We start from the raw sequence: 57,479 nt of genomic DNA, 5'->3' as shown, positions 1-57,479 counted from the left end.
CGGAGAAGAAGTTCGGCGGCAGCCTCGCGGGCACCATCACGCTCACCGCCGGCCTGGGCGGCATGGGCGGCGCCCAGCCGCTCGCCGTCACCATGAACGGCGGCGTCGTCATCTGCATCGACGTCGACCCGCGCGCCATCGAGCGCCGCATCGAGCACCGCTACCTGGACGTGCGCGCCGACTCCCTGGACCACGCCCTCGCCCTGGCCACCGAGGCCCGCGACCGGCGCAAGGCGCTCAGCATCGGCGTCCTCGGCAACGCCGCCGAGCTCGTGCCGCAGCTCCTGGCTATGGACGCCCCCATCGACATCGTCACCGACCAGACCTCCGCGCACGACCCACTGGCCTACCTGCCGATCGGCGTCGAGTTCGAGGACATGGCCTCCTACGCCGCCGAGAAGCCCGCCGAGTTCACCCAGCGGGCCCGCGAGGCGATGGCCAGGCACGTCGAGGCGATGGTCGGCTTCCAGGACGCCGGCGCCGAGGTCTTCGACTACGGCAACTCCATCCGCGGTGAGGCCCAACTCGCGGGCTACGAGCGCGCGTTCGCCTTCCCCGGCTTCGTCCCCGCCTACATCCGCCCGCTGTTCTGCGAGGGCAAGGGCCCCTTCCGCTGGGCCGCGCTGTCCGGTGACCCGGCCGACATCGCCAAGACCGACAAGGCGATCCTGGAGCTCTTCCCGGAGAACGAGTCGCTGGCCCGCTGGATCAAGATGGCCGGTGAGCGCGTCCACTTCCAGGGTCTGCCCGCCCGCATCTGCTGGCTCGGCTACGGCGAGCGCGACAAGGCCGGCGAGCGCTTCAACGAGATGGTCGCCGACGGCACCCTGGCCGCCCCGGTGGTCATCGGCCGCGACCACCTCGACGCGGGCTCCGTCGCCTCCCCGTACCGCGAGACCGAGGCCATGCTCGACGGCTCCGACGCCATCGCCGACTGGCCGCTGCTCAACGCCATGGTCAACGTGGCCTCCGGCGCGTCCTGGGTCTCCATCCACCACGGCGGCGGCGTCGGCATCGGCCGCTCCATCCACGCCGGCCAGGTCACCGTCGCCGACGGCACCAAGCTCGCGGGCGAGAAGATCCGCCGCGTGCTCACCAACGACCCCGGCATGGGCGTCATCCGGCACGTGGACGCCGGCTACGACCGTGCCGAGGAGGTCGCGGCCGAGCGCGGCGTTCGCGTCCCGATGCGCGAGGGCGCGGAAGGCGGGGAGGCGTGACCGCCTCGTTCCACGAGATGTGGACGGAGTTGCGGCCGATCGGCCGCAACTCCGGCTCCGGCGGCTACCGCCGTTACGCCTGGACCGGCGCGGACACCGACTGCCGCGCCTGGTTCCGGACGCAGGCGGAGAGCCGCGGCCTGGCGTACGAGGTGGACCGCAACGGCAACCAGTGGGCGTGGCTCGGCGACCCCGCCGCGGGGGACGCCGTCGTCACCGGCTCGCACCTGGACTCGGTCCCGGACGGCGGCGCCTTCGACGGACCGCTCGGCGTGGTGTCGTCCCTGGCGGCGCTGGACGAGCTGCGCGCCCGAGGCGCCCGCCCGGCGAAGCCGCTGGCGATCGTCAACTTCGGCGACGAGGAGGGCGCCCGCTTCGGGCTGGCGTGCGTCGGCTCGCGGCTCACCGCCGGGCAGCTCACCGCGGAGAAGGCCCGGGAACTGCGTGACGGCGACGGCGTCACCCTCGCGCAGGCCATGGAACGCGCCGGGTACGACCCGCAGGCGATCGGCCCCGACCCCGAACGCCTCGCCCGGATCGGCGCGTTCGTCGAACTCCACGTCGAGCAGGGCCGGGCGCTCGCCGACACCCCGCACGCGGTGGGCGTCGCCTCCGCGATCTGGCCGCACGGCCGCTGGCGGTTCGACTTCCACGGGGAGGCCAACCACGCGGGCACCACCCGCCTGGACGACCGCCACGACCCGATGCTGACGTACGCCGACACCGTGCTCGCGGCCCGCAAGAGGGCCCGGCTCGCCGGCGCGCTGGCCACCTTCGGCAAGGTCGGGGTCGAGCCGAACGGCGTCAACGCCATCGCCTCCCTGGTCCGCGGCTGGCTGGACTCCCGCGCGGCCGACGAGGCGACCCTCGCCGAACTCGTCGCGGAGATCGAGCACGCGGCGGTAGAACGCGGCGAGCGCGACGGCGTCGCGGTCAGCGTGACCCGCGAGTCGTTCACCCCGGTCGTGGAGTTCGCCCACGACCTGCGCGACGAGCTCGCCAAGCTGCTCGGCGAGGTCCCCGTGCTGCCGACCGGCGCGGGACACGACGCCGGCATCCTCTCCGAGGCGGTCCCGACCGCCATGCTGTTCGTACGGAACCCCACCGGGGTCTCGCACTCCCCGGCGGAGAGCGCGACCGAGGACGACTGCCTGGCCGGGGTGACCGCACTCGCCGACGTACTGGAGGGCCTGGCGTGTCACTGACCCCGCAGAGCTACTGGGCCGAGCACGCCTGGACCGGCGGCCGGGTCGCCGCGGGCGTGGTCGTGGAGACCACCGCCGACGGCCGGATCGGCGCGGTGCGCACCGGCGTCCCGGCGGCGCCGGTGGGCGCGATCACGCTGCGCGGGCTGACCCTGCCGGGCCTGGCCAACGCGCACAGCCACGCCTTCCACCGGGCGCTGCGCGGCACCGTGCAGGCGGGCGCCGGCACGTTCTGGACCTGGCGCGAGGTGATGTACGCGGTCGCCGGGCGGCTCACACCCGAGAACTACTTCGCCCTCGCCAAGGCCGCGTACGCGGAGATGGCGCTGGCCGGCATCACCTGCGTCGGCGAGTTCCACTACGTGCACCACCGGCCCGGGGGCGCGCCCTACGCCGACCCCAACGCGATGGGGGAGGCGCTGATCGCCGCCGCCCACGAGGCCGGCATCCGCATCACGCTCCTGGACACCGTCTACCTGTCCTCCGGCTTCGGCGCCGCCCCCGAGCCGCACCAACTGCGCTTCAGCGACGGCGACGCGGAGTCCTGGGCCGAGCGCGCGTCCGCCCTGAGCGACGGCCCGCACGTCCGGATCGGCGCCGCCGTGCACTCGGTGCGGGCGGTCCCCGCGGCCGAGTTGGGCACGGTCGTGCGCTGGACCCAGGACCGGGAGGCCCCGCTGCACGTGCACCTGTCGGAGCAGCCCGCCGAGAACGAGGCGTGCCAGGCCGCGCACGGCGTCACCCCCACCCGGCTGCTCGCCGACCACGGCGTGCTCGGCCCGCGCACCTCGGCCGTGCACGCCACGCATCTCACCGCCGAGGACATCGCGTTGCTCGGCGGCTCCGGCACGACGATCTGCATGTGCCCCACCACCGAACGCGACCTCGCCGACGGCATCGGCCCCGCCAGGGCGTTGCAGGAGGCCGGCAGCCCGCTCAGCCTCGGCAGCGACAGCCACGCGGTGATCGACCTGTTCGAGGAGGCGCGCGCGATGGAGCTCGATGAGCGCCTGCGCACCCGCGCCCGCGGCCACTGGACGGCCGCCGGACTGCTCCGCGCGGCCACCGCCGACGGCCACGCCTCGCTCGGCTGGGCGGACGGCGGCCGGCTGGAGCCGGGCGCGCTCGCCGACTTCACCACCGTCGCCCTGGACTCCGCCCGCACCGCGGGGCCGCCGCCCGGGCTGGGCGTGGAGACGGCGGTCTTCGCCGCCACCAACGCCGACGTCCGGCACACCGTGGTCGGCGGCCGGCACATCGTCCGCGACGGGGCCCACCAGTTCGTGCGCGACGTCGGCGGCGCGCTCGCCGCCGCTATCGCGGACCTCTCCGCCGACTCCGCCACTGAAGGAAACCCCTCATGAGCAGCAGCGTCATCACCGGCATCGGCAGCCTGGTCACCAACGACCCGGCGCTCGGCGAGGGGCCGCTCGGACTGCTGGAGGACGCCGCCGTGGTCATCGACGGCGAGCACATCGCCTGGGTCGGCCCCAGCGCGCAGGCGCCGGCCGCCGACGAGGCGTACGACGCGGCCGGCCGGGCGGTCATCCCCGGCTTCGTCGACTCCCACTCCCACCTGGTCTTCGCCGGCGACCGCACCCGCGAGTTCAACGCCCGCATGTCCGGCCAGGCGTACACCGCGGGCGGCATCCGCACCACCGTCGCCGCCACCCGGGCCGCGAGCGACGAGGAGCTGCACGCCAACGTCGCCCGCTACGTCGCCGAGGCGCTGCGCCAGGGCACCACGACCATCGAGACCAAGTCCGGCTACGGCCTCACCCCGCACGACGAGGCCCGCGCGCTGCGCATCGCCGGCGACCACGCCGACGAGGTCACGTACCTGGGCGCGCACATCGTCGCCCCCGAGTACGCCGACGACCCGGCGGGCTACGTCGACCTCGTCACCGGCCCGATGCTCGACGCCTGCGCCCCGTACGCCCGTTGGGTCGACGTCTTCTGCGAGCGCGGTGCCTTCGACGGCGACCAGGCCCGCGCGATCCTGACCGCGGGCGCCGCCCGCGGCCTGGTCCCGCGCGTCCACGCCAACCAGCTGGGCCACGGCCCCGGGGTGCGGCTCGCCGTGGAACTGGACGCGGCCTCGGCCGACCACTGCACGCACCTCACCGATGCCGACGTCGACGCCCTCGCGAGCGCGAGCGGACGCACGGTGGCCACCCTGCTGCCCGGCGCCGAGTTCTCCACCCGCGCGGTCTACCCCGACGCCCGCCGGCTGATCGACGCGGGCGTCACGGTCGCGCTGTCCACGGACTGCAACCCCGGCTCCTCCTTCACCAGCTCGATGCCCTTCTGCGTGGCCGTGGCCGTGCGCGACATGCGCATGACCCCGGACGAGGCGGTGCGGGCGGCCACGTGGGGCGGGGCGCGGGCGCTCCGCCGGGAGGACGTCGGGCATCTCGCGCCGGGGGCGCGGGCGGACCTGGTGCTGCTGGACGCGCCTTCGCATGTGCATCTCGCGTACCGGCCGGGCGTGCCGCTCGTCTCCGCGGTCTGGCGGCGTGGGGTGCGCGTCCCGACGGCGTAGCGCTGTCGCGCGCCGCCAGGTTTTTCCCCGCCCGCCCTCCCTCCCCCAACCTTCGGCCGGGGGTGCCCCCAGCCCGGCGCGGTCTGGCGCCCCGACGCGCGTTTCGTGGGGTGCCGGGTTCGGGGCCTCCGGGGCCGGCCATTCTGGACAGCACATTTAGGTGCTTCGGGCACTGTCCCTTGATCACCCCGGGTCATGCACCCAAATATGCTCCACAGTCCAGAACGCCCACCCTCCCCCAGCCTCCGGCCGGGGGTGCCCCCAACTCCCCCGCCCCCTCGGTCTCGTCATGCGCCTGATCCCCGGAGGGGGGTAGAGACGGCACCGTGCTCGGGCCATTCGTTGGCGCGGCGCTGTCCAGGTGCCCAGCCGTCACCGCCAACAACCCCCACCGGGGATCAGGCGCCACAAACAACGGAGGGGGCGGGGGTGGAGGGGTGGATGTTCTGGACGGTGCGGCATATTTGTGCGCACTGTCCGGGTCGGGACGGGATGAGCAGGTGCTGGAAAGGCGCGTAAATATGCCAGTCCAGGACGTGCAGCCCCGGAGGCCCCGAACCCGGCCCACCCCACACGGGCGCCGGGGTCACTGACTTCACGGGGCACACGGGCGGGCGGGCGGGGAAAAAACCTCCCCGCACAGCAAGCGCAGCGCGGCGCAAGGACGGCCCCCGCGCCTGGTGAGGGGCGCGGGGGCCGTCCCGAAGGGGAGAGCGCTGGAGGAGGCGGGTCACTCCTCCACGAGCAGCCCGCGCCGAAGGCGCCCGAGCGTGCGGGTGAGCAGTCGGGAGACGTGCATCTGCGAGATGCCCAGCTCCTGGCCGATCTCGGACTGCGTCATGTTGGCCACGAAGCGCAGCGAGAGAATCTGCCGGTCGCGCGCCGGAAGCTCCGCGATCAGCGGCTTGAGGGACTCCACGTACTCGATCCCCTCCAGACCGTGATCCTCGTAGCCGATGCGGTCGGCGAGCGCGCCCTCGGAGTCGTCCTCCTCGGGCTGGGCGTCCAGCGAGCTCGCGGTGTACGCGTTGCTGGCGCTCATGCCCTCGACGACCTCGGCCTCGCTGATCTGCAGCCGCTCGGCGAGTTCCGCGACGGTCGGCGCCCGGTCCAGCTTCTGGGCCAGCTCGTCACCGGCCTTGGCCAGGTCCAGGCGCAGTTCCTGGAGTCGGCGCGGGACGCGCACGGACCAGGAGGTGTCGCGGAAGAAACGTTTGATCTCGCCGATGATCGTCGGCATCGCGAAGGTCGGGAACTCGACGCCGCGGCTCATCTCGAAGCGGTCGATGGCCTTGATCAGCCCGATGGTGCCGACCTGGACGATGTCCTCGACCGGCTCGCTGCGGGAGCGGAACCGGGACGCCGCGAACTTCACCAGGGCGAGATTGAGCTCGACCAGGGTGTTGCGCACGTAGCTGTACTCGTGCGTGCCCTCCTCCAGCGTCTCCAGCCGCTGGAAGAGCGTCTTGGACAGGGCCCGTGCGTCCACCGGACCTACCTCGTCGTAAGGCGGGATCTCCGGCAGGTCCTCCAGGCCCTCCGGGGTCCCGTACTCCTTGTGAACGGCGGTCTCCGTTGTCGCCGACGCGTCGCGCGCGTCGAGCCGGGATGCCATGCTCTCCTCCCTCGGTGCGGTGACGGGGGCATGCGGAACCAGGAATTCAGCCCACACTCCACGCCTACCCCGTTTGGCGCGGTTATTGCAACCTGGATCGTTCGGTTCTGCGCGGGGCCGGCTGTCTCCCGGAGTGACTACCACCCAGGTCAGGAAAGCGCGTAGGGTGCGAGATGCGCTTGGCCTATTCATCCGGGAGGAGTGCGCATGGACCGCGAGATGGTCGGTACGACCGGCCGTGACCGGCTGCGTGTCGCTGTGAGCCGGTCGGGCACGAGCGCGGTCGTCGCGCCGGTGGGTGAGCTCGATCACCACACGGCCGACCTGCTGCGCGAGCCGCTGGACCAGCTCGTCGAGGACGGCTACAGCACGCTCGTCGTGGACTGCACCGGCCTGGAGTTCTGCGACTCCACGGGACTGAACGTCCTGCTCGGAGCGCGTCTGAAGGCCGAGGCGGCCGGCGGCTCCGTGCACCTGGCGGGGATGCGGCCAGCCGTGGCCAAGGTCTTCTCGATCACCGGTGCCGAGGCCGTGTTCACCGTGCATGCCACGTTGGACGACGCGCTCAAGGAGTGATCGTCCGGCCGGTCCCGCACGGGGCCGCGACGGTACGCCCTGTTCGCCCGGCAATCCGGATGTGTTCCCACGGGAGGGCCGGGCAGGAGACTTCCTGGGGATCACTTCTGACACTGGCGGACATCGGTGAGTGGAGGCGCTGATGAGCACCACGCGGCCCCCTGCGGCGGACGACCGCGACCCGGGTGGCGCGGACGCGCTGCCCACCCGACCGGGGGAGGCCCAGGTGCGCAGACTCCATTTGTCGGGGATGCCGGGCGTCGTGCCCTTGGCACGTGACTTCACCCGGCAGGCCCTGCACGACTGGGGCTGGCTCCCGGCCGACTCCGCGGATCGCAGAGCCGCGGCCGAGGACGTCCTGCTGGTCGTCTCCGAGCTGGTGACGAACGCCTGCCTGCACGCGGGCGGCCCCGAGGAGCTGCGGCTGCAGTGGCAGCCCAAGTCGCTCCGTATGGAGGTCGCCGACGGCGGCGTGGGCGATCCCGCGCCGCGGACCCCGCACCGCGCGGGGCGGCCGGGCGGGCACGGCATGTTCATCGTGCAGCGGCTCTGCCTGGACTGGGGCGTGCTGCGCAACACGGACGGGCAGCCGGGCAAGACGGTCTGGGCCGAGGTCGCCGCTCCCGCTTGACCCGGCTCCGGCCGTTCTCTTCTTCTCCCACGGGCGCGATGTCGCGCCCGCTTCGATGAGCCGTGGCGCCGAGGTACCGCCGGTGATCAGCCGGCGGCCGCGTCCAGCTCGTCGATCGAGGCGTTGGAAGGCCACCGCTTGCCCCGCAGGTCCGCCGCCACCGACTCCGCGTCCCGCAGGACGCGTACCGCGTTGCGCCACGTGAGCTTCGCCAGGTCCTCGTCCGACCAGCCGCGGCGCAGCAGTTCGGCGGCGAGCCGGGGGTAGCCGGACACGTCCCCGAGGCCCTCGGGGAGGAAGGAGACGCCGTCGTAGTCGCCGCCGAGGCCGATGTGGTCGACGCCGGCGGCCTCGCGCATGTGGTCCAGGTGGTCGGCGACGGTGCCGATGGTCGCGACCGGCCGGGGGTGGGCGTCCTCGTACGCCCGCTGGACCGCCAGCGCCCCGGGCGTCTGGTCCAGCGGATGCAGGCCGTGCGCCCTCATCTCGGCCTTGGCGCCGACGATCCACTCGGCCGCGGCGGGCAGGATGAACTGGGGCACGAAGGTCGCCATGGCGACCCCGCCGTTGCCCGGCAGGCGCTCCAGGACGTCGTCGGGGACGTTGCGCACGTGGTCGCAGACCGCCCGCGCGGAGGAGTGCGAGAACAGCACCGGGGCATCGGACACCCGCAGGGCCGCGCGCATGGTGTCGGGCGAGACGTGCGAGAGGTCGACGAGCATGCCCAGCCGGTTCATCTCGCGGACGACCTCCTCGCCGAAGCGGGTCAGACCGCCGTGGCGGGGCTCGTCGGTGGCCGAGTCCGCCCAGTCGATGGTGTCGTTGTGGGTCAGCGTCATGTAGCGCACGCCCAGCGCGTACAACGTCCGCAGTACCCCGAGGGAGTTGGCGATGGAGTGCCCGCCCTCGGCGCCCATCAGCGAGGCGATGCGGCCTTCGGCGCGGGCGGACTCCATGTCCTCGGCGGTGAACGCGGCCCGCAGGTCGCCGGGGTGGCGCTCGATCAGGCGCCGTACGCAGTCGACCTGTTCCAGCACGGCGGCGACCGCGTCCCCGCCGGTGAGGCTGCTGCGCACGTACACGGACCAGAACTGGGCGCCGACCCGCCCGGCCCGCAGCCGGGGGATGTCGGTGTGCAGGTGCGCCGACTGGTCGGCGGCGATGTCCCGCCGGTCGAGGTCGTAGCGCACCTGCTCGCGCAGGCGCCAGGGCAGGTCGTTGTGCCCGTCCACGACCGGATGGGCGGTGAGCAGTTCCCGCGCCCGCGCGAGCAGTTCGTCCTCGGTGCCCATGTGGCCCATATGACTACTTACCTCCGAAACCGAAGCCGGCCTGCCCCTCCACCTTGGCACGCAGACGCTTGCCCTTCTCGGTCGCCTGCTGGTTCAGCTCCTCCTGGAAGTGCCGCATCCGCTCCAGCAGTTCGCCGTCGTGCGCGGCGAGCATCCGCACCGCCAGCAGGCCCGCGTTGCGCGCGCCGGCCACCGAGACCGTGGCCACCGGGACGCCCGCCGGCATCTGCACGATGGACAGCAGCGAGTCCATGCCGTCGAGGTACTTCAGCGGCACCGGCACACCGATCACCGGCAGCGGCGTCACCGAGGCGAGCATGCCCGGCAGGTGCGCGGCGCCCCCGGCGCCGGCGATGATCGCCTTGAGGCCGCGCCCGGCGGCCTGCTCGCCGTACGCGACCATCTCGCGCGGCATGCGGTGCGCGGAGACGACGTCGACCTCGTACCGGACCTCGAACTCGTCCAGCGCCTGGGCGGCGGCCTCCATGACCGGCCAGTCGGAGTCGGAGCCCATCACGATGCCGATCAGGGGGCTGCTCATTCGGTGATCGTCCCTCGCAGGTAGTCGGCGGCGTGCCGGGCGCGCTCGCGCACGTCGGCCAGGTCGGCGCCGTAGGTGGTGACGTGGCCGACCTTGCGGCCGGGCTTCACGTCCTTGCCGTACATGTGGATCTTCAGCTGCGGGTCCCGGGCCATGCAGTGCAGATAGCCCTGGTACATGTCGGGGTAGTCGCCGCCGAGGACGTTCGCCATCACCGTCCACGGCTGGCGCGGGCGCGGGTCGCCGAGCGGCAGGTCCAGCACCGCCCGCAGGTGGTTGGCGAACTGCGAGGTCACGGCGCCGTCCTGGGTCCAGTGGCCGCTGTTGTGCGGGCGCATGGCCAGCTCGTTGACGAGGATCCGGCCGTCCCGGGTCTCGAACAGCTCCACGGCCAGGTGGCCGACGACGCCCAGCTCCTTGGCGATGGTCAGCGCCAGCTGCTGGGCCTGCGCCGACAGCGCCTCGGGCAGATCGGGAGCGGGCGCGATCACGGTGTCGCACACCCCGTCGACCTGGATCGACTCGACCACCGGATAGGCGACGGCCTGCCCGTGCGGGGACCGTACGACGTTGGCCGCCAGCTCCCGCGCGAAGTCGACCTTCTCCTCCGCGAGCACCGGGACGCCGGCCCGGAACGGCTCGGCGGCGCCCGCCTCGTCGCGGACCACCCACACGCCCTTGCCGTCGTAGCCGCCGCGCACGGTCTTGAGGACCACCGGGTAACCGGCGCCCTCCGCCGCGAAGCGCGTCACATCGGCCGGGTCGGCCACGATGCGGTGCCGCGGGCAGGGCACGCCGATCGAGTCCAGCCTCGCCCGCATGACGCCCTTGTCCTGGGCGTGCACCAGGGCGTCCGGCCCCGGGCGGACGGCGATGCCGTCGGCCTCCAGGGCCCGCAGGTGCTCGGTGGGCACGTGCTCGTGGTCGAAGGTGATCACGTCGCAGCCGGCCGCGAACGCGCGCAGCGTCTCGAGGTCGCGGTAGTCGCCCACCACGACCTCCCCCGCCACCAGGGCCGCGGAGTCCACAGGCGTGTCACTGAGGAGCTTGAATCTGATGCCGAGCGGGATGCCCGCCTCGTGCGTCATACGGGCGAGCTGGCCGCCACCGATCATGCCGACTACCGGGAATGTCACAGTCACCAGGATATCTGGGTACGAATGACGCCCCGACCCCTGTCCCGGCGGCCCCCCGGCTAGCATGAAGGCCTCTGACCGAAGACAGACGGGACCCGGGCGATCACATGGGCGAAGTGACGGGGCACAGCGCCCGGCCGGCGGTGCTCACCGACCGCCTGCGCGGGATAGCGCGGGAGGTCGCGAAGTTCGGCGCCGTCGGTGCCGCAGGCGTGCTGGTCAACATCGGCGTCTTCAACCTCGTCCGGCACCTCACGGACCTCCAGGTGGTGCGCGCCAGCGTCATCGCGACCGTCGTGGCCATCGTCTTCAACTACGTCGGCTTCCGCTACTTCACCTACCGCGACCGGGACAAGGGCGGCCGCACCCGCGAGCTGGGGCTCTTCCTGCTCTTCAGCGCGATCGGCCTGGTGATCGAGAACGGCCTGCTCTACATGGCGACGTACGGCTTCGACTGGGACAGCCCGCTGCAGAGCAACGTCTTCAAGTTCCTCGGCATCGGGGTCGCCACCCTCTTCCGTTTCTGGTCCTACCGGAGCTGGGTCTTCAAGGCGCTGCCGAGCCACGGGGCCGTGCGGCAGGCGGAATCGTTCCTGGTCACTGCCGAGAGCGAGGCCGCCGGCGAGGTGCCCGGCGCCCCGGTGGGCCGCGCCGGGTAGACACCCGCCGGACGTCACACCGGCGGTTCCTGGCGGGCCAGGAACAGCGCGAAGACCGGCGGGCGCTGCTGCAGCAGTTCCAGACGGCCGCCGTCCGCCTCGGCCAGATCCCGCGCGACCGCGAGACCGATGCCCGTGGAGTTGCGTCCGCTGACGGTGCGCTCGAAGACCCGGGCCCCCAGTTCCGGCGGCACGCCCTGGCCCTCGTCCGTCACCTCGACCACCACCTGGTTGCCGGTGACGCGGGTGGAGATGGCCACCGTGCCCGCGCCGTGCATCAGCCCGTTCTCCAGCAGGGTGGCCAGCACCTGCGCGACCGCGCCCGGCGTGCCCACCGCGCGCATCCGGTCGGAACCCGAGGTGATGACCCGCCCCGCGCTGCGGTAGGCCGGGCGCCACTCCTCCACCTGCTGCTTGATCACGTCGTCGATGTCGAAGACCACCGCGGAACCGGTCCGCGGGTCCCGCGCGTTGGTGAGCAGCCGCTGCACGACGTCGGTCAGCCGCTCGACCTGGCCGAGCGCGATCGTCGCCTCCTCCTTGACCGTCTCCTGGTCGTCGGCGGTGGCGATGATCTCCTCCAGCCGCATCGACAGCGCGGTCAGCGGGGTGCGCAACTGGTGCGAGGCGTCCGCCGCCAGCCGCCGCTCGGCGGTCAGCATGCGGGCGATCCGCTCGGCGCTGCGGTCCAGCACGTCGGCGACCCGGTCCAGCTCCGGCACCCCGTAACGGCGGTGCCGGGGCCGCGGGTCGCCCGAGCCGAGCCGTTCCGCGGTCTCGGCCAGGTCGGTCAGCGGACTGCCGAGCCGCCGCGCCTGCCGCACCGCAAGCACCACGGCGGCCAGCACCGCCAGCAGCGCCACGGCGAGGATGATCAGCAGCGTGCGGCCGATCTCCTGGCTGACCTTGCTGCGCGACTCCTGGACGACCACGGTCTCGCCGTGCTCGCCCTTCTGCTGCGAGGAGATCACCTTGCCCGTCGGCGGCGTGCCGATGGCGATCGGGGACTCGCCCGGGATCTTGACCAGCGCGTAGCGGTCCGGCGCGATCTGCTGGGACAGCACCTCCCGGCTGATCCGCTCGTCGCCGATGATCCGGCTCTCGACGATGCCGATCAGCCGCACCGCCTCCGAGTCCACGCTCTCCCTGGCGCTGTTCTCGATCGTCCGGGTCTCCACGATCACCAGAGAGACGCCGAAGACGGCGATGACGACGAGCACCACGGCGAGCGTGGACTGGATGAGACGGCGGCGCATGGTGGAAGCGTCTCAGCTCCTGTCAGTTCTTCTCGAACCGGAAGCCCACGCCACGGACAGTGGAGATGTAGCGCGGGGCGGCCGCGTCGTCGCCGAGCTTCTTGCGCAGCCACGAGATGTGCATGTCGAGCGTCTTGGTGGAGGACCACCACGTGGTGTCCCACACCTCACGCATCAACTGCTCACGGGTGACCACCCGCCCGGCGTCCCGCACCAGCACGCGCAGGAGGTCGAACTCCTTCGCCGTGAGCTGCAATTCCTCGTCGCCCATCCAGGCGCGGTGCGACTCGACGTCGATCCGCACCCCCTGGGTCGAGGGATGCTGCGCCTCGGTCGTGCCGCGCCGCAGCAGGGCCCGCACGCGGGCCAGCAGCTCGGCCAGCCGGAAGGGCTTGGTCACATAGTCGTCGGCGCCGGCGTCGAGGCCGACCACCGTGTCCACCTCGTCGGCGCGGGCGGTCAGCACCAGCACCGGGAATCCATGGCCCTCGGTGCGCAGCCTCCTGCACACCTCGAGCCCGTCCATTCCGGGCAGCCCCAGGTCGAGCACCAACAGATCGAAGGAGCCGAGCAGGGCGGCTTCGAGCGCCGCCGGTCCGTCTTCACGCACCTCGACCTCGTACCCTTCGCGGCGCAGCGCGCGTGCGAGCGGTTCCGAGATGGATGCGTCGTCCTCGGCGAGCAGTACGCGGGTCATGCGCTGATGGTAGTCCGCCCGGAGAAACCGCACGCCGGGCGGGCCGTGCGTGCTGTGAGGAGCGTCTCAAGTCGGCCCATATAACACATGTGAGGCTGGCATAAAGTAACGAAAAGCCCGCAACAGTTCCCCCGTGGGACCTTTGGCGTTCACTTCGGCGCCAAGGGACCCTTCTGTCGCGGGGCTGGTCCCCACCAGCATCAGTCATTGACCTGTCGGCCGGGGCCGCCGCCTGTGAAGGCGCCGGCCGTGGATCCCGGCACGCGTTCGCGTGCGCCGGTGCCGGTCACCCCCCACCCGGGCGCGCTCCGCTCGCGCAGCGCGTCCCGAGCAGCAAGGAAAGCCCATGGCGTCCAGCCTGACTGAGGGCCTCGCCGCGCGGAACCAAGGATCCGGCGGCAGTTTCCTCGGCCACCCTCGAGGTCTGGCCACACTTTTCATGACCGAGACGTGGGAGCGCTTCAGCTACTACGGCATGAGGGCATTGCTCGTCCTCTACCTGACGGCCTCGGTCGCGGACGGCGGCCTCGGCATGAAGGCCGCCACCGCCGGCGCCATCTACAGCGTCTACACCGCCACCGTGTACCTGCTGGCCATGCCCGGCGGCTGGTTCGCCGACCGCCTGTGGGGTCCGCGCCGCACGGTCGCCATCGGCGGCACGATCATCATGATCGGCCACTTCCTGCTGGCGGTGCCGGTCTCGGCCTCGTTCTTCGTCGGCCTGGTCTTCATCGCCGTGGGCTCCGGCCTGCTGAAGTCCAACATCTCCACGATGGTGGGCCAGCTCTACCCGGACCGGAACGACCCGCGCCGTGACGGCGGCTTCACGATCTTCTACATCGGCATCAACCTCGGTGCCTTCCTCGCGCCGCTGGTCATCGGCACCGTCGGCCAGAACGTCGACTGGCACCTGGGCTTCGCCCTCGCCGGCGTCGGCATGGGACTCGGCCTCGCCCAGTTCCTCCTGGGTACCAAGCACCTCGCGCCGGTCTCCAGCGAGGTCCCCACGCCCCTGGACACCGCCGAGCGCGCCGGGATGATGAAGAAGGCGCTGCTGTGGCTGGTCGCCGCGGTCGTCTTCTACGGCGTGATCACCTTCACCGGCCACTTCACCATCAACTGGGTGCTGTGGCCGCTCTCCCTGCTGGGCCTGGCGCTGCCGACGTACTACTTCACGCGCATCCGCCGCGACCAGGAACTCACCTCGGACGAGAAGACCAAGGTGACCGGCTACATCTGGTTCTTCGTCGTCGCCGCCGTGTTCTGGATGATCTACGACCAGTCCGGCTCGACCCTGACGGTCTTCGCCTCCGACCACACCTCGTCGAAGCTGTGGGGCTTCCACTTCCCCGAGAGCTGGTTCCAGTCGCTGAACCCGCTGTTCGTGATGGCCCTGGCCCCGGTCTTCGCCCTGCTGTGGGTGAAGCTCGGCCGGAAGAACCCCAGCACGACCGTGAAGTTCGCGCTCGGCCTCGTCGGCATCGGCGCCTCGTTCGTCGTGATGATGCTGGCCCAGGCCGCCGCCTCGGGCGACGTCAGGGTCACCCCGCTGTGGCTGGCCGTGGTCTACCTCATCCAGACCGCCGCGGAGCTCTGCCTGTCCCCGGTGGGCCTGTCCGTCACGACGAAGCTGGCGCCGGTCAAGTACGCGAGCCAGATGATGGGCCTGTGGTTCCTCGCCGTGACGGCGGGCGACTGCGTGGCGGCGATACTGCAGCTGGTCATCGGTGACGGGTTCCTGTCGGAGACGTCGTTCGCGATCCAGGGCGGTGTCGCGCTGGCGGCGGGGGTGGCGTTCGTCGCCTACCGCAAGCGGGTCATCTCCCTCATGGGCGACGTCCACTGACGCTTGCGCGGGCGGGCAGGGTTTTTCCCCGCCCGCCCGCCCTCCCGGGTGCCCTGTGAAGTCAGTGACCCCGGCGCGCGTTTCGTGGGGTGCCGGGGTCGGGGCCTCCGGGCTGGCCATTCTGGACAGCACATTTAGGTGCCTCTGGTGCTTTACATCGATCGCCCCGGGTGCCGCACCCAAATATGCTCCACAGTCCAGAACGCCCACCCTCCGACCCCGCCCCCTCTGTGGGTTGTCGCGCCTGATCCCCGGAGGGGGGGTAGAGGCGGCACCGTGCTCGGGCCATTCGTTGGCGCAGCGCTGTCCAGGTGCGCAGCCGTCACGCCGAGACAGCACCTCCGCCGGCCGTCAGTCGCCCAGCCGACCCGGGAGGGGGTGTGGCGGGGTGCCCCCGCTGGGGGCACCTCCCAGCGGTAGCTGGGGGAGCGACGAGCGGTGACCGCGGGGCCCGATGCCGGACGATGTGGGGCCAAACCGCGAGCGCCGAGGTGGGGCACCCCCGGCCGGAGGTTGGGGGAGGGCGGGGAAAAACCCACCCGGACAGCAACCACGACGCACCCGCATGCGGCCCGCAGGGCTACGCGTTGGGGCGGCCCATGGCCCGGAACGTCCATCCCGCCGACCGCCAGGCGGAAGCGTCCAGCGCGTTGCGGCCGTCGATGATGTGCCGCTGCCCCGCCGCATCGCCCAGCGCCGCCGCGTCGAGCTCGCGGAACTCCTGCCACTCCGTCAGGTGCAGCACGACCTGGGCGCCGCGTACGGCCTCCAGGGCGCTGGAGGCGTAGCCGAGGGTGGGGAAGAGGCGGCGGGCGTTGTCCATCGCCTTGGGGTCGTAGACGGTGACCTGGCCGCCCTGGAGGTGGATCTGGCCGGCGACGTTGAGCGCGGGGGAGTCCCGCACGTCGTCGGAGTCCGGCTTGAAGGCCGCGCCGAGCACCGCCACGCGCTTGCCGAGGAAGCCGCCGCTGCCGCAGGCCTCGCGGGCGAGTTCGACCATGTGGGACCGGCGGCGCATGTTGATGGAGTCGACCTCGCGCAGGAACGTCAGCGCCTGGTCGGCGCCGAGTTCGCCGGCGCGGGCCATGAAGGCCCGGATGTCCTTGGGCAGGCAGCCGCCGCCGAAGCCGATGCCGGCGCGGAGGAACTTCTTGCCGATCCGGTCGTCGTGGCCGATGGCCTCCGCGAGCTTCATGACGTCGCCGCCGGCTGCCTCGCTGACCTCGGCCATGGCGTTGATGAAGGAGATCTTGGTGGCGAGGAAGGCGTTGGCCGCCGTCTTCACCAGCTCGGCGGTCGGGAAGTCCGCGACGACGAACGGCGTGCCCTCGGAGACCGGGGTCGCGTAGATCTCGCGCAGCAGCTTCTCGGCGTGCTCGGAGGCGACGCCGACCACGATCCGGTCGGGGTGCAGGGTGTCCTCGACGGCGAAGCCCTCGCGCAGGAACTCCGGGTTCCAGGCCAGCTCCGCCTGGTCGCCCGCCGGGGCGAGTTCGGCCAGCCTGCCGGCCAGCCGAGCCGCGCTGCCGACCGGCACCGTCGACTTGCCGACGACCAGGGAGGGCCGGGTCAGGTGCGGGGCGAGCAGGTCGAAGGCGGAGTCGACGTGGCTCATGTCGCAGGCGTACTCGCCGTGCTTCTGCGGGGTGTTGACGCAGACGAAGTGGACGTCGCCGAAGGCGGCGACCTCCTCCCAGGAGGTGGTGAAGCGCAGCCGGCCGCTGGCGCCGGGCAGGCCCGCGACGTGGCGGCCGAGCAGCTCCTCCAGGCCGGGCTCGTACATGGGGACCCGGCCCGTCGACAGCATCTCGATCTTGGCGGGGTCGATGTCCAGCCCCAGAACCTCGAAGCCCAGCTCCGCCATCGCGGCGGCGTGCGTGGCGCCCAGGTAGCCGGTGCCGATCACGGTGAGCTTGAGGGCCATGGAGGCTCCCTCCCTGGTGGTGGCCGATCTGTGCTGCCGAGCATAACCGCGGGGGGTGACGTCCTCCCGTCCGCCCGGTGCGTCATTTCTGGCCGGTCCGTGGTGCCCGTGTGACGGGACGGACGCCATGGGCATGGCCATGGACGGCCTTCGCGCGCCACAATGCCCCCTACGCACGCGTGGGGAGCGGGTGCACAGTGTGGGGGTGGGGCGTGACGACGACGGATCAGGTCGGTCACAAGGACACGACTGTTGAGGAAACGCCGGGGGACGAGGCCGCGCGCCGGCGCAAGAGGCGGCTGCGCACCCGCAGGGTGCTGCTGGGGGCGCTGACGCTGCTGGTGGCGGGCGTGCTCGGGGTGGCCGGGACGCTGTGGTGGGCGGTGGACCACTACACCGGCAAGGTGAGCCGGATCCCGAACGCCTTCCCCACCAATGTGCCCGAGAGCGAGCAGCCGGCCCCCGCCAAGGGCGGTGAAACGTTCCTCCTGGTCGGCGTGGACGCCCGCTCCGACCTGCCCACCACCGGCGAGAACGCGCAGGCGCCGGAGTGGAAGCGCGGCGCCCAGCGCAGCGACACGATGATGCTGGTCCACCTGCCCGCCGACCACCGGCACGCCTATGTGGTCTCGCTGCCCCGCGACAGCTGGGTCAGCGTCCCCGGCAACGGCAAGGCCAAGCTCAACGCCGCCTTCTCCTGGGGCGGGCCGCCGCTGCTCATCGACACCGTGCAGCGGCTGACCGACGTCAAGGTCGACCATCTCGCGGTCATCGACTGGAGCGGCTTCCGCACCCTGACCGACGCCATCGGCGGCGTCGACCTCGCGGGCCGGCACATGAACGGCGACCAGGCCCTGACCTATGTCCGCGAGCGCTACCACCTGCCCCGCGGCGACCTGGACCGCACCCACCGCCAGCAGGCCTTCCTGCGCGCGGTGATCGCCAAGACGCTGACCCGGTCCACGATGAGCAATCCGCTCAAGGCCAAGGAGCTGCTGGACCAGGTCACCGGGGTGGTCAGCGTCGACGACCGGCTCTCCGGCGGCGACCTGCGCGACCTGATGTGGAGCATGCGCGGGGTCCGGGCGGCCGACATGGTCTTCATGAACGCGCCCGTGGGCGGGCTCGACATGATCAAGGGCCAGTCGGTCGTCCTGCTCGACGAGAGCGGCAGCTCCCAGCTGTGGGAGGCCATGCGCAACGACACGATGGCCGACTACGTCGCGGGCCACTCCCTGGACCGGCTCGGCGCCAGTACGCCGTGAGGGCCGGGAAGCGCCCGCTTCCCGGCCCTCGACGTCACCCCCGGCTCACGAGTCGGGGGTGACGGTGATCTTCTCGTCGTTCTTCAGCTCGGAGATCAGCTGCTTCACCTTCGGCATGTCCCACTTGAGGGAGCTGCCCGCGCTGGTGTTGATCGAGCCGGCGGTCGGCATGTTCATCGACAGGCCGTCACCGCCGTTGACGCCCTTCATCGCCCAGAACATCGAGACCAGGTTCCACAGGCTCATGTCCTTGTCGACGACCAGGGTGTCCAGGCCCGCGCCCATCACCGGGTAGAGCTTGAACGGGTTGAGCACCGTGCCCGGGGTCGCGGTCTGGGACGCGAGGGCGGCCAGGAACTTCTGCTGGTTCTTGGTCCGGCCGAGGTCGCCCTCCGCCTCCTGGTACCGCTGGCGGACGAAGGCGAGCGCCTCGTCGCCGTTGAGGGTCTGGTTGCCCTTCTTGATGTGCAGACCGGAGTTCTTGTCGTCGATGTTGCGCGGGATGTCCAGGTCGACGCCGCCGACCGCGTCCACGATGTTCGCGAAGCCGGCGAAGCCGATCTCCGCGTAGTGGTCGATGTGCAGGCCGGTGTTGTACTCGACGGTGCGCACCAGCAGCGTGGGGCCGTCTATCGAGTACGCGGCGTTCAGCTTGTTCTGGCCGCGCGAGGCGAACGTCTTGCCCGACTCGGAGCCCTTGAAGCTCGGGATCGTGACGTAGGAGTCACGGGGGAGCGAGATCAGCGAGTTCCCGTTGTCGCCGACGTGCAGGATCATCATGGAGTCCGTGCGCTTGCCCGCGGCGGAGCCGGTGTGCAGCTGCTTCTTCTGGTCGCCGGACAGGCCCTCGCGGCTGTCGGAGCCCACGATCAGGTAGTTGGTGCCCTTGCCGGTCCCGGGCCGGTCGATCACCGTGCCGAGGTCGACCTCGCGGCGCACCTTGCCGTCGGCCCATATGTAGGTGCCGATCGACCAGGCGAGCACGACGACCACCAGCGCCAGCAGGGTCACCTTGACCCGGCGCGCCCGGCTGCCCGGCCGCGGGGGCCGGCCGGTGGTCGTGGGCGGCCCGTAGGAGCCCCCGTCGCCGCCGTTCCCGTATCCGCCGCCGTAACCCCCGCCCCCGTGACCGGGCGCGGGAGCCGGGCTGCCGTAGCCCTGCTGGCGCGGAACGCTGCCGGAGCCCGTCGCCGCGCGGCGCGGGGAGAGCTCGGGGGGCAGCGGGGGCTCGGGCGTCTGCTGCTGCCGCTGGTTCCTGTTGTTGTCGGACCAGCCGTCGGGCCATGCGTTCATGTACGGCAGTGTGCCCGTTCGGCGGGCCGAGCAGGAGGTCGGTTCCGCTTCTGCAGCAGAGCTGATGCAAAGGTCACAGGACTGCCGCTTCTCCGTGACCCAATGCGCCCACGCCGCCTCATCCGGTGAGGTGGGTGGGCAGGTCGGTACGCGTCTCGATCATCCCGGCGGCCTGCTCCAGCAGTTCGTGCGCCAGGTTGGAACAGGCCCGGGACGCGGCCACGTCCTCGCCGATGCGCAGATCCGGCTCGTCTCCCGGATTGCGCCGCGAGTACCCGTGCCCCACGACTCCCGGGGCGCCGTCGCCGGCCAGCGACGCGGTGCATGCGGTGCGGTTGCCGTCCTCCTCCAGGGTCAGCTTGATCGTCCAGGTCTTCTCCATGGCGCTCACCTCTGGGACACGCTCGGATCGCGGATTTCGCCGGAACATCCCCCTTTGCCAGCATCCGCCCGGCCCTGGTCCCGGGCAAGGTGTGCCGGGCGGAGAGCACCGCGCGCCAGTGCTTAGGGTGGAGCCCATGTTCGAAGAGCCCGCTCCGCATCCCGTCGCGGCCAAGCCGACGTCCGCCTCGCGGATCACGCTGGCGCACATCATGACCCACCACGACACGAACCTCCTGGGCACCGTGCACGGCGGTGTGGTCATGAAGCTCGTGGACGACGCGGCGGGGGCCGTCGCCGGCCGCCACTCCGAGGGCCCGGCGGTGACCGGCGCCATGGACGAGATGGCCTTCCTGGAGCCGGTGCGGGTCGGCGACCTGCTCAAGGTGCAGGCGCAGGTCAACTGGACCGGCCGGTCCTCCATGGAGGTCGGCGTGCGGGTGGTCGCCGAGCGCTGGAACGAGTCCGGGCCTGGCACCCAGGTGGCCAGCGCCTACCTCGTCTTCGTCGCCGTCGACGGCGAGGGCAAGCCGCGCTCCGTGCCGCAGCTGCTCCTGGAGACCGACCGCGACCGTCGCCGCAACCAGGAGGCCCAGATCCGGCGCACGCACCGGCTGGCCCGCCGCCGGGCGATCATGGAGCTGCGCGAGAAGCGGGCTGCCGAGGGCCTGGACGACTGACCGCGGTCAGCCGCACAGCATGCGGTCGCCCCGCACCGGCTTGATGTCCACCGGCTGCGGTTGCGGCTGCGGTGCCGGGGCGGGCTCCCCGGCCCGTACCGGCGTGATGCCGTGGTAGTCGGCGCCCACGATCACCCGCAGGATCGGCCCGAGCCCGGGCACGGCCTGGAGGTCCGCGTAGGGCAGCGCGGTGCCGAGGGCCGCCGCGGAGCGGTCCCAGCCCGGGTCGTAGTGGATGACCGTGTACTCCGCGTCGTGCCGCGTGGTGTTGCCGGGCATCCCCGTGGTCCGGAAGCCGGCGCCCCGCAGGTCCTTGTCGACGCGGGCGCCGAGGCCGGTCACGGAGGTGCCGTTGTTGACCTGGACGCGGATCGAGCCGGGCGGCACGTCCACCTGCTCGGGGCTGCGCGAGGGCGACGGCGTGCCGCTCGCGGGGGCGACGGCCGGGCCGATGAGCGACCGGTCCTCGCGGAGGGCGTCGAAGAGCCGCTTGGCGCCCTTGGCGGACCAGCGCACGGTCGTGCCGACCCCCTGGACCCGGAAGGGCGTCGGTTCCACCGGTACGGTCGCGAATTCCAGCGACCCCACGCCGAGGCCGCCGCGCAGTCCGGTGACCAGCGAGATCAGATCGTCCGGCGTGGTCTGCCGGTCGGTGCGCACGGAGCCGAGCGCGGCCCCGGCGACCTGTTCGAGCTTGACCGGGTCGCGCAGCAGACCGGTCTCGGTCGCCCGGCGGACCAGGGCCGCCAGGAAGCGCTGCTGGCGGCCCATGCGCGTCAGGTCCATGGCGTCCTGCCCGTAGCCGGAGCGGACGTACTGCAGCGCGGCGCCGCCGTTCATGCGGACGGTGCCGGCGGGCAGGGAGAGCCCGGTCCAGCCGTCCTTCAGCGGATGGGCGGTGCACACGTCGACGCCGCCGACGAGGTCGACCGCCTTCATGAAGCGCCCGAAGTCGATCTCGGCGTAGTGGTGGACCGGCAGCCCGGTCAGCTTCTCGACGGCGCCGACGGTCAGCGAGGGGCCGCCGTCGCCGTAGGCCCACTTCAGCTTGCCGGGGCGGGGGAGCTCGGCGTAGGTGTCCCGCGGCAGGCCGACCACGCTGATCCTGCGGCCGTCCCGCGAGACGTGCGCGAGCATCAGCGTGTCCGCGCAGTCGCAGGGCTGGCCGCCCAGGTGCCAGCGGGTGCGCTGGGCGGCGGTGAGGCCGCGGCGCAGGTCCGTGCCGACGATCAGGAAGTTGGTGCCCTTGGTGGAGGCGGCGCGGCCCTTGGGCCCTCCGAGGGCGTCCACGTGCGCGAGGCGGCTGTCCATGTGCGCGAAGACGGCGTGCCCGATCCCGCTGGCGGTCAGGATGCCCAGCGAGAGCGCGCCGAGGACGCGCATCCCGCGGCGCACCGGGGTCCGGCGGACGGCGGGCGCCGGCTGGCGGCGGCGAGCGGCGGTCATAAAGGCACGCTAAGCAGTCATACCGTCCTACGGTATGAGCCTCGCCCGGGCCTGCACACCGCTGTCATCCGTTCGCGGTAACGTGTGCGGCTGTGAACGCTGCGACCCCCCACCTGCCGCCCGCCGTTTCCGTGATCATGCCCGTGCTCGACGAGGAACGCCATCTGCGCGCCTCCGTCCGGCACATCCTGGAGCAGGACTACGCGGGTGAGCTGGAGGTCGTCATCGCCCTCGGCCCCTCGAAGGACCGCACCGACGAGATCGCCGCCGAGCTCGTGCGCGAGGACCCCCGGGTGCACACCGTGCCCAATCCCACCGGCCGCACCCCCGCCGCCCTGAACGCCGCCATCAAGGCCTCCCGGCACCCCGTCGTGGTCCGCGTCGACGGCCACGGCATGCTCTCCCCGGACTACATCAAGACCGCGGTGCGGCTGCTGGACGAGACCGGCGCCGCCAACGTCGGCGGCATCATGCACGCCGAGGGCGAGAACGACTGGGAGCGCGCCGTCGCCGCCGCCATGACCTCCAAGATCGGCGTGGGCAACGCGGCCTTCCACACCGGCGGCCAGGCGGCCCCCGCGGACACCGTCTACCTGGGCGTCTTCCGCCGCGAGGTGCTGGAGCAGCAGGGCGGCTACAACGAGGAGTTCATCCGCGCCCAGGACTGGGAGCTGAACTACCGCATCCGCGAGGCCGGCGGCCTGATCTGGTTCTCGCCCGAACTGCGCGTCTCGTACCGGCCGCGCCCGAGCGTGCGGGCGCTGGCCAAGCAGTACAAGGACTACGGCCGGTGGCGCCGCGTCGTCACCCGCTACCACCAGGGCTCGGTCAATCTGCGGTACCTGGCCGCCCCGGGCGCCGTCCTGGCGATCGCGGCGGGCGTCGTCGTCGGCGTGGCCGTCACCCCGCTGGGCTTCGTGGTCCCCGGTGGCTACCTGGCCGCCATCGCGCTGGGTTCGGTGCCCGCCGGCAAGGGCCTGTCGCTCGCGGCGCGGGCCCAGGTCCCGGTGGCGCTGGCCACCATGCACATGTCGTGGGGCTTCGGGTTCCTGACCAGCCCGCGATCGCTCGCCCGGAGGGTCGTCGCCAGCCGCCGCCCGGCGGTGCGGGCGACCGCCGACACCGACGCGTAGCGCCGGCGGCCGGGCCCCGCGGGGCCCGGCCGGTGCGTCCTACCAGTTGTAGTACGGATTGACCTTCATGCACGCCGACTTGTCGGAGGCGTTGAGCGCGTTCGCGCTGTCCAGCACTTCCTTGGTGTCGGACGAGCTCTCCTTGGGGTAGCTCGTTCCGGTCGTCCAGTCGGCGCCGACCACCAGCGTGATCCCGGACGCCGTGTCGGACTTCTTCGCCGCGCTCGTCGGCAGGCCCAGCGCCTTCGCCACCGCCAGGGCGTTCGCCTGCTGGTCGTCGGACGGGTACGTGACCGTGGTGCCGGACTGCGACTGGGGCGTGCTGTCGGACTCGGCCTGGGTGAAGCCGAGGGCGACCAGCCGCTCGGAGATCGCCTTGGCCCGCCCGGGGACGGCGGCCTGGGAGGCCGTGCCGGTGCCGTTCTCGACAGTGACCGGGATGTCCGCCTTGGCGTCGGGCCTGGCCGTCGACGCGGGCGTCGCCGGGGTCTTCTTCTTGCTCGTCTTGCCGTCGACCGCCTGGTCGTTGCGGAGCAGGGTGAAGAGCTTGGTGGCGGCGGGGGTCGGCACCACGTGGGCGTCGGGGTTCTCCGGGTCGGCGCCCCACGGCATGGTGGTCATGGTGATCCGGCTGGTGGGGACGCCCTTGAGGTCGTTGCCCATGTCGTACAGCTTCTTGACCGTGCCGAGGCCGGTGTCGACCGTCAGCGCCTTCGTGGCGCTCTCCGCGAGGCCGGTCAGCGCTCCCGGGTCGGTGAGCTTCGTGCCGGACTTGAGCTGGCGCACCATCGCGTTCATGTACATGTGCTGCGCGTGGGTGCGGCCGATGTCGCTGCCGTCCTCGAAGCCGTGGCGGGTGCGCAGCCACTGCAGCGCCTGCTGGCCCTTGATGATGTGGTCGCCGGCGGTGAGCTTCAGCCCGGACTTCTTGTCCCACACGTTGCTCTTGACGCACACCGGGACGCCGCCGACCGCGTCGGCCATGGAGACCACGCCGGCGAAGTCGATCATCATGAAGTGGTCGATGGATATACCGGTCAGGTTCTCCCAGGTGGCCACGGTGCAGCCCGGACCGCCGTGCCCGAGGCTGGCGTTGATCGTCTCCGAGCTGGTCTCGGGGTAGACGGTGCCGTCGTCGGGGTCGGTGCACTTGGGGATGGTGACCCGGGTGTCGCGCGGGATGCTGACCACGGTCATGTTGCTGCGGTCGGCCGAGACGTGCAGCAGCATCTGGACGTCGGCCAGCGGCTTGCGCGTCGCGTCGGCCTTGGCGCCGCCGAGCTTCTGGTTCTCCTTGGAGGCCCGGCTGTCCGAGCCCAGCAGCAGAATGTTCAGCGGGGTCTGGCCGGCCGCGTTCGCCTTGCTCTTGTCGACCTTGCTGTCGCCGAGGTTGAGAGCGTCCTTGCGGATGTTCGCGTTCAGGTGCTCGTAGTAGGCCCAGGCGGCGCCGGCCGACCCGACTATCGCGAGCGATGTGACGATCGCCACCCAGCGCAGAGCACGCCGTTTGCCCTTCTTGCGACGGCGGTTGCCGCGCCGGCCCGGACCGTCGGCGCCCCCGGTGCCGTCGTCGCCGCCACCGTCGCCCGGCCCGCCGGTCCGCGGGTCGGTGCGGGGGGCGTCGTCCTCGTACTCCTCCTCGGGGGCGTACGGCTCCGGCTCGTACGCCTCGTTGTCGAAGGCCGAGGGCTGGTACGCCGTGGTGTCGTAGGGGGCGTACTGCTGCCCCTGACCCTGACCCTGCGGCTGAGGTTGCTGCTGCGGTTGGTAGCCGCCGCCGTACGAGGGCTGTTGCGGAACGTACGGCGCCCCGTCACCGCCCCTGTACGGAGCGTTGCCCCACCCGGGTTCATGAGGTTCGTAAGGGGCGTTGAGCCCCCCAGGGGCGCTGCCGTGGCGCATTCAGGCCTCCCATGGCGCGCTGGTCACTACGGTCGGTTCCGGCGCCGTGGTGCCGCGGACCGTTGGTGATTCTCAGCTGCGCGACTGTCAAAGCCCTGTGGGGTCCGACAGAAATGCTCGCGGATGGTTGGAGGTCACGATACATAACGTCGGCAACTGTCCAGGCCTTCGATTCTTATCGGTCATGTAAAACGATCGTCCCCTTATCTCAAAAGGGGAGCGTTCCCGACTACCACCGATACGGCGCATACACCGGCATGCACGTGGATTTGTCCGAGCCGTTGAGGGCGCCGGCGCTGTCGGGGAGCTTCGCGTCGGGGTCGGCGCCACCCGCGTAGGTCGTCCCCTCGCGCCAGTCCGCGCCCACGACGAGTGTGACGGAGGCAACGTGTGAGGATTCCTTCACAAGGCCGGCCGGCAATGCGAGGGCCTTCGCCACGGCGAGCGCGTCCGACCGGGCCTGGGCCCCCTGGCCGGCCGGGTAGTCGATCGCGGTGGTGGGCGACGGCTGCGCCTCGGCGGCCTTCACGGCCCCCGTGAAGCCCTGGCCGGCCAGGAGGCCCGCCACGACGCCCGCGCGGCCGTTCACGGGGGTGCCGGTGCTGTCCCCGGCGGTGCCGTTGACCACGGCCACCGGGATGTCGGCGGCCGGACGCGCCGGCGGTCCCGACTCGGCGGGCTTCTTCGTGGGCTTCTTGCCGCCGTTGTCGTCGAACGGCACGTCGTGCACGAGCTTCGCCCACACCTTGGGCGCGTTCACCGCGTCCGGGACGTAGTGCTGGTCGTTCTCCGGGTCCGTGGCGGGCGGCATGGTGAGCATCGTGATCCGCTTCGACGGGACGCTCTTGAGCTCCATGCCGAGGTCGTACAGCTTCTTCGGGGTGCCGATCTCCTCGGAGACCTGCAGCGCCTTGGTCGCCGCCTCCGCCAGGTTCCGCAGCCGGCCGCTGTCGGTGAAGACGTTCTGCGAGCGCAGCTCCCGCACCATCGAGTTCATGTACATGTGCTGGGCCTCTGCCCGGCCCAGGTCGCTCTCGAAGGCGTGCCGGGTGCGCAGCCACTGCAGCGCGGTCTTCCCGTAGACCTTCTGCCGGCCCGCCTTGAGCTTCAGACCGGAGCCGCCGGGCTGGTCCGGCGTGGGGCGGTCCCACACGTTCTGCTTCACGCACACCTCGACCCCGCCCACGGCGTCGGCCATCTTCACCACGCCCGCGAAGTCGATCATCATCCAGTGGTCGATGTAGACCTTGGTGAGGTTCTGGACGGTGGCCAGCGTGCAGCCCGGACCGCCGTGCGTGAGGCTCTCGTTGATGATCGCGTGCGTCGTGGCGGGGAACGTCTCGCCGGTCTTGGGATCGGTGCACTTCGGGATCGGCACCCGGGTGTCGCGCGGGATGCTCACCACCGACATGTTGCTGCGGTCGGCCGAGACGTGCACGAGCATGATCACGTCGGCGCGGGGTTTGTCCCCGCGGGTGTACTTGGCGCCGCCCAGCTTCAGGTTGGCGTCCGTGTTGCGGCTGTCGGAGCCCAGCAGAAGGATGTTGAGCGCGTTCGTGGGCGCCTTGTGCACGTTACTGGCGCCGCTGCTGCGCTTGCCCTTGCGGATGTTGTGGCTCAAGTGCTGGTAGTACGCGTAACCGGCCCCCGCCGTACCGAGTATCAGCAGGGCCAGCACGACCGCGGTCCATCGCAGCGCCCGCCGCCCGCGCCGCCGGGGGGTCCCCGCCGCGCGCCGCGCACCGCCGCCGTCCGGCGCGCCGGCCGTCGAGGGCCCCTTGCGCGCCGCGTCCGCCTCATGCTGCGGACGTGTCTCGTACAGACTGTCGTCCCACCCGAGATCGCGCACGCCGCGGTCGGTCATGTCTGGTCCCCACCCCTGAAGCCCCGTCGTATCCCCGTAGATGTGTTCTCGCCGCTCCTGTGCCGGTGCCGGCTACTTGGCACAGACACTCTCGTCGTCCGCCTCGACCTTCTGGATCCCCTCGGGCGCCTTGGTGGGCGCCGTGATCGGCGTCCCCGCGGCGGTGAAGTCCTTGCCGAGGGTGAGCGTCATGTTCGCGCGCGGTGCCGCGTTCTGCGTGCCCGGGATCAGCGCCGAGGCGGGCAGCCCCATCATGTCGGCCAGCCGCCGTGCCTGGTCGGCCTGGTTGGGGGCGTACTTCAGCGTCGTCTTCGGCGCGTCCGCGGGCGCGTTGCCACCGTTGGTGGAACGGGTGACGCCCTGCGCGTTCTGCAGCCAGCTGACGGTGTCCTGGGCCGCACCGAAGATCCCGCTGCCGTTGTAGACCTCGACCCGCACGTTGATCGCGTCGGCCTTCGGGCCCTTGAGCTTGCCCGCGGCCGCGTCCTTCTCCTTCTTCTTCACCTCGGTGAGCGAGATGTCCTGGCGCACCATGGTGAACAGCTGCGGCGCCCTGGTCTTGTCCAGGACGACGGTCGTGTGCACCTTCTCGGCGGGGTTGTCTATGACCGGGACGGTGGCGAAGGTGATGTTCTTGGTGTTCACCCGGCTCAGGTCCTTGGCCAGGTCGGCAAGTTTCGTCACGCTGCCGATGCCGGTGTCCACGGTGAGCGCCTTGGTCGCGGTGTTCGCCAGCTTCAGCAGCTTCGTCGGGCTGGACAGCGTGTCGCCCGACTTCATCTCCCGCACCATCGAACCCAGGAACTGCTGCTGCAGCTGGATACGGCTCAGGTCGCCGCCGAAGCCGACGCTGTGCCGGGTGCGGACGAACGCCAGCGCCTGCTCGCCCTGCACCTTGTGCCTGCCCTTGGGCAGCTTGAGGTGCGAGTCCGGGTCGTCGATGTCCTTGGCCAGGCACACCTCGACGCCGCCCACCGCGGTGGACAGGTCCTTGACGGCGTCGAAGTTGGCCATCATGAAGTGGTCCGGCATGATCCCGGTCATCGCCTGGACCGTGCGCATCGTGCAGCCCGGGTCGCGTCCGTACTGCCCCAGGCTGGTGTTGAAGCGGACCCCCTCCTCGCCCGGGATGAGCTTCGTGGAGCCGTCCGCCTGCTTCGTCGGGCAGTCCGGGACGTCGGTGATGATGTCGCGCGGAATGCTCAACGCGGTCGCGTTGGAGCGGTCCTTGGACACGTGGAAGAGGATCGTGGTGTCCGCGTGACCGATGTTCGCCGAGTCGCCGTACTTGCCCTTCAGGCCCTGCCGGCTGTCGGTGCCGATCACGAGGATGTTGACCGGGCCGTCACTGGTGGGGGCGTTGGAGCCGATACCGGTGTCCACCGTGTTGATGTTGCCGTTGAGCTGCTGGTACAGGACGTAGACACCGACGCTCGCGGCCACCACGACGAGGCCGAGCGTGCCGGCGGTCCAGATCAGCGCCTTCTTCCGGCCCGACTTGCGGGACTGCGCCTTGCGCCGGCCGGCGCGGGTCGCCGCGCGGCCGCCCGCGGTCTCCGGGGCGGCGGCCCTCCGTCCGCCCTGACCCGCGCGCTGGGCCTGGCGGCGCGGCCCAGGAGGCTGTTCCTGTCCGCCCCGTCCGGGCTGGGCGCCCTGGCCGGCCTGCCCCTGCCGGCGGGGCCGGCCCTGCTGGGGGTCGTGCGGGGTCCGACGGCCGCCCTGGGACGGAACGGCGCGGTCCGCGGGCGCTCCCGGGTCCAGCCGCAGCTGGTAGCTGCCGGTCTCGGGATCGAACACCCACTGGTCCGCCGGGTCGACGTGCTGCCTACGGCCTTGCGTGTCCACGGTTGATCGAGTCCTCCGTCTCGGCCGCTGCGGCAGGCCGGATCGCCCACACTAACCCCACAGTTCAGCGTCCAGGAGCGCAGCTGACAAATTCCGGTCCCTACAACTGGACAAACTGTTCAATCCCCACTGCCACCGCAGACATCGCGGTCCGCGGTCGTGCCGCGATAGGAGGGAGCGTCCGTCGCGGTCCCCGTCGCAGAGGGAGATGCGGAAGCGGTGGATGTGGTTCCGTCCGGCGAAGGGCTGTCGCTCGCGCCGGGGCTCGCGCCGTCGTCCTGCACCGCCACGGTGCCGTCCTCGCGCAACGTGGTGAAGAGCTTCTCGGCGTCCGGCTGCACGAGTTCGTCCCGGTTCGGGTCCTGGACCCAGGGGCGGCGCGGCACGGTCAGGAAGCGCACCTGCCCGGCGGGCGTCCGGCGCAGGGTCTGGGTGAGGTCGTACAGCTCGCGCAGCGAGTCCAGCCCGGGGTCGGCGGTGAGGGAGGAGGTCGCGGCGTCCAGCAGCGGGTAGAGCTTGGTGGGGTTGAGCAGGACGCCCGTGCTGTCCACCTTCTTCACCAGCGAGGCCAGGAACTCCTGCTGCCGGTCGATGCGCTGGGTGTCGCTGCCGTCGCCGATGCCGTGGCGGGCGCGGACGTAGCCGAGGGCGTCCTCGCCGTGCAGCACCTGGCGGCCGGCCTTCAGGTCCAGATGCGCGTCCTTGTCGTGCACGTCGTGCGGGACGCAGACCTCGACGCCGCCGACCGCGTCGACCATCTTCTTGAACCCGCTGAAGTCCACGACGAGATGGTGGTCGACCCGGATCCCGGTCAGCTTCTCGACGGTACGGATGGTGCACGCCGCTCCGCCGAACTCGAACGCCCAGTTGAACTGGGCGAACTGGGCGTCGGACATGCTGCCGTCGGGCCGCCGGCAGGAGGGGATGTCCACCATCAGGTCGCGCGGCAGGCTGACCGCCGTCGCCGTCTTCCGGTCCGCGGCCAGGTGCAGCAGGATCGCGGTGTCCGAGCGCTGGGTGCCGGTGTCCTGGCCGTACTTGCCGTTGCCGTCGCCCCGGTTGTCGGAGCCGAGCAGCAGGATGTTCTCGGCGGAGGTCGCCTGCGGCAGCGCGCTGGGCCGCTCGGACTGGACGCGCAGCAGTTCGCGCGAGGTGTCGGTGTCCGTGTGGATGTTCCCGTCCAGCTGTCGGTACAGGTGCCAGGCGACACCCGCGCCGGACAGCACCGCCAGCGCGGTCACCCCGGCCAGGACGCGCGGCCACCGGCGGCGGCGCTGACGGGTCGGCGGCGCCGCGCCGGGAGAGGTGTCCTTCGACTCCGGCGAATCGGCAGGCGTGGTCACGTACGTCCCGTCCTTCGGATGGTGTGGCTTTCTTCTCACCCGTACAGACAGTTCAATTCCGCACTCGGTTGTGCGGAGTTGTTCACTTGTGCGTTCGACCGTCCAGCATCGCGCGGATCCCGCGGGGCCGCCTCCCGGGAGCGGCGGCCCCGGCCCCTGCTTACGCCATGTGGGTGACGCGCTCGCTCTCCCGGCGTTTGTCCAGGTCAGCGGTGGCCAGCCGGTCCAGGTGGCGGCAGAGCACCACGGAGCCGCCCGACGCCAGCGGCGCCAGCAGCCCGGCCGCGAGCCCGTCCCAGTCGCCGTAGGACCGGCCCGACAGCAGCCGGGAACCGGCGGTCAGGCCGAGCGACTCCGCCGACGCGGCCGCCCGCTCCACCACCCCGGCGCCGGTCAGCTCCTCGCCGCCGGGCAGCTCCTCGCCGCCGGGCAGCTCCAGCGCCGGGGCGCCGGGGTCCACGGGCGCGTAGGGGGCGAAGCGGTCGCCCTGCGTCGGCACCTCCACCGCGTAGTCCGCGAACCCGGCCGGGGGCTGCGGGAACCGCGCGCCCAGCGGGCGCAGCGCCAGCGCCATCCGCTCGCCGGGGCAGGCCAGGGCCGCCTCCAGGGTGTCCGGGCCGGAGACCACGAAGTCGGCGCCGGCCGGGTCGCCGCCGGGCACCGCCACCACGCCGGTGGAGAAGCAGGCGAGCAGCCACACCGCGGTCTGCCAGTGGGCGGGCAGCAGCAGCGCGACCCGGTCACCCGGCTGGGCGCCGAGCTCGTCCTGGATGAGGTTGGCGGTCTTCGCCACCCAGTTGCCGAAGGTGGCCACGGACAGTTCCACGCGCTCGCCGGTGGCGTCGTCGTAGAAGGTGACCAGGGGGCGGGCGGGGTCCGTCGCGAGCGCGGAACGCAGCAGGTCGGCGGGCGTACGGGCAGTCGATGTCACGCGGCCCAGGCTACGTCAGGAGCCCTGCGCACGGGCGTTGCTGAGGGAGCGGCAGGCTGTCGGCGGGGATCGGAACGTCCGTCAGATCCCGGCTGCGGGTTTATGGGGCTTATGTAAGTGTTTTTCTCATGCGTGCCTTTATCGCCACTTCCGTCGGCTGCGCGTGCATGGCAGCTCTCGCCGTCCCGCTCGCGCTGCCCTCCGGCGCCACCGCGACGATCCACACCCCGTACCGGGCCGCCGCTCCCGACGCCCCGTCGGGGAGTACCCACACCCTGATGCTGGCCCCGCTCGCGACCTCCGGCCGCGCCCTCGGCTCACCCCTGACCGAAGGGCTCACCGAGCGGTCGGTCAAGCCCTTCTCCCTGCTCGGCGTCACGTGGGACGACGCCCGCACCGACCTCGAGGGCACGGTCCAGGTGCGCACACGTGCCGTCGGCACCGGTGCGTGGTCGGCCTGGCGGGACGTCGAGTCGCACTCCGAGGACGCCCCCGACGAGGGCTCCCCCGAGGCCACCGAGTCGGGCGTGCGCGGTGCCACCGCCCCGCTGTGGGTCGGCCGCTGCGACGGGGTCGAGGTGCGCGTCGTGCCCAAGCCGGCCGGTGGCGTGCGCGGCGCGCTGCCCGCGCTGCCCAAGGGACTGCGGCTGGACATGGTCGACCCGGGGGACGATCCGCCGGGGGCGCCCTCGGCGGCGCCGTCCACCGCGGGCGCGCCGCCGTTCGGTGCTGACCCCGCACCCGAGGTCACGCCCCCCGACCCGACGGACGAACCGGTCGACGACCCCGCCCGCCCGGGTCGTCAGGACCGGCCCGGGGACATCGGCTCTCCGGGCGGCGGCACCGACGACCCGGCGGACACCGGCAGCACGGGCCATCCCGGTCACACCGGAGACACCGGAGACACCGGAGACACGGGCGATCCGGGCGACGACCCCGGGACCCCCGTCGCGACCGACCCGACCGACACCTCGGGCACCGAGGACGAACTCCCCGTCGTCCCCGCCCTCACCCGGTCCGAGACCGAGGCCCTCACCGGCCGCACGTACATCGGCGCCCGGCCCCGCATCGTCACCCGGGCCGGCTGGCACGCCGACGAGTCCCTGCGCACCGAGGACTTCCTCTTCACCGACCAGGTCGACGCGGTCTTCGTCCACCACAGCGCCACCGGCAACGACTACGACTGCGCTGACGCACCGTCGCTCATCCGCAGTATCTACCGCTACCACATCAACAGCAGCGGATGGCGCGACATCGGCTACAACTTCCTCGTCGACAAGTGCGGAACCATCTACGAGGGCCGGGGCGGCGGCGTCGCCAAGGCCGTGTTCGGCGCGCACACCCTCGGCTTCAACGCGGACAGCGTCGGCGTCGCCGTGCTCGGCACGTTCAGCGACGCGGAGCCCTCCGAGGAGGCACTGGACGCGGTCGCCCGGCTCGCCGCGTGGAAACTCGGCATCTACGGACACAATCCGGCCGGTACGGCATATCTCTTGTCAGGAGGGAGCAACAAGTACAGGAAGGGTGTCCGGGTCAGCTTCAATTCCATCTCCGGGCACCGCGACGGGTTCGCGACCGAATGCCCAGGAACGGTGCTGTACGACGATCTCGGCTACATCCGCCGCAAGGCGGCGGCCCTTCAGGGTCGCTGATGGGAGCCGCGACGAGACCCGCATAGGATTGGCCGCTCGTACGTTCGGCCCCGCCAGGAAGCGGAGACAACACAGGTGACTGAAGCGATCCTCTTGGTCGGCGGCAAGGGCACGCGGCTGCGGCCGCTGACGGTGCACACCCCCAAGCCGATGGTCCCCGCGGCAGGTGTCCCCTTCCTCACCCACCAACTGGCCAGGGCCCGCGCCGCGGGCGTCGAGCACATCGTTCTCGCCACCTCCTACCTCGCCGAGGTCTTCGAGCCCTGGTTCGGCGACGGGTCGGACCTCGGACTGCGCCTGGAGTACGTCACCGAGGACGAGCCCCTGGGCACCGGCGGCGCCATCCGCAACGTCGCGGACCGCCTCGACTCCGCGCCCGGCGACCCCGTCCTGATCTTCAACGGCGACATCCTCACCGGTCTCGACATCGCCGGCCTGGTCGCCACCCACCGCCGCAGCGGCGCGGACGTCTCCCTCCACCTCACCCGGGTCGACGACCCGCGCGCCTACGGTCTGGTGCCGACCGACGCCGACGGCCGCGTCACCGCCTTCCTGGAGAAGCCGGAGACCGCCGAGGAGATCGTCACCGACCAGATCAACGCGGGCGCCTACGTCTTCAACCGCTCCGTCATCGACTCCATCCCCGCCGGGCGCCCGGTCTCCGTCGAACGGGAGACCTTCCCCGGACTGCTCGCCGCCGGCGCGCACCTGCAGGGCATGGTCGACTCGACGTACTGGCTCGACCTCGGCACGCCGCACGCCTTCGTACGCGGCTCCGCCGACCTCGTCCTCGGCCGCGCCCCGTCCCCGGCCGTGCCGGGACGCTGCGGCGAACGCCTCGTCCTGGAGGGCGCCCGCGTCGCCGACGACGCCAAGCTCACCGCCGGCACCTCGGTGTCCGCCGGCGCGGTGATCGGCTCCGGCGCGGTCGTGGAGGGCAGCACCGTCCTCGCCGGCGCCGTCGTCCGCCCCGGCGCGATCATCACCGACTCCCTCATCGGCGCGGGCGCGGTCATCGGCGAACGCACCGTCCTGGACACCGCGGTCATCGGCGACGCCGCCCGGATCGGCGCGGACAACGAACTGCGGTACGGCGCACGGGTGTGGTGCGGAGCGGTCATCCCGGACGGGGCGCTGCGCTTCTCGTCCGACCAGTGACGCCCGGCCCCGGCGCGTAGTCTCGGAGGGTGCATCCCGAGCAGACCCGACTCCTCCGCGGCGCGACGGCACGCGTGCCCGGCCCGCGCACCCCGGGCCGGATCCGCCGGTGGACCCCGCGCGGCCCGCTGGACCTGGGCCTGACCCTCGGTCCCCTGCGCCGAGGCCCCGGCGACCCCGCCTTCCGGGTCGGCTCCGACGGCGCGGTGTACCGTGCCTCGCGCACCCCCGAGGGTCCGGGCACCCTCCGCGTCGCCCGCCCCGCCGGCGGCGAGGTCGAGGCACAGGCGTGGGGCGCGGGCGCCGACTGGCTGCTCGACCGCCTGCCGGAACTGCTCGGCGACGCCGACGAACCCGACGCGTTCACCGCCCGCCACCGCGTCGTCCACGAGGCCCACCGCCGCAACCCCGGGCTCCGACTGACCCGTACCGGCCTGGTCCTGGAATCGCTGATGCCCGCGATCCTGGAGCAGAAGGTCACCTCCGACGAGGCCTACCGCTCCTGGCGCGTCCTGCTGTGGCGCTTCGGCGAGCCCGCCCCCGGCCCCGGCGAGGAACTGCGCATGCGCGTCATGCCCGACGCCCGCGGCTGGGCCATGATCCCCTCCTGGGAATGGCACCGCGCCAACGTCGACGGCAAGCGCTCGGCCGCCGCCGTGCGTGCCGCCCGCGCGGCCGCCCGCATGGAGCAGGCCACCGGCCTCGGCCCCGCCGAGGCCCTCGCGCGCCTGCAGGCGATCCCGGGCATCGGCCCCTGGACCGCCGCCGAGACACTCCAGCGCAGCAACGGCGACCCCGACGCGGTCACGGTCGGCGACCTCCACCTGCCGAACACCGTGGGCTACGCCCTCACCGGCGCCCACCGCACCGACGACGCCACCATGCTGGAACTCCTGGAGCCCTACGCGGGCCAGCGGCACCGCGCCGCCCGCCTCATCCTCCTGACCGGCCGCCGCCCCCCGCGCCGCGCCCCCCGCATGGCCCCGGGGAACATCGTTCCGCTCTGACGCGCACCTGTGCTCTGCGCGTGACGATCCCGAACACCGCCCTCGCCGACGTACTGGACCGCCGCAAGCCGGAGGAGGAATCGGAGCAACTGCTCGCCGCCTTGATCGACTTCGGCGTGTTCGTCCCCGTGGGCGACAACGGCTCGGTGATCTTCGTGAAGGGGTCGAACGAGCGCCCCGCGCCGCCCGGTTACGTCAGCGAGGAATGCTGCCGCCGGCGCCGACCCGGTGCCACCGCCGCCGTCCACTGCGACGTGACGCGTCTGATGGACATCGGGCACCACACGAAGGCCGAGGCGCTCGCCCTGTTCTCCGAAGACGGCTGGGCCACGGTCCCCTTCGCCCTCGTGGCGCAGACCCTGCGCGACACGCTCCGCGACCGGCTCCTGGACCACCCCGGCGTGCGGTGCGCGTGGATCGCGCGGGTCCGGTGGACGGACACGGGCATGGAACAGCTCATGCTGCACAGGGCACTCGCCGACGCCGCGCGGCCGGACACGGCCGGCGTCCTCATGGAGGAAGTCCTCTCGCGGATCGAACTCGGCGCCGAGACCCGGGAAGTCGTCGTACGGGTCCTGCGCCCGGGGCCGGACGCCGACGCGGCCACCATGCGGGAACTCGACACGATGGGCCTGGACACCGTGCGCGCCGACCACGCGGCGCGCCGCGTCGAGGTGAGCCCACGCGAGTACGACACGCATCCGGCCCCCGCGCCCGCCCCGGCTCCTGAGCGGCCCCGTCGCTGGTGGCGCCGGTAGCCGCCGCCGCGTCAGCCGGTGTCGCCGCCGACCCCGAAGAGGTCCCGGCACCGCTCCAGCCCGTGGATCTCGACGGGAACGGTGCGGTGCGCCTCCCAGTCCGCGCGCTCCAGCCGCAGCCGCCGCAGGGTGCGGACCACGCCGCGGACGGCGGCGACGGCCCGCCCGTCGTCGCGGTAGCCGAGCTTCTGCGAGACGCGCAGCGACGCCGGGTTGTCGGTCATCGCGGCGGAGGTGACGGACCGGGCGCCGAGTCCCTCGAACACCAAGTGCAGGGCCGCGGCGCGCATTTCGGTGCCGATGCCCCGGCCGTGGTGCGGCAGCCCCAGCCAGGAACCGGTCTGCGCCTCGCGGGTCACGGCGAAGTGGTCCGCGGACACGTCCTGCCGCCCGACCACCTTTCCCTCGCACCGCACCGCCAGGCTCAGCGTCCAGTCCTCCGGCCGCCACGCCGCCACCGTTCCCAGCACGTGCTGGAACGTGGCCTGCTCGCGCTCGCGCGGACTGGCGTCGGTCCACGGGACGGTGAAGGGCATCCGGGCCTCGTCGTGGACACCGCCCGCGGCGACGCCCGCCAGTTCCGCGAGACCCGCCAGACCGGGCAGGCCCAACTCCAGCCGCGGCGTGGTGATCCGGAGCGCGTACAGCGGCCACACGTGTTCTTCCATGCCGGGAGCCTGCCCCTGCCCCCGCCCGGCCGTCGACCGGATTTCCCGCACGCAGGCCCCCGTGAAAACCCCTTGCGGGGGCGCCACGTGCGCCCGTTGACCCCGCCCGACGAGGAACGGCAAGGGCACCAGTGCTTCGAGCGGGTCCAGCCCGGCCTGTTCGGCATCGAGATGTGGGTCGTGGAGTTCAGGCGCCTCAACCGGACAGGTCTGGCCGGCGCGTCTGGAGTCGCTGCCGTGGCCCGCCCCCGACTCCGTGCACGTCCTGATCCACGACGGCCGGCTCACCGAAGTGCCCCTGCCCCGCACGGAGCGGGAGCCGTACGAGGACAGGGTCACCGGGGTTCTCGACAGGACCGACCACCCCGGTGACGGCGTCACCGACGACGCCTAGCGCACCGCGATGAACGCCTCCGCGCTCCGCGCCGGCCGTTCCTTCGGGCCGGCGGCGGGGCGGCCGATGGCGACGGCGCCCATCGGGTCCCAGTCGCCGGGCAGGTCCAGCACCTCGCGCACCACGTCGCGGCAGAACATCGTGGACGACACCCAGGCGGAGCCGAGTTGCTCGCCGGCGAGGGCGACCAGGAAGTTCTCCACGGCCGCGCCCATCGCGACCACGAACATCTCGCGCTCGGCCGCCGAACGCCGGGGGTCGGGGTAGTCGTGCGCCCCGTCGGTGACCAGGCACGGAACGACCAGGTAGGGCGCCCGGCGCAGGACGTCGCCGCGCCGTACGCGCTTGGCGACGGACTCCTCGCTGCGGCCGTCGCGGCGCAGGTCGGCGATCCAGGCGTCGCGCATCGCGTCCAGCAGGCGCACCCGGGCGGCCTCGGTCTCCAGCAGCACGAAGCGCCACGGCGTCGTGTGGTGCGGGGCCGGGGCGGTGACGGCGAGCGCCACCGCCCGCCGCACCGCGTCCCCGTCGACGGGGACGTCGGAGAAGTCGCGGATCGTGCGGCGCAGGGAGACGGCCTCGCGCACCGCCTCCGACGTGCCCAGCCGGAACATGTCGTCGCCGGCCGGCCGCAGGAGCGCCCGGGCCCCGTCGCCGTTCTCCTCGGCCGGGAGCACCAGACGTTCCAGGCCGCGCACCACGGCCACCGGGGTGCCGCCCGCCTTGCCCTTGACGAGGTCGCCGGCACCGGCCAGCTCGTCGCCCAACGCCGTGACGGTGACGGCGAGTTCGTTGCCGTGCGAATCGGTCGCGCCCCGCAGGTCGTCCACGACCCGGATCCCGGCCGCGCCGATGGCGACGTCGGTGAGGCCCTGGCGCCAGGGGCGCCCGAAGGTGTCGGTGACGACGACGCCGACGTTGACGCCGAGGGCCTCGCGCACCCCCGCGCGGATGGTCCGCGCGGAGGCGTCCGGGTCCTCGGGCAGCAGCAGCACCGTGCCGGGCGCCGTGTTGGAGGCGTCGACGCCCGCCGCCGCCATGACGAAGCCGTGCCGGGTCTCCACGATCCGCGTCGGACCGCGCCGGGCGACCAGCCGGACCGTCTCCGCGTCGATGGCGGCCTCGCGGTCGTCGGCGTGGACGACGCGCCCCTCCGCCTTGCTGACGATCTTCGAGGTGACGACGAGCACGTCGCCGTCCTCCAGGTAGCCGGCGGCCGTGGCGACGAGCTTCGCCAGGTCGTCGCCTGCCGTGATCTCCGGCAGTCCGCCGACCGCCCACACCCGGTAGGAAACGGAACTGTTCACGCCCGGACCTCCTCTGCCAGCGTCAGCGCCTCACGCGCCATCGCGGCGGTGGCGTCGGTGTCCGTCATCATCAGCGGCACGGCCCGGCAGCGGATGCCCGCCGCCTCGACCTCGTCCACCGTGCCCGCGTCGACGGTGTCGACGAGCCAGCCGTCCAGCAGTCCGGAGCCGTAGTGCGCGGCGACCGCCGCGGCGGTGGACTCCACGCCGACGGCGGCCAGGACCTTGTCGGCCATGCCCCGCACCGGGGCGTCGCCGACGATGGGGGAGAGGCCCACCACCGGCACGCCCGCCTCGGCGATGGCCTCGCGGATGCCGGGCACGGCCAGGATCGTGCCGATCGACACCACCGGGTTCGACGGCGGGAAGAGGACGACGTCCGCCTCGGCGATCGCCTCCAGCACGCCGGGCGCAGGCTTCGCGCCCTCCGCGCCGACCGGCAGCACGGCGTAGGCCTCGGTGGAGGCCCGCAGCCGCACCCAGTACTCCTGGAAGTGCACGGCCTTGCGGCCGCCCCCGCCGTCCGGGTCGTCGATCACGACGTGCGTCTCGATGCGGTCGTCGGTCATCGGGATGAGCCGTACGCCCGGCTTCCACCGCGCGCACAGCGCCTCGGTGACCGCGCTCAGCGGATAGCCGGCGCCGATCATCTGGGTGCGCACGATGTGGGTGGCGAAATCGCGGTCGCCGAGGCCGAACCACTCGGGGCCGACCCCGTAGGCGGCGAGTTCCTCCTTCACCGTGAAGGTCTCGTCCGCGCGGCCCCAGCCCTGGCCCTCGTGGATGCCGCCGCCCAGTGTGTACATGACGGTGTCGAGGTCGGGGCAGACCTTCAGCCCGAACAGGTGGATGTCGTCGCCGGTGTTGCCGATCACGGTGATGTCCGCGTCCGGCGCCGCTTCCTTGAGACCGCGCAGGAAGCGGGCGCCCCCGATGCCACCGGCCAGTACCACGATTCGCATGCGGACAGTCTGGCAGCCGTGCCTGTCAGCCTGCGAACGTGCCCTCGACGGCCGGGGCCCCGGAGGTGCAGGCGTACGGCGTCATCTCGGTCAGGCCCGGGAAGTAGACGTGCAGGCTGACCGCCGGTTCCAGGGAGTCGTTGACGACCTCGTGGACGTAGCCGGGGGCGAACACCCGCTGGTGCCCCGCGGAGAGTGAACGGCGCACCTCGCCGTTGCCGCCGAGGGCCCGCTCGGTCAGCGTGCCCGCAAGGACGGTCAGCACACCGCTGGAGCGGCCGTGGTCGTGCAGCCCGCTGCCCTGGCCGGGGACCCAGCTCAGCAGCCAGATCTCGTAGCCGGGGCCGGTGCGCAGCCGGTCGTACCAGCGCGAGGTGGCGTCGTAGCGCACGCGCGGCGCCCAGTGGGCGCGGTCCTCGGCGATACGGCGGGCCAGTCCGGCGAACTCCGCCACCGTGGCGGGATGGGCGGGGACGGGCGGCAGCAGGTGCGGGACGGCGAGCGGGTCGCCGGCGATCGAGACGTCGCTGTTCATGGGTGCGGGAGTTCCTACGGGAAGTGAGGAGCGTCAGGCAGGGCGCATGAGGCTGTGCGGGCCGGGAATGAAGATCGTCAGCGGCAACAGCTGGAACAGCGACAGTGAGCTTCCACGGCACGACGGAATTCGCCGAGGCGGCGGATCCGGGAAGGCGCGTGGGTCACTGGCATGCGTCCCAGCACAGCGGCTCTTCCGGGTGTCTGTCAACTTGACATCCGGTTTGTCGCGAATCTTTCACCTGATCCGGCTATTCGACCAGGTGAAAGGTTTGTGCAGGCCCGCCTCGGGAAGGTGCGGACGCAACCACACGGGTACGCAGGAACGTCTCCCCAGGAAACGTCGTTGTGTTTTCGTGATCTCATCGTGATCGTCGGTCCCGCAGGGGCGTCGATCACGATTGACGTATGCGGACGTTTGGACTGATTTGAACACTTTCCGTCAGACCTTGGTTCCGCAGGGTGAATAACGGGCCCAATAGCAGATCTCGGCTTGACTGGCCCGTATCGGCACACTTGTAATTTCACTCGTGTCGTTCGACCGTCACAGGTAACGGCAACATCACGGGGAAGCGAAAACAGACGAGGGGCGCGCATGACCGAGCTGTTCCAGCTGTTGCTGGCCGAAGAGGCCGACGAAGAGCTCGGGTGGCAGGAGCGCGCGCTGTGCGCGCAGACCGATCCCGAGTCCTTCTTCCCCGAGAAGGGCGGTTCCACCCGCGAGGCCAAGAAGGTCTGCCTCGCCTGCGAGGTCCGCTCCGACTGCCTGGACTACGCCCTGGCCAACGACGAGCGCTTCGGCATCTGGGGCGGTCTGTCCGAGCGCGAGCGGCGCCGTCTGAAGAAGGGCGTCGTCTGAGCCCACGCCCGGCACGTCGCGTTCGTGCGTATATGTGCTCCGGACCCGGAAGGGCGGCCTCCCGCAACCGTTAGTGTGGGGGCCCGTCCGAGACGCCTGAGGCGTCGTCCGCAGTCCAGCGAACCGGGGCCCGAACCTCGATGTCCGTGAACAGCTCAGCAGGGACTCAATACGCCGCCCAGGCTCCCGAGTTCCCGCGCCACGTCGTCACCGCCGTGCTGGTCGCCCACGACGGTGCCCGGTGGCTGCCCAACGCGCTCGCGGGCCTGGTCTCCCAGGACCGCCCGGTCCAGGACGTCGTCGCCGCCGACACCGGCAGCGCCGACGACTCCGCCCGGCTGCTCGCCGAGTCCCTCGGCGACCACCGCGTCCTGCACCTCGCCCGGCGCAACGGCTTCGGCGCCGCCGTCGAGGAGTGCGTCCGCGCCGCTCCGCCGATGACCGCCGAACAGCTGCCGTACCTGCAGCGCCGCAGCGGCTGGGACCCGGTCGCCCGCACCTGGGACGACAACGCCTACGACGAGCCCGAGCAGCCCCACGGCGAGCCGGTGCACTGGCTCTGGCTGCTCCACGACGACTGCGAGCCGGCCCCCGACGCCCTGCGGAACCTGCTGAAGGTCGCCGACTCCGCGCCCTCCGCCGGGGTCATCGGCCCCAAGCTGCGCAGCTGGTACGACCGCCGCCAGCTCCTGGAGGTCGGCGTCTCCATCGCCCGCAGCGGCCGCCGCTGGACCGGGCTGGAGCGCCGGGAGCAGGACCAGGGGCAGCACGACCAGGTGCGCCAGGTGCTCTCGGTGTCCAGCGCCGGCATGCTCGTGCGCCGCGACGTGTGGGAGGAGCTCGGCGGCTTCGACCGCAGGCTGCCCCTCATGCGCGACGACGTCGACTTCTGCTGGCGCGCCCAGTCCGCCGGCCACACCGTCCTCATCGCGCCCGACGCCGTCCTGCGGCACGCCGAGGCCGCCTCCCGGGAACGCCGCCCCGTCGACTGCGCCGGCCGCTCCGCGGTCGACCCGCACCGCGTCGACAAGGCCGGCGCCGTCTACACCCTGCTGGCCAACACCCGCGGCGCCCTGCTGCCCTACGTCTTCGCGCGCCTGGTGCTCGGCACCGTCCTGCGCACGCTGGCCTACCTCGTCGGCAAGGTCCCCAAGCAGGCCGTCGACGAGATCACCGGCCTGCTGTCGGTGCTGCTGCGGCCCGGCCGCGTCCTCAGCGCCCGCAGACAGCGCTCCCGGCCCGCGGTCGAGGCCTCCGAACTGAGGTCGCTCTTCCCGCCGCCCGGCGCGACCGTGCGCGCCACGGTCGAACAGGTCGTCAGCAACATCTCCGGCCGCGCCGAGGCCGACGCCACCTCCGCCGGCCGCCACGGCGGCGGCATCGACTCCGGCCCCAGCGGCGGCGACGACGACGGCGAGTACCTGGAGATCGAGCAGTTCGCCCTGCTCAAGCGGATCGCCCGGCAGCCCGCGCCGATGCTCTTCGCGGTCCTGCTGCTGTTCTCCCTCATCGCCTGTCGCCAGCTCCTCGGCGGCGGCGCCCTCTCCGGCGGCGCGCTGCTGCCCGCCCCGGACCGGGCGGGCGACCTGTGGGGCTCCTACCTCGGCGCCTGGCACGCCCTCGGCACCGGCAACACCGCGAGCGCGCCGCCGTACCTGGCGATCGTCGCGACCATGTCGAACGTGCTGTTCGGCAGCACCGGCCTCGCCCTGACCGTGCTCCTGGTGGCCTCCGTCCCGCTCGCCGGGCTCAGCGCGTACTTCGCCTCCCGGCCGCTGGTCGAGTCCCGGCTGCTGCGTGCCTGGGCGGCCGTCGCGTACGCCTTCCTGCCCGCCGCGACCGGCGCCCTGGCCGGTGGGCGGCTCGGCACCGCGGTCCTGGCCATCGTGCTGCCGCTGATGGCGCGTGCCGCCGTCTCCGCCGCGGGCCTGCGGCTGTCCCGCGACGCCGTCGACCGCGGCGTGCGCCCCGGCTGGCGCGCCGCATGGGCCTTCGCGCTGCTGCTGACGCTCACCACCGCCTTCACCCCGGTCACCTGGCCCATCGCGCTGGTGCTCATCGGCGTCTCGATCGCGCTGCGCCTCGTGCGCGGGCAGGGACAGCTCGTCGTGCCCCTGGTGATGCGGGCCGTCGCGATCCTCGGCGCCCCCATGGTGGTGCTGGCGCCCTGGTCGCTGGACCTGCTCACCGAGCCCAAGCGCTTCCTGTACGAGGCCGGACTGCCCTTCGGCCCCGGCGCCGCCTCCGCCACCGACCTCGTCCTGGTCAACCCCGGCGGCCCCGGTGCGGCCGGTGGGTACCTGCTCGCCGGCATCGTCCTGGCCGCGCTCGCCGCCCTGCTGCGCGCCGGGCGGCGGCTGAGCATCATCAGCGCCTGGGCGGCCGCCCTGACCGGCCTGCTCTTCGCGGTCGCCGCCAACACCACCGCGTGGGCCGGGCCCGCCACCCTCGTGTACGGCCTCGCCCTGCTCGCCGCCGCCGCGGTCGGCGCCGAGAACGCGCAGGAACGGCTCGCCGCCTCCGGCTTCGGCTGGCGCCAGCCCGCCGCCGCCCTCGTCGCCCTGGCCGCCGTCCTCGCCCCGCTGTCCGCCGCGGTCGGCTGGATGGCCGGCGGCGCCGACGGCCCCCTGGAGCGCCGCGACCCGACGCAGGTCCCGGCCTTCGTCGCCGAGGAGGGCTCCACCCGCGACCAGGCCCGCACCCTGGTGCTGTCGGGCACGCCCGCCCGTGTCTCGTACGCCCTCGTGCGCGGCGCCGGAGCGCGCCTCGGCGACGCCGAGATCGCTGCCTCCGCGGGCGGCGACACCCGGCTGGACAAGATCGTCGCCAACCTCGTCGCCGGTTCCGGCGCCGACCAGGCCAGCCAGCTCGGCGGCTACGCCGTGCGCTATGTCCTCGTCCAGCAGGGGGCCCCCCGCGAGGTGGGCCGCACCCTGGACAGCACCCCGGGCCTGTCCCGGCTCAGCCAGGCCGACGGCAGTGCGCTGTGGCGGGTCGACAACGACGTCGCACGGCTCACCATCGTCCCCAAGCCCGCGGCTTCCGGTGACACGGCCGCCGCCGGCGGCGGTGCGAGCGCCCAGCCGGTCATGGTCGCCGCCGGCAAGGTCGAGGCGCACACCACGATCCCGGCCGGCCCCGAGGGACGCGTGCTGCGCCTCGCGGACAGCGTCGCCCCCGGCTGGAACGCCACCCTCGACGGCCGGGCGCTCACCGCGACCACCGTCGACGGCTGGGCCCAGGGCTTCGAACTCCCCGCCACCGGCGGCCGCCTGGACCTCACCTACGACGACCCCTTCACCCATGTCGTGTGGCTGTGGGTCCAGGGCTTCCTCGGCCTGGTCCTGGTCGTCATGGCCCTGCCCGGGCGACGCCGCGAGGTCGACGACGACCTGCCGGAGACCGAGCCCGTACCGGCCGGCGCGGCAGCGGCCGCCGCCGACATCCCGGCCCAGGCGACCGGCGACGGCCGCCGCGCCCGCAGGCTCCGTGCCGCCGCCGAGGCGGAGGGCGACGACGTGGACCCGGACGGAGCGGAGCACCCCGAGGACGCTCCCGAGGAGCAGGCCGCGGAGTACACCGAGTACCCGGAGTACGACCCCTACGCCGCCGAACCCCAGCAGAACGACCCCTACGGCCAGGAGCAGTGGGCCGCCGACTACCAGAGCACCTACGGCTACGAGCAGCCCGCCCAGCAGCCCCAGGAGCAGCAGCAGCCGGTCTACGACCCCTACGGCTACGGCGAGCAGCAGCCGCAGCCCCAGCAGGGTTATCCGCAGCCCGGCTACGAGCAGCAGCCGGGCTACGACGAACACCAGGGCTACGGGCAGCAGCAGGGCTACGACCAGCAGGGCTACGAGCAGCAGCCCTACGACCCCGCCTACCCCTCCTACGACCCGACGGCGTACGACACGGACGGCTACCGCCGCGACGGGAGCAACCAGCAGTGAACCGCAGCGCCCTCTCCCTGATCGGCGTCACCGCCGCCCTCGCCGCCGTCACCGGCATCGCCACCCTGACCGGCGCGGGCACCCCCGAGGCCGCGCCCGCCGCCAGTGCGGCCCGACTGCCCGTCGAACGGTCGACGCTGACCTGCCCCGCCCCGTCCGACTCGGACTTCGCGACGACGACGTACACGTCGTTCACGCCGAAGGACGACGCGGCCGGCAGCAGCGGCAGCACCGGAAGCGCCCGCCTGCTGCCGGCCGCCGGCCAGGACGGCAAGGCGCCCAAGGGCAAGCCCAAGCCGGTCGCCCCCCTCAAGGAGCCGGGCAAGCCCGTGACCGCGACCACCGGGAACAGCAGCGCCCCCGCTCTCATCGGCACCGCCGACGGGGCCCTGGCGCCCGGCTGGACCGTGCAGCAGACCACCGTCATCGACGCCGGCCCGGCGCGCGCCGTGCTCGGCACCTCCTGCGCCGTGCCGGACAGCGAGTTCTGGTTCCCCGCCGTCAGCACCGCCGGGACCCGTCAGGACTACGTCCACCTGACCAACCCCGACGACAACTCGGCCGTCGTCGACCTGGAGCTCTACGGCCCCAAGGGCCAGATCAAGACCGAGACCGGCGACGGCATCACCGTGCCGCCCGGCGCCTCCGTCCCGGTGCTGCTGTCGACCCTCACCCCCGAGAAGACCGACGGCCTCACCCTCCACGTCAGCGCCCGCAGCGGCCGGGTCGGTGCCACCGTCGAGGCCCTCGACAGCAAGGCCGGCGGGGACTGGCTCGCCGCGTCCGCCGACCCCTCCGACACCCTCGTCATGCCGGGCATCCCGGCCGACGCGACCTCGGTGCAGCTGGTCGTCTTCGCGACCGGGGACGACGACGCCGACCTCAAGGTGCGGCTGGCGGCCTCCGCGGGCGACATCACCCCGGCCGGCCACGAGACCGTCCACGTCAAGAGCGGCATGACCACCTCCGTCGACCTCGGCGACGTCACCAAGGGCGAGGCGGGCTCGCTCGTCCTGACGCCGAGCGGCACCACGGGCTCGGCGCCGGTCGTCGCGGCCCTGCGGATCGCCCGCGGCAAGGGCGCGGGCCAGGAGACCGCCTTCCTGCCCGCCACCGCGCCCGTCGGCGACCGCGCCACCGTCGCCGACAACCGCACCAAGGGCTCCACCCTCGCCCTCACCGCGCTCACGTCGGACGCCACGGTCAAGGTCACGACCTCGGCGTCCACCGCCGGCGGCGAGCCGGTCGGCAAGACGCTCTCCGTCAAGGCCGGGACGACCGTCGTGCTCTCCCCGCCCGACCCGTCGGCGGGCAAGGGCACCTACGCGGTCACGGTCCAGCCGACCTCCGGCGGCCCGGTCTACGCCTCGCGCACGCTGGAGCTGCCGAAGGACGGCGTCCCGATGTTCACCGTCCAGCCGATGCCGGACGACCGCGGCCTGGTGGCGGTACCGGCGTCACGGGAAGACTTCTCGATCCTCAACTGACGGCATCCGCAGATGACTCGGGCCCGGGGAGCGGTCTGCTCCCCGGGCCCGGGTCAGGATCCGTCCCTCGTGCTATCCCTCGCCGTAGCGGGGGTCGACGTTCTCCGGGGAGAGCCCCAGCAGCTCGGCCACCTGCTCCACGACCACGTCGTGCACCAGCAGCGCGCGCTCCTCGCGGGTCTTGGCCCGGATCTCCACCGGCCGCCGGTAGACGACGATCCGGTGCGGGGTGCCCTTGCGTCCCCCGAGCAGCCGCCCGAGCGGCACTCCGTCCTCGGACGTCCCGGACCCCCCGGCCGCCTCGTCGTCGGACCCGCCGGGCGGCCACGGGACCTCCTGCACGGCGAACTCCACCTCCGACAGTTGCGGCCACCTGCGCTCCAGACGGTCGGCCGCGTCCCGTACGAGGTCGTCGAAGGCGTCGGCGCGGCTGAGCGCCAGCGGCACCTGCGGTGGCGCGATGGGGCCGCGCATGCCACGTCCGTGTCGGTCGCGGCGGCGCTGGCGGGGTGCGGGCGAAGGGGTGTCCATCACCTCTGAGAGTAGCCGCCGGGAGCCCCGGGTATGCGGGCCCGTGACCGGTGCCATCACCACGGGGTACGAGGACCGGACATCCGGCGCGATGTCGCAGAATGTACGGTCGCGCGCCGGTGTCGTCCTCACAATTCCCCACCTCTGACTGCTCGACGGTCGGCAATTGACGCCATTTGGCGGGTTTGGTGACGGCAGTCATCGTCGGTTGGGTCGCACGTTTCCGGCCCTTCGCAGGTCAGGGGCGCGGGTCGCAGGTCGGGCCATCCCGGCGAACCGGGACGACACGACGGAGTGGTGTCCTGGGGAGTCGTCGCGGCCCGCTCAAGAGTGCGGTACCGTCCAACGTCGTGAGCCCTGTACGTCGCTGTTCGCGCACCGCGTGTGGCCGTCCCGCCGTCGCGACGCTGACGTACGTCTACGCGGACTCCACGGCGGTGCTCGGCCCGCTCGCGACCTACGCCGAACCCCACTGCTACGACCTGTGCTCCGAGCACTCCGAGCGCCTCACCGCCCCGCGCGGCTGGGAGGTCGTGCGCCTCGCCACCGACACGGGCCCCACCCGCCCCAGCGGTGACGACCTGGAGGCGCTCGCCAACGCGGTGCGCGAGGCCGCCCGCCCCCCGGAGCGCGACGGCGGCAAGCCGGCCGGCGGCCGGGGCGGCGACCCGATGGAGATCGCCCGGCGCGGTCACCTGCGCGTCCTGCGCTCGCCCGATTCCTGACCCGGCCCACCTCCTGACCCTGTCCACCCCCGTCCGGGGCCGGGTCCACCGTGATGGGTACTCCTCGTCCGGATGTTCAGGTATGCCCGGTAGGTTGGTGCGCAGTCCATGACCGGCAACCGGACAGAGTGGAGCACATGCGGTGACCGACCTCTCCCAGCTCGTGAAGGCGTACGACGTCCGTGGAGTCGTCCCCGACCAATGGGGCGAGCCGCTCGCCGAACTCTTCGGCGCGGCCTTCGTCACCGTGACCGGAGCCGACGCGATCGTGACCGGCCACGACATGCGGCCCTCCTCGCCCGGCCTGTCCCGGGCCTTCGCCCGCGGCGCCGCCTCCCGCGGCGCGTCGGTCACCGAGATCGGGCTCTGCTCGACCGACCAGCTCTACTTCGCCAGCGGCAAGCTCGGCCTGCCCGGCGCGATGTTCACCGCCAGCCACAACCCGGCCCGGTACAACGGCATCAAGATGTGCCGCGCGGGTGCCGCGCCGGTCGGCCAGGAGACCGGTCTCGCCGAGATCCGCGAACTCGTCGAGCAGTGGTCCGACACCGGCCTGCCGGCCGGCGACGCCACCCCCGGCGGGATCACCCAGCAGGACCTGCTGAGCGACTACGCCACGCACCTGCGCACCCTCGTCGACCTCACCACGATCCGGCCCCTGAAGGTCGTCGTCGACGCCGGCAACGGCATGGGCGGCCACACCGTCCCGACCGTCTTCGACGGGCTGCCCCTCGACCTCGTCCCGATGTACTTCGAGCTCGACGGCACCTTCCCCAACCACGAGGCGAACCCGCTCGACCCCAAGAACATCGTCGACCTGCAGGCGAAGGTCCGGGAGACCGGCGCCGACATCGGCATCGCCTTCGACGGCGACGCCGACCGCTGCTTCGTCGTGGACGAGCGCGGCGAGCCCGTCTCGCCCTCCGCGATCACCGCCCTGGTCGCCGCCCGCGAGCTGGCCAAGCACCCCGGCTCCGCCGTCATCCACAACCTGATCACCTCGTGGTCCGTGCCCGAGGTCGTCAAGGAGCACGGCGGCACCCCCGTGCGGACCCGCGTCGGCCACTCCTTCATCAAGCAGGAAATGGCCCGCACCGGCGCCGTGTTCGGCGGCGAGCACTCCGCGCACTACTACTTCCGCGACTTCTGGAACGCCGACACGGGCATGCTCGCCGCCCTTCACGTCCTCGCCGCCCTCGGCGGCCAGGACGGCACGCTGTCCGCGCTCGTCGCCGAGTACGACCGGTACGCCGCCTCCGGCGAGATCAACACCGCCGTCGACGACCAGGCCGGCCGCACCGCCGCGGTCCGCGCCGCCTTCGGCGACCGCCCGGGCGTCACCATCGACGAGCTTGACGGCCTCACCGTCACCTCCGGCGACTGGTGGTTCAACCTCCGCCCGTCCAACACCGAGCCGCTGCTGCGCCTCAACGTGGAGGCCCGCACCGACGAGCTCGTCGCCGAGGTCCGCGACGAGGTACTGGCCATCGTCCGCGCCTGAGGCGCCGGGCGTCAGGCGCCCCGCACGTCCGCGCATTCCCGGCGCCCCGAGGGGGCTGCCGGGAATGCGCGCACCCGAGCGGGACGTGATCCCCGCGCCGCCAACGCCCCGGCGATACGCTGAAACGGCCAACCGGCCCGACGGCCGGGAAGCGCCCGCACGGACTGCACCGCACCGCACCCGCACGGCCCGCCCGCCCGGACACCACGGGCACCGACCCGAAGGAAGTCGCGACACCATGCCGCTCGTCGAAGCCAGCCTCCTGGAAATCCTCGCCTGCCCCGCCTGCCACGCCCCCCTGCGCGAGGACGACGACGCCCGCGAACTCGCCTGCACCTCCGGCGACTGCGGCCTGGCCTACCCCGTCCGTGACGACATCCCCGTCCTGCTGGTCGACGAGGCCCGCCGCCCGGCGTAACCCCGCACCGACGGACCAGGACCGGGAGGTCACGCCACGATGCTCGACGAGACGCTGCTCGACGACCCCGAAGGCCTCGCCCGCGCCGACACCCGGGGCCTGCTCCTGGGCGTCGCCGCCGCGGGAGCCCGGGTGCGCACCGCCGCCCGCCTGGCGCAGGAGGCCGGCATAGGGGAACTGAAGCCGGACGGCCGCCCCCGCAGCGTCCTCGTCGCGGGCCCCGGCGCGGCCACCGCCGCCACCGTCGCCGAACTGCTGGCGGCCCTGGGCAGCGGCAGCGCCCCCGTCCTGCCGCTGCGCCCCACCGGCCCTGCCCCGTACGACCTGCACTGGACCCTGCCCGGCTGGGCCGGCCCCCTGGACCTGCTGCTCATCGCCAGTCCCATGGGCACCGAGGCCGGCCTGGCCGACCTCATCGAACAGGCCTACCGCCGCGGCTGCACCGCCGCCGCCGTCGTGCCCGCCGGGTCGCCCATCGCCGAGGCCATCGCCCAAGTACGCGGCCTGGTCCTCCCGTACGCCGCCGCCCCCGAGCCCGGTGCGTCCGACGCCGCCGACCCCGACGAGGACCTGGGCGCCTTCTGGGCCCTGCTGACCCCACTGCTCGCCCTGGGCGCCCGGATCGGGCTGCTGCCCGCGCCCGCCGACGCGATCGAGAGCGTCGCCGACCGCCTCGACGAGGTCGCCGCCCGCTGCGGCCCCGCCATCGCGACCTACAGCAACCCCGCCAAGGCACTCGCCTCCGAACTCGCCGAGTCCCTGCCCGTGCTGTGGAGCGAGGGCCCCGTGTCCGCCGTCGCCGCCCGCCGTTTCGCCGCGACCATCTCCTCCCGCGCCGGACGCCCCGCCCTGCACGGCGAACTCCCCGAGGCCGTCGACACCCACGGCGCGCTGCTCGCCGGCGCGCTCGCCGGCGCCCTGGACCCCGACGACTTCTTCCGCGACCGCGTCGAGGAGCCCGAGGACCTGCGCCTGCGCGTCGTCCTCCTGCACCGCCCCGGCAACGGCAACCAGGCGCCCGCCACCAGCTCCGCCGCCGTGGCCCGGGAGTTCACCACCACCCACGACACCCCGCTCAGCGAACTCGCCGCCGCGCCCGACAGCACCCCGCTGGAAGCGGCCGTCGAACTCCTCGCCGTGACGGATTTCGCCTCCGTTTACCTTGCCGTCACCTCCGCTGGGAGATCATGAGCCCATGGACCGGCTGACCAACACCATTCGCCCGTACGCGTGGGGCTCCACGACCGCCATTCCGGAGCTCCTGGGCACCAGCCCCACGGGCGAGCCGCAGGCCGAGCTGTGGATGGGCGCCCACCCCGGCGCCCCCTCCCGTGTCGACCGCGGCAGCGGTCCGGTCCCGCTCGACCAGGTCATCGCCGCCGACCCGCGCGCCGAACTCGGCTCCGCCGCCGTCGAGCGCTTCGGCCCCCGGCTTCCGTTCCTGCTCAAGGTGCTGGCCGCCGGCTCGCCGCTGTCCCTGCAGGTTCACCCCGACCTCGCGCAGGCCGCCGCCGGCTTCGCCGACGAGGAGGCCCGCGGCATCCCCGTGGACGCCCCGCACCGCAACTACAAGGACGCCAACCACAAGCCGGAGATGATCGTCGCGCTCACGCCTTTCGAGGGCCTGTGCGGCTTCCGGCACCCCCAGGAGACCGCCGACCTCCTCTCCGGACTCGGCGTCGACTCCCTCAAGCCCTACGTCGACATCCTGCAGGCGCACCCCGAGGCCGCCGCCCTGCGCGAAGTCCTCACCGCCGTGCTCGGTGCCGAGCGGCACGCGATGGCCGGCACCGTCAACGAGGCCGCCGAGGCAGCCGCCCGCCGCGCCGCCGAGGGCGGCCCGCACGCCGACGCCTACGCCGCGTACGCCGCCATCGCCCACACCTACCCGGGCGACCCCGGCGTCATCGCCGCCATGTTGCTCAACCACATACGGCTCCAGCCCGGCGAAGCCCTCTTCCTCGGCGCCGGCATCCCGCACGCCTACCTCAGCGGCCTCGGCGTCGAGATCATGGCCAACTCCGACAACGTCCTGCGCTGCGGCCTCACCCCCAAGCACGTCGACGTCCCCGAGCTCCTGCGGATCGTCCGCTTCGAGTCGGCCGACCCCGGCGTCCTGCGCCCCGAGGCCTCCGCGAACGGGGAGGAGCTCTACACCACCCCCATCGAGGAGTTCCGGCTCTCCCGCTACGCCCTCGCCGCCGGCGGCGCCCCGCGCGCCCTCGACGACCGCACCGCGCAGATCCTGCTCTGCACCGAGGGCACGGCCACCGTCCGCGCCATCGGCACCGCCGACGAGCAGCAGCCGGAACTCGCCCTGGCCCCCGGTCAGTCCGCCTACGTGCCCGCGGGCGAACAGGTCCAACTCCTCGGCGAGGGAACGGTCTTCCGCGCCACCGTGGTGGCCTGACGCACCCACGCAATCGCGGCCTGCAAGAATGTCCCGCCGTAGCGCCGTAAAGACCGGGCAAAGACCGGTGGCCGACGGAAGGGATACCCAGCACCTATGAGCGCGTCAGGCGGAACCAAGGCGATCGTCGCCGCATTGGGCGCCAACCTTGCCATCGCGGTGAGCAAGTTCGTGGCGTTCGCCTTCAGCGGCTCGTCCTCCATGCTCGCCGAAGGCGTCCACTCGGTCGCCGACTCGGGCAACCAGGCGCTGCTCCTGCTGGGCGGCAAGAAGGCCAAGAAGGCCGCCACCGAGGAACACCCCTTCGGCTACGGGCGCGAGCGGTACATCTACGGATTCCTCGTCTCCATCGTCCTGTTCACCATCGGTGGCGTCTTCGCGCTGTACGAGGGCTACGAGAAGGTCCAGCACCCGCACGAGATCGAGCACTGGTACTGGCCCATCGGCGTCCTCCTCTTCGCGATCGTGGCCGAGGGCTTCTCCTTCCGCACCGCCATCAACGAGTCCAACGAACTGCGCGGCCGGCAGAGCTGGGCCCAGTTCATCCGCACCGCCAAGGCCCCCGAACTGCCCGTCGTCCTGCTGGAGGACTTCGGCGCCCTCGTCGGCCTCGTGCTCGCCCTCGCGGGCGTCGGCGTGTCCCTGCTCACCGGCAACGGTGTCTGGGACGGCGTCGGCACCCTGTGCATCGGCACCCTGCTCGTTGTCATCGCCCTCGTCCTCGCCTCCGAGACCAAGTCGCTGCTGCTCGGCGAGTCCGCCGGTCCGGAGACCGTCACCCGCATCCGGGAAGCCATCGTCGACGGCGACACCGTCACGGGCGTGATCCACATGCGCACCCTCCACCTCGGGCCCGACGAACTCCTCGTCGCCGCCAAGATCGCCGTGCAGCACGACGACACGGCCGGCGAGGTCGCCCGTGCCATCGACGCCGCCGAGGCCCGCATCCGCGTGGCCGTCCCGATCGCCCGGGTGATCTACCTGGAACCCGACATCTACCGCGAGCAGACGGCGACCCCCGAGGCGCCGGCCGCCCCGGAAACGGCCTGATCCCTCCACGCCACCTCCACCGAGGGCCCGGTCGCGCTCGGGCACTCGGTGTAGATTCATGGGTAGCCAGACGTCGCTGCTGATGGCGGTCGGGCGGTCCGCACTCCGGACCGTCCGAGGGAGAGAGGGCCTCCGACGGGCTGAGCTGCGGTCGAGGGAGACGTATGTCCGCATGCCTCCCACGCCCCGCAGCGGAAAAGCCGATGTCCGCTCTCGAACCACCCCACGAGGAGACTGCATGTCCCCCGTCAACAACGACTTCAAGGTCGCCGACCTCTCGCTGGCCGAGTTCGGCCGCAAGGAGATCACCCTCGCCGAGCACGAGATGCCCGGGCTGATGGCGATCCGCGCGGAGTACGCGGCCACCCAGCCGCTGGCCGGTGCCCGCATCACCGGCTCCCTGCACATGACCGTGCAGACCGCCGTCCTCATCGAGACGCTCGCCGCCCTCGGCGCGCAGGTCCGCTGGGCCTCCTGCAACATCTTCTCCACGCAGGACCACGCCGCCGCGGCCATCGCCGTCGGCCCCCACGGCACCGTCGACAACCCCCAGGGCATCCCGGTCTTCGCCTGGAAGGGCGAGACCCTCACCGAGTACTGGTGGTGCACCGAGCAGGCCCTCACCTGGGTCGACGCCCCCACCGGCGGCCCGAACATGATCCTGGACGACGGCGGCGACGCCACCCTCCTGGTCCACAAGGGCGTCGAGTTCGAGAAGGCCGGCGCGGCCCCGGACCCCGCCACCGCCGACAGCGACGAGTACCGCGAGATCCTCACGCTGCTCAACCGCACCCTCGGCGAGAACCCGCAGAAGTGGACCCAGCTCGCCTCCGAGATCCGCGGTGTCACCGAGGAGACCACCACCGGCGTCCACCGCCTGTACGAGATGCAGCGCGACGGCACCCTGCTCTTCCCGGCGATCAACGTGAACGACGCCGTTACCAAGTCGAAGTTCGACAACAAGTACGGCTGCCGCCACTCCCTCATCGACGGCATCAACCGCGCCACCGACGTCCTCATCGGCGGCAAGGTCGCCGTCGTCTGCGGTTACGGCGACGTCGGCAAGGGCTGCGCCGAATCCCTCCGCGGCCAGGGCGCCCGCGTCATCGTCACCGAGATCGACCCCATCAACGCCCTCCAGGCGGCGATGGACGGCTACCAGGTCACCGTGCTCGAGGACGTCGTCGAGACCGCCGACATCTTCGTCACCACCACCGGCAACCGCGACATCATCCTCGCCGAGCACATGCAGCGCATGAAGCACCAGGCGATCGTCGGCAACATCGGCCACTTCGACAACGAGATCGACATGGCCGGCCTCGCCAAGATCCCCGGCATCGTCAAGGACGAGGTCAAGCCCCAGGTCCACACCTGGACCTTCCCCGACGGCCGGGTCCTCATCGTGCTGTCCGAGGGCCGCCTGCTGAACCTCGGCAACGCCACCGGTCACCCCTCGTTCGTGATGTCCAACTCCTTCTCGGACCAGACCCTGGCCCAGATCGAGCTGTTCACCAAGCCCGAGGAGTACCCGATCGGCGTCTACGTCCTGCCCAAGCAGCTCGACGAGAAGGTCGCCCGGCTCCACCTCGACGCCCTCGGCGTCAAGCTCACCACCCTGCGCCCCGAGCAGGCCTCCTACATCGGCGTCCCGGTGGAGGGCCCGTACAAGCCGGACCACTACCGCTACTGAGGCCACCGCCGACGCCGCGCACACCGCGGCGCCCCGGCACCACCTCAGCCGGCCCGCAGGCCCCCGCCCCCGGCGGGGGCCTGCCCCGTACCACCGGCACAGCCCCCGTAAGGTCGATCCATGCCCCGCGGCCGCTACTCCTTCCACGACACGCACGACCACACCCCCCTCGGTGAAGAACACTTCCACTGCGCCACCGGCCCCTCCGGCTGGCGCTACACCGCGCAGACCACGCACGCCGACGGCAGCCACGCAGGCTCCATCGACCTCACCGTCGACGAACTCGGCCGCCCCATCCGCCTGGAACTCAACGCCGCGAGCTGGCAGGTCCGCGGGGCCGCCCTCGACGGCGTCACCTGGGTACGCACCGACCCCTCCGGCGAACACGCCCAGGAGGGAAACGTCCGGGCACACGCCTTCAGCGGCGTATCCCCTGCCTTCTACATCGCGACGGCGCGCCTGCTGCGCCTGCGTCCCGGCGCCCCGGCCACCCGCGTCCGCCTCGTCGCATTCCAGCCCCCCGTGCTCGCTCCCCGTACCCTCGACCAGTCGTGGGCCCTGGTGAAGAGCGAAGCACACCCCACTGACAACGGCCCCCTGACCGTGGACGAATACCAGGTCAGCGCCCTCGACACCGGCGAACAGCACACCGTGCACATCGCTGGCGACGTCGTCCTCGCGGCCCCCGGTGTCGAACTCGAGGATCTCGAGTCACCCCCGTCGCAATTCCCCGCGACGGACTGACCGTTCAGGCCGGCGGCGCGAACCCGGTCGACGCCCCGGAGGACGGCGCGGGCGGCACCTGCGCGGCAGGCGGGACGGGAGAGGCAGCCGGGGCCGGGGGAACGGGGGGAGGAACCGGACGGACCGGGGGCGACACATGCACCGTCACCGCCCCCTCCGCGGGCACCCCCCAGCCCTGCGCCGGCGCCCCCGCGCCGAAGACCCTCCGCGCCTCCCGCGCCTGCCGCTCGCCGACCACCGCCGCCAGATACGCCACCGCGGGCGTCCCCTGCGGCACCGGCGTCCCCGTGCACGCCGACACATCCGCCGCCAGCCGCTCCGCCATCGACCACCCCACCTGCGGATCCAACTGGTGCATACGCGCCAGGTATTGCCGCACCGCCAGCCACAGCCCCTCGGGCACCGCCGAGAGGTCCACCCCGGTCACCCGATCCGCCAGCCACGGCGGCGCGGGCGGCATCGCCTGCGGGGGCCGCGACACCGGGATCCGCTCCCGCACCACCAGCGTTCCCGCGAACACGTCCCCGACCCGCCGCCCCCGTGCAGAGACCAGCGAGGCGATACAGGCAATCACCCCCAGGAACGCCTGGATCTCGACCACCCCCACCGCGCCCCGCACCAGCGCGTGCCGGAACCGGATCGGCCCCCCGTCGTCGCGTACCACCCGCAGCCCGCACGCCAGCTTCCCCAGCGAACGGCCACGCGACAGCGTCTCCACCGCGATCGGCACCCCGATCAGCACGAGCACCAGCGACGCCAGGTACACCGCGGCCAGCGCGGCATCGTCCAGCGACGACGTGGCCGCGAGCAGCCCCAGCGAGACGATCACGTACCCGCCGAAATAGACGACGGCATCCAGCGCGGCCGCCAGCGCCCGGCTCGGCAGCCGCGCAGGCTGCAGCCCCAACTCCACGGCCTCGCCGGTCACCAGGCGGCCGGCACCACCCGCTTCGTAAGGCGCGCCGCCGCCCGCCGTACCGCTCCCACCGATCGCACCGCTCATACGGGCACCCTCCTCGACCCCACCCCGGAACCCGGCCCGACCAGTCTGCCCCGTCTGCCAAGCTGGGACCTCCCGGCCAGCCAGGAGCAGCGACCATGGACCTCGACGTCTTCGCAGCCGCCCACCGCCACGAGTGGGACCGGCTGGACACCCTGCTGCACCGCGGCCGGCGCCTCACCGGCGAAGAGGCCGACGAACTCGTCACCCTCTACCAACGGGCCGCCACCCACCTCTCCCTCGTTCAGTCCAGCGCACCCGACCCCGATCTCGTCGGACGCCTCACGACGCTCGTCGCCAGGGCCCGCAGCGCCGTCACCGGCGCCCGCACTCCCGGCTGGCGCGACGCGACCCACTTCTTCACGGCGGCCTTCCCCGCCGCCGTCTACCGATCACGGCACTGGTGGGTCCCCACCGCCCTCGTCTCCACGGCGCTCGCCGCGCTCATCGGCTGGTGGGTCGCCACGCATCCGCACGTCCAGGCCGCCATCGCCGCCCCCGACGAACTGCGGACCCTCACCCGCCCCGGCGGCGAGTACGAGTCCTACTACTCCAGCCACCCCGCCGCCTCGTTCGCGGCCCAGGTCTGGACGAACAACGCCATGGCCGCCGGCTACTGCCTGGTCCTCGGCGTGTTCCTCGGGCTCCCCGTGCTCTACGTCCTCTTCCAGAACGTGCTCAATCTGGGGGTCGGCCTCGGTCTCATGGGCTCCGCGGGCCGACTCGACACGTTCCTCGGCCTGCTCCTCCCGCACGGACTCCTCGAACTCACCGCCGTGTTCGTCGCCGCCGGCACGGGTCTGCGCCTCGGGTGGACCGTCATCGACCCCGGTCCCCGCCCCCGTCGGACCGCTCTCGCCGAAGAAGGACGCGCCGCCATCGGCATGGCCGTCGGGCTCGCCGTCGTGCTCCTCGTCTCCGGCGTCATCGAAGCCTTCGTGACCCCCTCCGGCCTGCCCACGTGGGCCCGCATCACCATCGGTGTCGTCGCCGAGCTGGCTTTCCTCACCTACGTCTACGTGCCAGGACGCCGTGCCGCCCGCGCCGGTGAGACCGGCGATCTGGAGCGCCTCGACCGCAGCGATGTCCTTCCCACGGCAGCATGACCCGGATGGCGGACGGCGCGGATGTGCATCGGGCGTCGCTGACCTGCTAGTCTCCTCTTCGCCCCAAGAAACCTGTTGACACAGGTGGAGTGGGGAGGTAGATTCGAGAAGTTGCCACGAACTGGACAGGTTCGAGGCCAGCGGCTAGAGTCTAGACCGCTTCGAAGATTATCGATCGCAGCGAAAATCCCCCAGGATGAAAATCCCGAGTGTTTTTCGTGCGTCGTTATTCGAAAAGCAAATCCCCCCGCCGGCGGGAATCGGGCCCGAAAGAGTCTGATAAGCTGGTGACAACGAAGGGAAAGCCCGGAGGGGCCGGTGAAACGGTCTCGAAGGAAGCTTCCG

General features: G+C 72.4%; 49 protein-coding genes (1 of these 49 running past the window's edge). 28 read left to right on the top strand and 21 right to left on the bottom strand.

The window, feature by feature from the left end; all coding sequences use genetic code 11:
• The 4 genes in view from hutU to hutI are tightly spaced (at most 17 nt apart) and all read left to right on the top strand, a layout consistent with a single transcriptional unit that may run on beyond the window.
• Positions 1-1,220, top strand: the 3' portion of a protein-coding gene (gene hutU, locus ACFYXS_RS38780) for a urocanate hydratase (protein ID WP_389256509.1). The gene continues 466 nt to the left of window position 1, outside the view; 1,220 of the gene's 1,686 nt are visible here — the last part of the coding sequence; the start codon falls outside the window, past its left edge; the stop codon is at positions 1,218-1,220.
• Between the two features lie 17 nt (positions 1,221-1,237).
• Positions 1,238-2,425, top strand: coding sequence for an allantoate amidohydrolase (locus ACFYXS_RS38775; protein ID WP_389256517.1), 1,188 nt, complete (start codon positions 1,238-1,240; stop codon positions 2,423-2,425).
• Positions 2,422-3,789, top strand: a complete 1,368-nt coding sequence (locus ACFYXS_RS38770; RefSeq protein WP_389256516.1) for a formimidoylglutamate deiminase — start codon at positions 2,422-2,424, stop codon at positions 3,787-3,789. The genes ACFYXS_RS38775 and ACFYXS_RS38770 overlap by 4 nt, the downstream gene beginning before the upstream one ends.
• Positions 3,786-4,967 carry an imidazolonepropionase gene (hutI, locus tag ACFYXS_RS38765; protein ID WP_389256508.1) on the top strand — a complete coding sequence of 394 codons (1,182 nt, stop codon included), beginning with the start codon at positions 3,786-3,788 and terminating at the stop codon, positions 4,965-4,967. Before ACFYXS_RS38770 ends, hutI begins: the two co-directional genes overlap by 4 nt.
• Before the next feature lie 730 nt (positions 4,968-5,697).
• On the opposite strand, the gene ACFYXS_RS38760 is transcribed toward hutI, so the two are convergent.
• Positions 5,698-6,582, bottom strand: coding sequence for an RNA polymerase sigma factor SigF (locus ACFYXS_RS38760; protein WP_389256507.1), 885 nt, complete (start codon positions 6,580-6,582; stop codon positions 5,698-5,700).
• Between the two features lie 207 nt (positions 6,583-6,789).
• Between ACFYXS_RS38760 and ACFYXS_RS38755 the strand changes: the two genes are divergently transcribed.
• Both ACFYXS_RS38755 and ACFYXS_RS38750 read left to right on the top strand, forming a co-directional pair.
• Positions 6,790-7,158, top strand: a complete 369-nt coding sequence (locus ACFYXS_RS38755; RefSeq protein ID WP_389256506.1) for an STAS domain-containing protein — start codon at positions 6,790-6,792, stop codon at positions 7,156-7,158.
• A gap of 142 nt (positions 7,159-7,300) precedes the next feature.
• A complete protein-coding gene (locus tag ACFYXS_RS38750; protein WP_389256505.1) occupies positions 7,301-7,789 on the top strand; it encodes an ATP-binding protein in 489 nt (162 codons plus the stop codon).
• An 86-nt stretch (positions 7,790-7,875) separates the two neighbouring features.
• Here ACFYXS_RS38750 and ACFYXS_RS38745 read toward each other — a convergent pair whose 3' ends face one another.
• From ACFYXS_RS38745 to ACFYXS_RS38735, 3 genes are read right to left on the bottom strand one after another with little or no spacing between them, the layout of a single operon-like run.
• On the bottom strand, positions 7,876-9,081 hold the full coding sequence (locus tag ACFYXS_RS38745) for a dipeptidase (RefSeq protein WP_389256504.1): 1,206 nt from the start codon (positions 9,079-9,081) through the stop codon (positions 7,876-7,878).
• A gap of 13 nt (positions 9,082-9,094) precedes the next feature.
• Positions 9,095-9,622, bottom strand: coding sequence for a 5-(carboxyamino)imidazole ribonucleotide mutase (gene purE / locus ACFYXS_RS38740; protein WP_389256503.1), 528 nt, complete (start codon positions 9,620-9,622; stop codon positions 9,095-9,097).
• A complete protein-coding gene (locus ACFYXS_RS38735) occupies positions 9,619-10,758 on the bottom strand; it encodes a 5-(carboxyamino)imidazole ribonucleotide synthase (RefSeq protein ID WP_389256502.1) in 1,140 nt (379 codons plus the stop codon). Before ACFYXS_RS38735 ends, purE begins: the two co-directional genes overlap by 4 nt.
• A gap of 107 nt (positions 10,759-10,865) precedes the next feature.
• Here ACFYXS_RS38735 and ACFYXS_RS38730 point away from each other — a divergent pair, with 107 nt between their 5' ends.
• Positions 10,866-11,417, top strand: coding sequence for a GtrA family protein (locus ACFYXS_RS38730; protein WP_389256501.1), 552 nt, complete (start codon positions 10,866-10,868; stop codon positions 11,415-11,417).
• A 14-nt stretch (positions 11,418-11,431) separates the two neighbouring features.
• Here ACFYXS_RS38730 and ACFYXS_RS38725 read toward each other — a convergent pair whose 3' ends face one another.
• A complete protein-coding gene (locus tag ACFYXS_RS38725; protein WP_389256500.1) occupies positions 11,432-12,673 on the bottom strand; it encodes an ATP-binding protein in 1,242 nt (413 codons plus the stop codon).
• Between the two features lie 22 nt (positions 12,674-12,695).
• Positions 12,696-13,370, bottom strand: a complete 675-nt coding sequence (locus tag ACFYXS_RS38720; RefSeq protein WP_389256499.1) for a response regulator transcription factor — start codon at positions 13,368-13,370, stop codon at positions 12,696-12,698.
• A gap of 346 nt (positions 13,371-13,716) precedes the next feature.
• Here ACFYXS_RS38720 and ACFYXS_RS38715 point away from each other — a divergent pair, with 346 nt between their 5' ends.
• Entirely contained in the window at positions 13,717-15,216 is a 1,500-nt protein-coding gene (locus ACFYXS_RS38715; RefSeq protein ID WP_389256498.1) for a peptide MFS transporter, read from the top strand.
• Positions 15,217-15,796: 580 nt separating this feature from the next.
• Here the strand turns inward: ACFYXS_RS38715 and ACFYXS_RS38710 are convergent.
• Positions 15,797-17,140 (bottom strand): UDP-glucose dehydrogenase family protein, encoded by a 1,344-nt coding sequence (locus ACFYXS_RS38710; RefSeq protein WP_389256497.1) that lies wholly within the window; start codon positions 17,138-17,140, stop codon positions 15,797-15,799.
• Positions 17,141-17,352: 212 nt separating this feature from the next.
• Between ACFYXS_RS38710 and ACFYXS_RS38705 the strand changes: the two genes are divergently transcribed.
• Positions 17,353-18,405 (top strand): LCP family protein, encoded by a 1,053-nt coding sequence (locus ACFYXS_RS38705; protein ID WP_389256496.1) that lies wholly within the window; start codon positions 17,353-17,355, stop codon positions 18,403-18,405.
• Between the two features lie 45 nt (positions 18,406-18,450).
• Here the strand turns inward: ACFYXS_RS38705 and ACFYXS_RS38700 are convergent, their stop codons facing one another.
• Together ACFYXS_RS38700 and ACFYXS_RS38695 are read right to left on the bottom strand one after the other, a co-directional pair.
• Positions 18,451-19,698: an LCP family protein gene (locus tag ACFYXS_RS38700; RefSeq protein ID WP_389256495.1), complete on the bottom strand. Its 1,248-nt coding sequence runs from the start codon at positions 19,696-19,698 to the stop codon at positions 18,451-18,453.
• A gap of 118 nt (positions 19,699-19,816) precedes the next feature.
• On the bottom strand, positions 19,817-20,080 hold the full coding sequence (locus tag ACFYXS_RS38695) for a DUF1876 domain-containing protein (protein WP_389256494.1): 264 nt from the start codon (positions 20,078-20,080) through the stop codon (positions 19,817-19,819).
• Positions 20,081-20,216: 136 nt separating this feature from the next.
• Here ACFYXS_RS38695 and ACFYXS_RS38690 point away from each other — a divergent pair, with 136 nt between their 5' ends.
• On the top strand, positions 20,217-20,759 hold the full coding sequence (locus ACFYXS_RS38690) for an acyl-CoA thioesterase (protein WP_389256493.1): 543 nt from the start codon (positions 20,217-20,219) through the stop codon (positions 20,757-20,759).
• Between the two features lie 6 nt (positions 20,760-20,765).
• On the opposite strand, the gene ACFYXS_RS38685 is transcribed toward ACFYXS_RS38690, so the two are convergent.
• The gene (locus ACFYXS_RS38685; RefSeq protein ID WP_389256492.1) at positions 20,766-22,205 is read right to left on the bottom strand and encodes an LCP family protein; all 1,440 of its coding nucleotides are present in this window, start codon (positions 22,203-22,205) and stop codon (positions 20,766-20,768) included.
• Positions 22,206-22,297: 92 nt separating this feature from the next.
• Here ACFYXS_RS38685 and ACFYXS_RS38680 point away from each other — a divergent pair, with 92 nt between their 5' ends.
• Complete coding sequence (locus ACFYXS_RS38680; protein ID WP_389256491.1) at positions 22,298-23,338, top strand: glycosyltransferase family 2 protein; 1,041 nt, start codon at positions 22,298-22,300, stop codon at positions 23,336-23,338.
• Between the two features lie 39 nt (positions 23,339-23,377).
• On the opposite strand, the gene ACFYXS_RS38675 is transcribed toward ACFYXS_RS38680, so the two are convergent.
• From ACFYXS_RS38675 to ACFYXS_RS38655, 5 genes are all read right to left on the bottom strand, one after another.
• On the bottom strand, positions 23,378-25,240 hold the full coding sequence (locus tag ACFYXS_RS38675) for an LCP family protein (RefSeq protein ID WP_389256490.1): 1,863 nt from the start codon (positions 25,238-25,240) through the stop codon (positions 23,378-23,380).
• Between the two features lie 229 nt (positions 25,241-25,469).
• A complete protein-coding gene (locus tag ACFYXS_RS38670) occupies positions 25,470-27,104 on the bottom strand; it encodes an LCP family protein (protein WP_389256489.1) in 1,635 nt (544 codons plus the stop codon).
• Positions 27,105-27,176: 72 nt separating this feature from the next.
• Positions 27,177-28,949 (bottom strand): LCP family protein, encoded by a 1,773-nt coding sequence (locus ACFYXS_RS38665; RefSeq protein ID WP_389256488.1) that lies wholly within the window; start codon positions 28,947-28,949, stop codon positions 27,177-27,179.
• Between the two features lie 119 nt (positions 28,950-29,068).
• A complete protein-coding gene (locus tag ACFYXS_RS38660; protein WP_389256487.1) occupies positions 29,069-30,292 on the bottom strand; it encodes an LCP family protein in 1,224 nt (407 codons plus the stop codon).
• 160 nt (positions 30,293-30,452) lie between these two features.
• The gene (locus ACFYXS_RS38655) at positions 30,453-31,223 is read right to left on the bottom strand and encodes a TIGR03089 family protein (RefSeq protein ID WP_389256486.1); all 771 of its coding nucleotides are present in this window, start codon (positions 31,221-31,223) and stop codon (positions 30,453-30,455) included.
• A gap of 167 nt (positions 31,224-31,390) precedes the next feature.
• Between ACFYXS_RS38655 and ACFYXS_RS38650 the strand changes: the two genes are divergently transcribed.
• From ACFYXS_RS38650 to ACFYXS_RS38635, 4 genes are all read left to right on the top strand, one after another.
• Complete coding sequence (locus ACFYXS_RS38650; protein ID WP_389256485.1) at positions 31,391-32,875, top strand: N-acetylmuramoyl-L-alanine amidase; 1,485 nt, start codon at positions 31,391-31,393, stop codon at positions 32,873-32,875.
• 75 nt (positions 32,876-32,950) lie between these two features.
• Complete coding sequence (locus ACFYXS_RS38645; protein ID WP_389256484.1) at positions 32,951-34,033, top strand: sugar phosphate nucleotidyltransferase; 1,083 nt, start codon at positions 32,951-32,953, stop codon at positions 34,031-34,033.
• Positions 34,034-34,107: 74 nt separating this feature from the next.
• A complete protein-coding gene (locus ACFYXS_RS38640; RefSeq protein ID WP_389256515.1) occupies positions 34,108-35,040 on the top strand; it encodes a DNA-3-methyladenine glycosylase family protein in 933 nt (310 codons plus the stop codon).
• A 20-nt stretch (positions 35,041-35,060) separates the two neighbouring features.
• The gene (locus ACFYXS_RS38635) at positions 35,061-35,798 is read left to right on the top strand and encodes a hypothetical protein (RefSeq protein WP_389256483.1); all 738 of its coding nucleotides are present in this window, start codon (positions 35,061-35,063) and stop codon (positions 35,796-35,798) included.
• Positions 35,799-35,809: 11 nt separating this feature from the next.
• Here ACFYXS_RS38635 and ACFYXS_RS38630 read toward each other — a convergent pair whose 3' ends face one another.
• Positions 35,810-36,466 carry a GNAT family N-acetyltransferase gene (locus ACFYXS_RS38630; RefSeq protein ID WP_389256482.1) on the bottom strand — a complete coding sequence of 219 codons (657 nt, stop codon included), beginning with the start codon at positions 36,464-36,466 and terminating at the stop codon, positions 35,810-35,812.
• 256 nt (positions 36,467-36,722) lie between these two features.
• On the opposite strand from ACFYXS_RS38630, the gene ACFYXS_RS38625 reads away from it, so the two are divergent.
• On the top strand, positions 36,723-36,860 hold the full coding sequence (locus ACFYXS_RS38625; RefSeq protein WP_389256481.1) for a hypothetical protein: 138 nt from the start codon (positions 36,723-36,725) through the stop codon (positions 36,858-36,860).
• Here ACFYXS_RS38625 and ACFYXS_RS38620 read toward each other — a convergent pair.
• The 3 genes from ACFYXS_RS38620 to ACFYXS_RS38610 are packed head-to-tail and all read right to left on the bottom strand — an operon-like array spanning position 36,857 to position 39,664.
• Positions 36,857-38,167, bottom strand: a complete 1,311-nt coding sequence (locus tag ACFYXS_RS38620; RefSeq protein WP_389256480.1) for a coenzyme F420-0:L-glutamate ligase — start codon at positions 38,165-38,167, stop codon at positions 36,857-36,859. The two genes, ACFYXS_RS38625 and ACFYXS_RS38620, sit on opposite strands and share 4 nt — an antisense overlap.
• Complete coding sequence (gene cofD / locus ACFYXS_RS38615; RefSeq protein ID WP_389256479.1) at positions 38,164-39,129, bottom strand: 2-phospho-L-lactate transferase; 966 nt, start codon at positions 39,127-39,129, stop codon at positions 38,164-38,166. Before cofD ends, ACFYXS_RS38620 begins: the two co-directional genes overlap by 4 nt.
• A 25-nt stretch (positions 39,130-39,154) precedes the next feature.
• Positions 39,155-39,664: a cysteine dioxygenase gene (locus ACFYXS_RS38610; protein WP_389256478.1), complete on the bottom strand. Its 510-nt coding sequence runs from the start codon at positions 39,662-39,664 to the stop codon at positions 39,155-39,157.
• 594 nt (positions 39,665-40,258) lie between these two features.
• Here ACFYXS_RS38610 and ACFYXS_RS38605 point away from each other — a divergent pair.
• The 3 genes from ACFYXS_RS38605 (at position 40,259) to ACFYXS_RS38595 (ending at position 45,959) form a co-directional block, all read left to right on the top strand.
• Positions 40,259-40,522 carry a WhiB family transcriptional regulator gene (locus ACFYXS_RS38605; RefSeq protein WP_018559705.1) on the top strand — a complete coding sequence of 88 codons (264 nt, stop codon included), beginning with the start codon at positions 40,259-40,261 and terminating at the stop codon, positions 40,520-40,522.
• Between the two features lie 140 nt (positions 40,523-40,662).
• Positions 40,663-44,472, top strand: a complete 3,810-nt coding sequence (locus ACFYXS_RS38600; RefSeq protein WP_389256477.1) for a glycosyltransferase family 2 protein — start codon at positions 40,663-40,665, stop codon at positions 44,470-44,472.
• Positions 44,469-45,959, top strand: coding sequence for a DUF5719 family protein (locus ACFYXS_RS38595; protein ID WP_389256476.1), 1,491 nt, complete (start codon positions 44,469-44,471; stop codon positions 45,957-45,959). Before ACFYXS_RS38600 ends, ACFYXS_RS38595 begins: the two co-directional genes overlap by 4 nt.
• Positions 45,960-46,031: 72 nt before the next feature.
• Here ACFYXS_RS38595 and ACFYXS_RS38590 read toward each other — a convergent pair whose 3' ends face one another.
• Positions 46,032-46,490, bottom strand: a complete 459-nt coding sequence (locus ACFYXS_RS38590; RefSeq protein WP_389256475.1) for a metallopeptidase family protein — start codon at positions 46,488-46,490, stop codon at positions 46,032-46,034.
• 302 nt (positions 46,491-46,792) lie between these two features.
• Between ACFYXS_RS38590 and ACFYXS_RS38585 the strand changes: the two genes are divergently transcribed.
• From ACFYXS_RS38585 to ACFYXS_RS38550, 8 genes are all read left to right on the top strand, one after another.
• Positions 46,793-47,215, top strand: coding sequence for a DUF3499 domain-containing protein (locus ACFYXS_RS38585; protein ID WP_389256514.1), 423 nt, complete (start codon positions 46,793-46,795; stop codon positions 47,213-47,215).
• A gap of 142 nt (positions 47,216-47,357) precedes the next feature.
• The gene (locus ACFYXS_RS38580; protein WP_389256474.1) at positions 47,358-48,716 is read left to right on the top strand and encodes a phosphomannomutase/phosphoglucomutase; all 1,359 of its coding nucleotides are present in this window, start codon (positions 47,358-47,360) and stop codon (positions 48,714-48,716) included.
• A 238-nt stretch (positions 48,717-48,954) separates the two neighbouring features.
• Positions 48,955-49,134 (top strand): Trm112 family protein, encoded by a 180-nt coding sequence (locus ACFYXS_RS38575; RefSeq protein ID WP_389256473.1) that lies wholly within the window; start codon positions 48,955-48,957, stop codon positions 49,132-49,134.
• Between the two features lie 39 nt (positions 49,135-49,173).
• A complete protein-coding gene (locus tag ACFYXS_RS38570; protein ID WP_389256472.1) occupies positions 49,174-50,325 on the top strand; it encodes an SIS domain-containing protein in 1,152 nt (383 codons plus the stop codon).
• Between the two features lie 4 nt (positions 50,326-50,329).
• A complete protein-coding gene (manA, locus tag ACFYXS_RS38565; RefSeq protein WP_389256471.1) occupies positions 50,330-51,544 on the top strand; it encodes a mannose-6-phosphate isomerase, class I in 1,215 nt (404 codons plus the stop codon).
• A 96-nt stretch (positions 51,545-51,640) separates the two neighbouring features.
• The gene (locus tag ACFYXS_RS38560) at positions 51,641-52,594 is read left to right on the top strand and encodes a cation diffusion facilitator family transporter (protein ID WP_389256469.1); all 954 of its coding nucleotides are present in this window, start codon (positions 51,641-51,643) and stop codon (positions 52,592-52,594) included.
• 238 nt (positions 52,595-52,832) lie between these two features.
• Positions 52,833-54,284, top strand: a complete 1,452-nt coding sequence (ahcY, locus tag ACFYXS_RS38555) for an adenosylhomocysteinase (protein WP_389256468.1) — start codon at positions 52,833-52,835, stop codon at positions 54,282-54,284.
• A gap of 120 nt (positions 54,285-54,404) precedes the next feature.
• Complete coding sequence (locus ACFYXS_RS38550; protein ID WP_389256467.1) at positions 54,405-55,028, top strand: hypothetical protein; 624 nt, start codon at positions 54,405-54,407, stop codon at positions 55,026-55,028.
• Positions 55,029-55,032: 4 nt separating this feature from the next.
• On the opposite strand, the gene ACFYXS_RS38545 is transcribed toward ACFYXS_RS38550, so the two are convergent.
• Positions 55,033-56,031: an RDD family protein gene (locus ACFYXS_RS38545; RefSeq protein WP_389256466.1), complete on the bottom strand. Its 999-nt coding sequence runs from the start codon at positions 56,029-56,031 to the stop codon at positions 55,033-55,035.
• A gap of 95 nt (positions 56,032-56,126) precedes the next feature.
• Here ACFYXS_RS38545 and ACFYXS_RS38540 point away from each other — a divergent pair, with 95 nt between their 5' ends.
• Entirely contained in the window at positions 56,127-57,134 is a 1,008-nt protein-coding gene (locus ACFYXS_RS38540) for a stage II sporulation protein M (protein ID WP_389256465.1), read from the top strand.
• The last annotated feature ends 345 nt before the right edge of the window (positions 57,135-57,479 follow it).

It is taken from the genome of Streptomyces sp. NPDC002574 (genome assembly GCF_042889545.1).
Taxonomy (GTDB): Bacteria; Actinomycetota; Actinomycetes; order Streptomycetales; family Streptomycetaceae; genus Actinacidiphila.
The sequence above is the reverse complement of the archived record's forward strand: the minus strand, read 5'-3'. Positions and strand labels throughout refer to the sequence as shown.

Coding starts and splice junctions, on each gene's coding strand:
- ACFYXS_RS38775 (WP_389256517.1), top strand. CDS start 1,238: ATGTGGACGGAGTTGCGGCCGATCGGCCGCAACTCCGGCTCCGGCGGC.
- hutI (WP_389256508.1), top strand. CDS start 3,786: ATGAGCAGCAGCGTCATCACCGGCATCGGCAGCCTGGTCACCAACGAC.
- ACFYXS_RS38760 (WP_389256507.1), bottom strand. CDS start 6,582: ATGGCATCCCGGCTCGACGCGCGCGACGCGTCGGCGACAACGGAGACC.
- ACFYXS_RS38755 (WP_389256506.1), top strand. CDS start 6,790: ATGGACCGCGAGATGGTCGGTACGACCGGCCGTGACCGGCTGCGTGTC.
- ACFYXS_RS38750 (WP_389256505.1), top strand. CDS start 7,301: ATGAGCACCACGCGGCCCCCTGCGGCGGACGACCGCGACCCGGGTGGC.
- ACFYXS_RS38745 (WP_389256504.1), bottom strand. CDS start 9,081: ATGGGCACCGAGGACGAACTGCTCGCGCGGGCGCGGGAACTGCTCACC.
- purE (WP_389256503.1), bottom strand. CDS start 9,622: ATGAGCAGCCCCCTGATCGGCATCGTGATGGGCTCCGACTCCGACTGG.
- ACFYXS_RS38730 (WP_389256501.1), top strand. CDS start 10,866: ATGGGCGAAGTGACGGGGCACAGCGCCCGGCCGGCGGTGCTCACCGAC.
- ACFYXS_RS38725 (WP_389256500.1), bottom strand. CDS start 12,673: ATGCGCCGCCGTCTCATCCAGTCCACGCTCGCCGTGGTGCTCGTCGTC.
- ACFYXS_RS38720 (WP_389256499.1), bottom strand. CDS start 13,370: ATGACCCGCGTACTGCTCGCCGAGGACGACGCATCCATCTCGGAACCG.
- ACFYXS_RS38715 (WP_389256498.1), top strand. CDS start 13,717: ATGGCGTCCAGCCTGACTGAGGGCCTCGCCGCGCGGAACCAAGGATCC.
- ACFYXS_RS38710 (WP_389256497.1), bottom strand. CDS start 17,140: ATGGCCCTCAAGCTCACCGTGATCGGCACCGGCTACCTGGGCGCCACG.
- ACFYXS_RS38700 (WP_389256495.1), bottom strand. CDS start 19,698: ATGAACGCATGGCCCGACGGCTGGTCCGACAACAACAGGAACCAGCGG.
- ACFYXS_RS38695 (WP_389256494.1), bottom strand. CDS start 20,080: ATGGAGAAGACCTGGACGATCAAGCTGACCCTGGAGGAGGACGGCAAC.
- ACFYXS_RS38690 (WP_389256493.1), top strand. CDS start 20,217: ATGTTCGAAGAGCCCGCTCCGCATCCCGTCGCGGCCAAGCCGACGTCC.
- ACFYXS_RS38685 (WP_389256492.1), bottom strand. CDS start 22,205: ATGACCGCCGCTCGCCGCCGCCAGCCGGCGCCCGCCGTCCGCCGGACC.
- ACFYXS_RS38675 (WP_389256490.1), bottom strand. CDS start 25,240: ATGCGCCACGGCAGCGCCCCTGGGGGGCTCAACGCCCCTTACGAACCT.
- ACFYXS_RS38670 (WP_389256489.1), bottom strand. CDS start 27,104: ATGACCGACCGCGGCGTGCGCGATCTCGGGTGGGACGACAGTCTGTAC.
- ACFYXS_RS38650 (WP_389256485.1), top strand. CDS start 31,391: ATGGCAGCTCTCGCCGTCCCGCTCGCGCTGCCCTCCGGCGCCACCGCG.
- ACFYXS_RS38630 (WP_389256482.1), bottom strand. CDS start 36,466: ATGGAAGAACACGTGTGGCCGCTGTACGCGCTCCGGATCACCACGCCG.
- cofD (WP_389256479.1), bottom strand. CDS start 39,129: ATGCGAATCGTGGTACTGGCCGGTGGCATCGGGGGCGCCCGCTTCCTG.
- ACFYXS_RS38610 (WP_389256478.1), bottom strand. CDS start 39,664: ATGAACAGCGACGTCTCGATCGCCGGCGACCCGCTCGCCGTCCCGCAC.
- ACFYXS_RS38605 (WP_018559705.1), top strand. CDS start 40,259: ATGACCGAGCTGTTCCAGCTGTTGCTGGCCGAAGAGGCCGACGAAGAG.
- ACFYXS_RS38600 (WP_389256477.1), top strand. CDS start 40,663: ATGTCCGTGAACAGCTCAGCAGGGACTCAATACGCCGCCCAGGCTCCC.
- ACFYXS_RS38590 (WP_389256475.1), bottom strand. CDS start 46,490: ATGGACACCCCTTCGCCCGCACCCCGCCAGCGCCGCCGCGACCGACAC.
- ACFYXS_RS38575 (WP_389256473.1), top strand. CDS start 48,955: ATGCCGCTCGTCGAAGCCAGCCTCCTGGAAATCCTCGCCTGCCCCGCC.
- ACFYXS_RS38570 (WP_389256472.1), top strand. CDS start 49,174: ATGCTCGACGAGACGCTGCTCGACGACCCCGAAGGCCTCGCCCGCGCC.
- manA (WP_389256471.1), top strand. CDS start 50,330: ATGGACCGGCTGACCAACACCATTCGCCCGTACGCGTGGGGCTCCACG.
- ACFYXS_RS38560 (WP_389256469.1), top strand. CDS start 51,641: ATGAGCGCGTCAGGCGGAACCAAGGCGATCGTCGCCGCATTGGGCGCC.
- ahcY (WP_389256468.1), top strand. CDS start 52,833: ATGTCCCCCGTCAACAACGACTTCAAGGTCGCCGACCTCTCGCTGGCC.
- ACFYXS_RS38550 (WP_389256467.1), top strand. CDS start 54,405: ATGCCCCGCGGCCGCTACTCCTTCCACGACACGCACGACCACACCCCC.
- ACFYXS_RS38545 (WP_389256466.1), bottom strand. CDS start 56,031: ATGAGCGGTGCGATCGGTGGGAGCGGTACGGCGGGCGGCGGCGCGCCT.
- ACFYXS_RS38540 (WP_389256465.1), top strand. CDS start 56,127: ATGGACCTCGACGTCTTCGCAGCCGCCCACCGCCACGAGTGGGACCGG.